Annotated in this window: 30 protein-coding genes; 13 read left to right on the top strand and 17 right to left on the bottom strand. The window is 73.6% G+C overall.

Going from position 1 to position 42,939, the window contains the following annotated elements:
• Positions 1-25 precede the first annotated feature (25 nt).
• A complete protein-coding gene (locus ABZ815_RS43075; RefSeq protein WP_357707308.1) occupies positions 26-706 on the top strand; it encodes a TetR/AcrR family transcriptional regulator in 681 nt (226 codons plus the stop codon).
• Positions 707-723: 17 nt separating this feature from the next.
• On the opposite strand, the gene ABZ815_RS43080 is transcribed toward ABZ815_RS43075, so the two are convergent.
• Entirely contained in the window at positions 724-1,041 is a 318-nt protein-coding gene (locus ABZ815_RS43080) for a hypothetical protein (protein ID WP_357707309.1), read from the bottom strand.
• 123 nt (positions 1,042-1,164) lie between these two features.
• On the opposite strand from ABZ815_RS43080, the gene ABZ815_RS43085 reads away from it, so the two are divergent.
• Together ABZ815_RS43085 and ABZ815_RS43090 are read left to right on the top strand one after the other, a co-directional pair.
• On the top strand, positions 1,165-2,034 hold the full coding sequence (locus ABZ815_RS43085) for a hypothetical protein (protein ID WP_357707310.1): 870 nt from the start codon (positions 1,165-1,167) through the stop codon (positions 2,032-2,034).
• A 43-nt stretch (positions 2,035-2,077) separates the two neighbouring features.
• On the top strand, positions 2,078-2,905 hold the full coding sequence (locus tag ABZ815_RS43090) for a methyltransferase domain-containing protein (protein ID WP_357707311.1): 828 nt from the start codon (positions 2,078-2,080) through the stop codon (positions 2,903-2,905).
• Positions 2,906-2,924: 19 nt separating this feature from the next.
• Here ABZ815_RS43090 and ABZ815_RS43095 read toward each other — a convergent pair whose 3' ends face one another.
• From ABZ815_RS43095 to ABZ815_RS43150, 12 genes are all read right to left on the bottom strand, one after another.
• Positions 2,925-3,302 (bottom strand): GntR family transcriptional regulator, encoded by a 378-nt coding sequence (locus ABZ815_RS43095; RefSeq protein ID WP_357707312.1) that lies wholly within the window; start codon positions 3,300-3,302, stop codon positions 2,925-2,927.
• Positions 3,299-4,120 carry a hypothetical protein gene (locus ABZ815_RS43100; protein WP_357707313.1) on the bottom strand — a complete coding sequence of 274 codons (822 nt, stop codon included), beginning with the start codon at positions 4,118-4,120 and terminating at the stop codon, positions 3,299-3,301. Before ABZ815_RS43100 ends, ABZ815_RS43095 begins: the two co-directional genes overlap by 4 nt.
• A gap of 285 nt (positions 4,121-4,405) precedes the next feature.
• Positions 4,406-5,815: an amidophosphoribosyltransferase gene (purF, locus tag ABZ815_RS43105; protein ID WP_357707314.1), complete on the bottom strand. Its 1,410-nt coding sequence runs from the start codon at positions 5,813-5,815 to the stop codon at positions 4,406-4,408.
• Between the two features lie 16 nt (positions 5,816-5,831).
• Positions 5,832-6,899 (bottom strand): branched-chain amino acid aminotransferase, encoded by a 1,068-nt coding sequence (locus tag ABZ815_RS43110; protein ID WP_357707316.1) that lies wholly within the window; start codon positions 6,897-6,899, stop codon positions 5,832-5,834.
• 25 nt (positions 6,900-6,924) lie between these two features.
• Positions 6,925-7,278, bottom strand: a complete 354-nt coding sequence (locus tag ABZ815_RS43115; RefSeq protein ID WP_357707318.1) for a nuclear transport factor 2 family protein — start codon at positions 7,276-7,278, stop codon at positions 6,925-6,927.
• Between the two features lie 33 nt (positions 7,279-7,311).
• On the bottom strand, positions 7,312-14,406 hold the full coding sequence (locus tag ABZ815_RS43120) for an amino acid adenylation domain-containing protein (protein ID WP_357707319.1): 7,095 nt from the start codon (positions 14,404-14,406) through the stop codon (positions 7,312-7,314).
• 24 nt (positions 14,407-14,430) lie between these two features.
• On the bottom strand, positions 14,431-17,631 hold the full coding sequence (locus ABZ815_RS43125) for an amino acid adenylation domain-containing protein (protein ID WP_357707320.1): 3,201 nt from the start codon (positions 17,629-17,631) through the stop codon (positions 14,431-14,433).
• Positions 17,628-17,855 (bottom strand): MbtH family protein, encoded by a 228-nt coding sequence (locus ABZ815_RS43130; protein ID WP_357707321.1) that lies wholly within the window; start codon positions 17,853-17,855, stop codon positions 17,628-17,630. The genes ABZ815_RS43125 and ABZ815_RS43130 overlap by 4 nt, the downstream gene beginning before the upstream one ends.
• A complete protein-coding gene (locus ABZ815_RS43135) occupies positions 17,852-19,171 on the bottom strand; it encodes a glutamate synthase-related protein (RefSeq protein ID WP_357707322.1) in 1,320 nt (439 codons plus the stop codon). The genes ABZ815_RS43130 and ABZ815_RS43135 overlap by 4 nt, the downstream gene beginning before the upstream one ends.
• Positions 19,168-20,154, bottom strand: coding sequence for an asparagine synthetase A (locus tag ABZ815_RS43140; RefSeq protein ID WP_357707324.1), 987 nt, complete (start codon positions 20,152-20,154; stop codon positions 19,168-19,170). Before ABZ815_RS43140 ends, ABZ815_RS43135 begins: the two co-directional genes overlap by 4 nt.
• Positions 20,123-21,412, bottom strand: a complete 1,290-nt coding sequence (locus tag ABZ815_RS43145) for a methylaspartate mutase (protein ID WP_357707325.1) — start codon at positions 21,410-21,412, stop codon at positions 20,123-20,125. The genes ABZ815_RS43140 and ABZ815_RS43145 overlap by 32 nt, the downstream gene beginning before the upstream one ends.
• Positions 21,409-21,870 (bottom strand): cobalamin-dependent protein, encoded by a 462-nt coding sequence (locus ABZ815_RS43150; protein WP_357707326.1) that lies wholly within the window; start codon positions 21,868-21,870, stop codon positions 21,409-21,411. Before ABZ815_RS43150 ends, ABZ815_RS43145 begins: the two co-directional genes overlap by 4 nt.
• Positions 21,871-22,052: 182 nt before the next feature.
• Here ABZ815_RS43150 and ABZ815_RS43155 point away from each other — a divergent pair, with 182 nt between their 5' ends.
• The 5 genes from ABZ815_RS43155 (at position 22,053) to ABZ815_RS43175 (ending at position 29,026) form a co-directional block, all read left to right on the top strand.
• A complete protein-coding gene (locus ABZ815_RS43155) occupies positions 22,053-22,703 on the top strand; it encodes a TIGR00730 family Rossman fold protein (protein WP_357707327.1) in 651 nt (216 codons plus the stop codon).
• A 1-nt stretch (position 22,704) separates the two neighbouring features.
• Entirely contained in the window at positions 22,705-23,988 is a 1,284-nt protein-coding gene (locus ABZ815_RS43160) for a Zn-dependent hydrolase (RefSeq protein ID WP_357707328.1), read from the top strand.
• 72 nt (positions 23,989-24,060) lie between these two features.
• Positions 24,061-24,645: a winged helix-turn-helix domain-containing protein gene (locus ABZ815_RS43165; RefSeq protein WP_357707330.1), complete on the top strand. Its 585-nt coding sequence runs from the start codon at positions 24,061-24,063 to the stop codon at positions 24,643-24,645.
• A 1-nt stretch (position 24,646) separates the two neighbouring features.
• Positions 24,647-25,885 carry an MFS transporter gene (locus tag ABZ815_RS43170; RefSeq protein ID WP_357707331.1) on the top strand — a complete coding sequence of 413 codons (1,239 nt, stop codon included), beginning with the start codon at positions 24,647-24,649 and terminating at the stop codon, positions 25,883-25,885.
• Positions 25,886-26,053: 168 nt separating this feature from the next.
• Entirely contained in the window at positions 26,054-29,026 is a 2,973-nt protein-coding gene (locus ABZ815_RS43175; protein WP_357707333.1) for a BTAD domain-containing putative transcriptional regulator, read from the top strand.
• A 97-nt stretch (positions 29,027-29,123) separates the two neighbouring features.
• Here ABZ815_RS43175 and ABZ815_RS43180 read toward each other — a convergent pair whose 3' ends face one another.
• The gene (locus ABZ815_RS43180) at positions 29,124-29,606 is read right to left on the bottom strand and encodes a DUF5946 family protein (protein ID WP_357707335.1); all 483 of its coding nucleotides are present in this window, start codon (positions 29,604-29,606) and stop codon (positions 29,124-29,126) included.
• Between the two features lie 42 nt (positions 29,607-29,648).
• On the bottom strand, positions 29,649-32,780 hold the full coding sequence (locus ABZ815_RS43185; RefSeq protein ID WP_357707336.1) for a BTAD domain-containing putative transcriptional regulator: 3,132 nt from the start codon (positions 32,778-32,780) through the stop codon (positions 29,649-29,651).
• Between the two features lie 125 nt (positions 32,781-32,905).
• Here ABZ815_RS43185 and ABZ815_RS43190 point away from each other — a divergent pair, with 125 nt between their 5' ends.
• From ABZ815_RS43190 to ABZ815_RS43210, 5 genes are all read left to right on the top strand, one after another.
• Entirely contained in the window at positions 32,906-34,051 is a 1,146-nt protein-coding gene (locus ABZ815_RS43190) for a serine hydrolase domain-containing protein (RefSeq protein ID WP_357707337.1), read from the top strand.
• 246 nt (positions 34,052-34,297) lie between these two features.
• Complete coding sequence (locus ABZ815_RS43195) at positions 34,298-34,609, top strand: acyl carrier protein (protein WP_357707339.1); 312 nt, start codon at positions 34,298-34,300, stop codon at positions 34,607-34,609.
• The gene (locus tag ABZ815_RS43200; protein ID WP_357707340.1) at positions 34,606-38,610 is read left to right on the top strand and encodes an amino acid adenylation domain-containing protein; all 4,005 of its coding nucleotides are present in this window, start codon (positions 34,606-34,608) and stop codon (positions 38,608-38,610) included. The genes ABZ815_RS43195 and ABZ815_RS43200 overlap by 4 nt, the downstream gene beginning before the upstream one ends.
• Positions 38,607-39,341 carry an alpha/beta fold hydrolase gene (locus ABZ815_RS43205; protein ID WP_357707341.1) on the top strand — a complete coding sequence of 245 codons (735 nt, stop codon included), beginning with the start codon at positions 38,607-38,609 and terminating at the stop codon, positions 39,339-39,341. Before ABZ815_RS43200 ends, ABZ815_RS43205 begins: the two co-directional genes overlap by 4 nt.
• On the top strand, positions 39,320-40,339 hold the full coding sequence (locus ABZ815_RS43210; RefSeq protein WP_357707342.1) for an LLM class F420-dependent oxidoreductase: 1,020 nt from the start codon (positions 39,320-39,322) through the stop codon (positions 40,337-40,339). Before ABZ815_RS43205 ends, ABZ815_RS43210 begins: the two co-directional genes overlap by 22 nt.
• On the opposite strand, the gene ABZ815_RS43215 is transcribed toward ABZ815_RS43210, so the two are convergent.
• Both ABZ815_RS43215 and ABZ815_RS43220 read right to left on the bottom strand, forming a co-directional pair.
• Entirely contained in the window at positions 40,308-41,576 is a 1,269-nt protein-coding gene (locus ABZ815_RS43215; RefSeq protein ID WP_357707344.1) for an MFS transporter, read from the bottom strand. The genes ABZ815_RS43210 and ABZ815_RS43215 overlap by 32 nt on opposite strands.
• Positions 41,557-42,939: alpha/beta fold hydrolase (locus ABZ815_RS43220; RefSeq protein ID WP_357707345.1), on the bottom strand; the 1,383-nt coding region annotated here is incomplete at its 5' end. The genes ABZ815_RS43220 and ABZ815_RS43215, both read right to left, overlap by 20 nt.

A 42,939-nucleotide genomic window follows, 5' to 3' on the forward strand; every position in this document is an offset into this window, starting at 1 on the left:
GTAGGGTGTCGGCATGGAAGCGACCATGAGCAGACGCGAACGGCTGCGCGCCCAGACCAGCGCCGAGATCAAGGCGATCGCGCTCAAGCTCATGGCCGAAGGCGGCCCCGACGCGATCTCGCTGCGTGCCATCGCGCGCGAGATGGGCATGACGGCGGGCGCCATCTACAGCTACTTCGCCACGCGCGACGACCTGGTCACGACGCTGATCGGCGACGTCTACACCTCGCTCGTCGAGGCCGCCGAGGCGGCGCGCGACGCGGTGCCCGAGTCCGACGTCGGCGGGCGGATCATGGCCTGGGCGCAGGCCGTACGGGACTGGTCCCTGGCCAACCCCGAGGGCTTCCGGCTCATCTACGGCGACCCGGTGCCCGGCTACCGGGCGCCGGACGACAGCCCCGGCATCGTGGCCGAGGTGCGCGCCTGCACCGGCATCACCGGTCTCGTGGCCGCCGCGTGGCCGGTCGCCGGGCGCGCGAGCCAGGGCTATGACTGGGCCGACTTCGACCCCGGGCTGGTCGCGCACACCCGGGAGACGTTCCCCGACCTGCCGCCCGCGGGGCTGGCCCTGACCATGCGCGTGTGGGGGCGCATGCACGGCCTGATGGCGCTGGAGATCTACGGGCACCTGCGCGGGCTCGTCCACGACCCGGCGACCGTCTTCCGCGACGAGATGCGCGACCTCATCGCCTCACTCGGGCTGTAACGCCCCGAAGGGAAGGTTCACCCCCGCCGCCCGGCCCTCACGCGTGGCTCGGGGCGCGGCCCGGCGATGACGAAGACCGCGGCCGCGACGAGGCACAGGAACCCGGCCGCGCTCGGACCGGCCACGTTGAAGCCGTGGATCGCGGCCCCGGCTCCGCCGTAGCGGCTTCCGGCCGCGTCGCGGAGCCGGTCGCGGCCAGACATGCCGTTGGCGTTGGCGGCGGTGTCCGGGATGGGCTGCATGACGTCCCAACGCTCGTTGATCTTCGCGCGGTCCATCGCCGCGGTGCAGCGCTGCATGGACGAGGGGCACGCGCCCGTGGGCGACGCCGTCACGGTCGCGCTCGATCTCCGGTGCCGTGGGGCCCGTCGCATGCCGATGCCGATGGGCGACGAGTCTGGAAGGATCACGTCCACCCTTGCCGACGGCTTGCGACGCGACATGAAGGAGTGCTCATCGTGACACCCGAGACGGAACCGGCGACCGACCTCAACGGGTGGGAGGCCGCGCTCGCCGGCGCCTTCGCGACACTGCTCGGCGGAGAGCCGGCCGCCGACCCTGCCGCCAGGTACGGCGTGTACTACGCCTCGGACTCCCTCGACGAGTTCCTGTTCCCGAGTCCCTGGGCCACCCCTGACGCGCTGTCGGCCGGGGAGCCGAGACATCTTCCGGATTCGGACGGCGAATACCCCTTCTCCCCCTGGACGTGGCGGTTCGACCTGAGCGAGTCGCTGTTCGGCTTCGACGCCGAACTCCTGGCAGGCACGGGACCGTGGGGCGACGACGGCCACAAGGGCCCCCGGCCGTTCGACGACGCCTTCGTCGCCGACCTGCGGACCGTCTCCTCGATCGGCGAAGCCGGTGAGGCGCTGGCCCACGGCGCGGAGCTGGGGCCGCTCCTGGGCCTCCATGGCGTCGACCTGACCGGCCCGGAGTCCGGGAAACTGAACGGCTGGCTGACCGTGCTGCTGCGCGTCGCCACCGACGGCACTCTCACCGATGCGATGCGGGCCGCCACGTTCACCGAGCGCGGGCCAGGACACCTGGTGTCGGTCCACGACATGGCCCGCGTCCGCTCCGCCGAGGAGCCCTGGGAGGAAAGGCTGAGCGCGGTCACGCATCCCGCGCTCCGCGACCATCTCCGCATGCTCTGCCTCTCCGAGGGCGACGCGCGCAGCGAGGGCGGCTTCTACTACGGCACCGACCACTGGCCGTGGGCCGACGTCCTGGAGGCGGTCGGCTGCTCCCTCGTCGCAGGCTGGGGCTTCGGCGAGTCCCAGGCCGGCACCGCCGTCGTACGACTGCCGGACAAACCGGAGCCACGCTGACCACTCGCCGGCACAGTGCGTGGAAGATCGTGAGGATGTAGGCATGAGTTCATCGCAGCCCCTCGCCGCCCCCGGGTCCGAGCCGGACCACCGTTACCTGCTCGACAACGCCCGGACGGAGGCGGGCGAGCGGTTCACCTGGCTGGCCGAGCTGTTCGACGGTGTCACACGGGGGCACTTCGACCGGCTCGGCGTGCAGGAGGGCTGGCGCTGCTGGGAGGTCGGTGCCGGAGGCCCCGGCATTCCCGAGGCACTCGCCACGGCCGTCGGGCCGACCGGTTACGTGCTGGCCACGGACATCGATCCGTCCTGGCTGGACCCGCACGGCGGGTACGAGGTGCGCCGGCACGACGTCGTCGGGGACCCGCCGCCGCAGCCGGGCACGTTCGACCTGGTGCACGCCCGGCTCGTGCTCGTCCACGTGCCCGACCGTGCCCGGGCGCTGGCGACGATGGTGGCGGCCCTGCGCCCCGGCGGCCGGCTGCTGATCGAGGACGCCGACACCGAGCTGCAGCCGCTGGCCTGCCTCGACGAGGTCGGCCCGGCACAGCGGCGCGCCAACCGGCTGCGGCGCGCCGTCCGGGAGTTGATGACCCGCCGCGGGGCCGACCTGCGCTACGGCCGTACGCTGCCGCGGGCGTTGCGGACGGCCGGCCTGGTCGAGGTCTCGGCGGCCGGCTGCTTCCCGGTCGGCGGGGTGGCCTGCGACCGGCTGGAGGCCGCGACGGTGCGCATGGTCCGCGCCGAGCTGCTCGCCGCCGGGTTGGCCGACGACGCCGAGATCGACGCGCACCTGGCCGCCGTCGACGCCGGCGAGCTCGACCTCACCCTCGCGCCGCTGATCTCGGCATGGGGACGCCGCCCGGGATGAGCCGGCGGCCGGGTGGCGGTCATGGCGAGGCCGGTGCTGCCGCGCCGGACGTCAGGGCCGCCTGGACGATGCGGATCGCCTCGGTCGCGTCGATGCCGACGCTGGCGATCACGGCGGCGTAGTCCGCGGCGGCCCGGCGGGCCCGTTCCCGGCCTTCCTCGCCGGCGGCCGCCACGAACGAGCCCGCCCGGCCGCGCGTTTCGATCAGCCCCGCCTCCTCCAGCTCCCGGTAGGCCCGGCCGACCGTGTTGACGGCCAGGCCGAGGTCGGCCGCGAGGTGGCGGATGGTCGGCAGCCGGGCGCCCACGGCGAGCGTGCGGTCCTGGATCTGCCGGGCGAGCTGGGCCCGCAGCTGCTCGAACGGCGGCACCGGCGAGCCCGCATCGATGACGATCATCGCAGGCCCACCGCGCGCCGCGCCGTGGCCGCGTACGACGGCGCCCTGACGTGGACGGCGACCAAGGCGAGCACCCCCGCCACCAGGAAGCCCGCCGAGGCGGCGCTCCACCACCCGGGCGCGAACCCGGACAGCAGCACCACCGGCAGCGCCCACAGCACAGCCGGCGCGGAGCTCTCGCGCGCGTCCTCGATCCGCATGACGACGTCGGCCGTCAGCGAGACCTCGTCCTCGGCCACGACGGGCCGGGCCAGCATCTCGCGCAGTTGCAGGACGGCGCCGAGGGCGACTCCGATCACGGCGACGAGCAGCACGACGGCGGCGTGCCGTGCGGTGCCCTCGGTGACGAGCAGCGCGCTCACCCCCAGCGCGAGCGCGCAGGCGAAGGTGGCGCCCGCCATGACGGCATGGGGCCGTCCGAGCAGGGCGGCCCAGCCGAGCTGCACCGGATGGGTCACCCGCCGCGGCAGTGCCGCCCCGGCGCGCCGGTCGACGCGCCGCACCCAGGCGTCCAGCAGCACCTGGGTCAGCAACAGCGCGACGATCGACGCGCTCAGCGCCATCACCGGCACGACGCGGCTCGACCCGGACCCGCCGGAGGCGCCCGGCAGGGCGGCGACCTGTGCCAGGGAGGCCGCGACGAACAGCACGGCCAGCAGGACGCTGCCCAGCAGCCGCACCCGCCGCCGCACCGCCAGGCGCGTGGCCAGCAAGGGCGTCGGCGGGCCGTCGCTCAGACCGTGCCGCCGCAGCCAGGTCTCGGCGCACCGGATGTCCGCCGGCGGAGGTCCGGCGTCGGACATGGGAGTGTTCGTCATGCCCTCTCCTTTTGTCGCAAGCTTTGTAGCAACATGATGCGTCATTGCTTGAGACAAAGTCAACGTTCCGCGGGCTGACGGCGACCCCGTCCGGCCGATGGCGGAGATGCGGGGTGACGGGCCGAAGGCGTTCGCCGGGGACACATGTGCGGTGGTCTGCTGCGGAGGTGAAGCCGAGCTGCCCCCCTCCGCAGAGGCGCCGCGGTCCGGTGGGCCGCGTCGCCCCTGCGGGTCGGCCGACCACGCCCAGAAGCTCCTCCGGGTCCCGGGTCCCGGGTCCCGGGTTCAGCGGCCTGCGGTCGCGGTGGTGGTCAGGGGGAGGGGGAGCGGTAGGGGGTAGGTGCCGGTGAAGCAGCCGTCGCAGGTGCGGCCGCCGCCGATCGCCCGCTTCATCGCCTCCAGTGACAGGTAGCCGATCGAATCGGCCCCGATCAACTCGCCCACCTCCGGTACGGACCGGGCGCGCGCGGCCAGGTCGTGCTTCGTGCTGATGTCGACGCCGAAGAAGCAGGGCCAGCGCAGCGGGCTGGACGCGACCCGCAGGTGGACCTCCGCCGCACCCGCGCGGCGCAGTTTCGTCACGACGGCGCGGGCGGTGTTGGCGCGCACCACCGAGTCGTCGATCAGCACGACGCGGCGGCCTTCGACGGTTTCCGGGATGGCGTTCAGCTTCAGGTCGACCGCGTGCCGGCGTTCGCCGTCTGCCGGCATGATGAACGAGCGTCCCACGTAGGTGTTGCGGATCAGCGCCTCGGCGTACGGGATGCCGCTGGCCGCGGCATAACCGAGGGCCGCGGGCCGGGCGGTGTCGGGCGTGGGGACGACGACGTCCGCGGCGGCCGGGGCGTCGTGTGCCAGGGCCGCGCCCATCGCCTGCCGCACCTGCTGCACGCGCCGGCCGTTGAGCATCGAGTCGGGGCGGGCGAAGTAGACGTACTCGAAGATGCAGGTGGACGGCGCCGGCGAGGCGAAGCGATGGCTGAGGACGCCGTGCGGGCCGATGGAGAGCAGCTCACCGGGCTCGACCTCGCGCAGGAAGGCGGCGCCCACCGCGTCCAGGGCGGTGGTCTCGGAGGCGGTGATCCAGCCGCCACCGGGCAGGCGGCCCAGGCACAGGGGCCGGAAACCGTTCGGGTCGCGTGCCGCCAGCAGGCCGTCGGGCGTGGCCACCGCCAGGCTGAACGCCCCGGACACCCGGGGCAGCACGGCCAGCATCGCCGCGAGCGTGTCGCCGTCCTGGTCCGACAGCGCCCGCACGAGCACCGGGGTGTCCGCGTCCGCCTCGCCGGTGCGGTCGACGTGCCGGCGTCCGGCCAGGTCGTCAGCGTCGTCGACGGCGAGCAGGTTGCCGTTGTGCGCCAGCGCGAAGCGGTGGCCGGCGCGGGTCGATCCGAGCAGCGGCTGGATGTTGCTCTCGCCGGTGCCGCCGGCCGTCGCGTAACGCACGTGGCCCACGGCGGCGGTCGCGTGCGCGGCGTTGAGCGCCGACTCGTCGAAGACGTCCTGGACGAGGCCGGTGCCCCGGTGCCGGAACAGGCGGCCGTCGAGGGCCACCACGATGCCGGCGGAGTCCTGGCCGCGGTGCTGAAGTGCGAGTAACCCGTAGTAGGCGAGGCGGTCGAGACGATCGCCGGACGATTCCGGCTGGTAGAGGGCTACGACGCCGCAGCGCTCGCGAACTTCGTCAAAACCCACAGGAGGCCCTTCTCTGTCAGTGGATGTGGTGCATCCATCCATCGGGATCCGGTGCGATGCCGTGGTGCAGGTCGACGAGCGCGGTACGCAGCGCGCGGGTCACCGGTCCCGGCGTGCCGTCGCCGATCGTCCAGTCGCCGTCGCGGTCGCGGACCCGCCCGACCGGGGTGACGACCGCCGCGGTGCCGCAGGCGAACACCTCGGTGATGTCGCCGTCGAGGCACTGCCGGCGCCATTGCCGCAGGCCGATGCGCTCCTCGCGGGGGGTCAGGCCGAGCCGGGCGGCGAGGGTGAGCAGCGTGTCGCGGGTGACGCCGGGCAGCAGCGTGCCGGACAGCCGCGGGGTCACCACCTCGGCGCGGGAGCCGTGGCCGCGTACGAAGAACAGGTTCATGCCGCCCATCTCCTCGACCCACTCGCGTTCCGTGGCGTCGAGCCAGATGACCTGCTGGCAGCCGGCCGCCTGCGCCTGCTGCTGGGCGTTGAACGTGGGCGCGTAGTTGCCGGCGATCTTCACGTCGCCGGTGCCGCCGGGGAAGGCCCGCGGATGCTCGTGCGCGACCCAGACCGACACCGAGTCCACGTCGTCGCCGAAGAAGCCGCCGGTGACGAACGCCATCAGCAGGAACCGGTAGGTCCGCGAGGGGCGCAGCATCAGGGTCCGCTCGTCGCCGTACATGAGCGGGCGCAGGTAGAGGCTGTGCGAGGGGTCGTCGGACAGCCAGCCCTCGTCGTGGCGCACGAGGTCGTCGATGGCGGTGACGAACAGCTCGTCGGGCAGCTCCGGCATGGCCAGCCGGGCCACCGAACGGCGGAACCGGCGGGCGTTGTCCCAGGGACGGAAGACGGCCATCGACCCGTCCGGCTGCCGGTGGGCCTTGAGCCCTTCGAAGGCGACCTGCCCGTAGTGCAGTCCGACCGTGCCGGGGTGCATGGCGAGGTCGGCCAGCGGGAGCAGGACGGGCCGGGTCCACTGCTGTTCGGGCGTCCACTCGATGCCGACCATGTGATCGGTGAACGCGTCGCCGTGCCCGGGATCGATCACCGGCTTGGTGCGGGTGGCGGTGTGCAGGATGCCTGCCATGGCGGTTCCTTCCCGTGGATCGGGGTCAGACCAGGGGGACGAAGAAGAACGTGTCGCGCCGGGTGATCAGGCCGGCGTCGTCGTAGCTGAAGAAGTCCGCGAAGCGGTGACCGGCCGGCCGGTCGTCACGCAGGGTGCCGGTGAAGGAACCGTGGACGGCGGCGGTGGCGCCGTCGACGACGATGCCGGTCAGGGTGTGCCGCCCCGAGCGGATCGGCCGGTCGTGCTCGTAGAAGTGGCGCAGCTGGTCGCGGCCGATCAGCGGGGGGAACCCCGGCCGGTGGTAGCACAGGTCCGCGGCGAACAGGCCGACCAGTTCGGTGACCTGGTCGTGGTCGATGAGCTGGTAGAAGTGGCGGATGTCGGTGGTCGTGGACACGGGACCTCCTCGGCGTGGGGTGGCGGACGACGGTCAGACGCGCGACCGCGCCGGGGCCTGCAGGATCGGCCCGACGATCGCGGCCATGGCCGGGCTGACCAGGTCGCTGTGGCCGCAGTCGAGCCGGTGGACGTCGACGCGTCCGGTGGCGTAGGGCGTCCACGCGTGCCCGCCCGGCCAGTCGGCGGGCCGCCCGGCGGTGGCCTCGACGAACGTGATGTCGCCGTCGAAGGCGGCGCTTCGGTGCACCCGGGCGGCGTTGAGGTTGCTGGCGAACACGTCGAGCAGCGCGGCGATCTCCGCCTCCTCGATGCGGGCCAGCGGGCTGTCGGAGCCGCGCACGATGCGGACGAACGCCGCCCGGTCCAGCGACGCGGGCGAGCGGTCGGCGGTGAGCAGGCCCAGCTCGGCCAGCAGTTCGGCGAGCACGGCCGGATCCTCGGCGTGGACCGGCCCGCGCGCCGCGGCGACCTCGGCCGGGTAGCCGTCCAGCAGGGCCAGCAGCTCGACCCGCTCGCCGTGGCGTTGCAGGTCCACCGCCACGGCGTGGGCCACGACCGCACCGAACGACCAGCCCATCAGCCGGTACGGGCCGTGCTCCTGGACCGACCGGATCAGCGCGGTGTACTCGTCCACCATGGCCGGGACCGACCTGGTGGCACCCGGCTGCCCGAGGCCCCTGGCCTGCAGGCCGTAGAACGGCCGGCCGGGGTCGAGGTGGGGGACCAGCGCCGAGTAGCCCCAGCTGGTCCCGGTCGCCGGGTGGACGCCGAACAGCGGGACGCGGTCACCGGCGGTGCGCAGCGGCAGCAACATCGGGAACGTCTGCCTGCCGGCCCCTTCGGTGGGGTGGTCGATGTGGTGGGCGATGCCGGTGACGGTGGGGTCGGCGAAGATCTGGCGCAGGGGGAGTTCGGTGTCGAAGAGCGTCCGGATGCGGCTGACGAGCCGCATGATCAGGAGGGAGTGTCCGCCGAGGTCGAGGAAGTTGTCGGTGGGGCCGACGTCGGTGACGCCGAGGATGTCGGTGAAGAGCCCGGCGACGATCTTCTGGGTGGGGGTGGTGGTGGGTGTCCCGGTGCCGGTGATGGTGGGGCGGGGGAGTTGATCGCGGTCCACTTTGCCGGCGGTGGTGAGGGGGAGCTGAGGGATGGCGATGACGACGCTGGGGATCAGGTGTTCGGGAAGGGTCTGGGAGAGGTTGTTGCGGACGGTCGCGGTGTCCAGCTGTCGACGGGGGACGACGTAGCCGACGAGACGCCGGGTACCGGTGCTGTCGTCGGCGATGACGACGGCCTGGCTGACGGCCGGGTCCTTGACGAGGGCGGCTTCGATCTCGCCGGGCTCGACCCGGAACCCGCGGATCTTGACCTGGTCGTCACCCCGGCCGAGGAACTCCAGCTCGCCGTCGCGGCGGAACCGGGCGATGTCGCCGGTCCGGTACATCCTGGTGCCCGGCTCACCGAACAGCTCACCGAACGGGTCGGCGACGAAACGCTCGGCGGTCAGCCCCGGCCGGTTCAGGTACCCCCGGGCGACCCCGGCGCCGGCGATGTAGAGCTCCCCGGCCACGCCGGGCGCCACCGGTTCGAGCCGGGCGTCGAGGACGTACATGCGGATGTTGGCGATCGGCCGGCCGATCGGCACCGGTGAGGCCGCCGCCGGCGGGCCGTCGATGACGTGGACCGAGCAGCCGACCACGGTCTCCGTCGGGCCGTACTCGTTGATCAGCCGGGCGCCGGGACAGATCCGCTGCCAGGAGATCACCGTCTGGGGGCGCACTTCGTCGGCGCCGATCACGTACGTGCGCACCGAGTCGAGGACGGTGCCGGGGGCGAGCTGGGCGGCGAGCAGGTCGACGTGGCCGGGGGTCAGCTTGAGCAGGCTGAAGTCGCGTGGTTCGCGCAGGAGCGCGGCCAGGGCCTGACCGCCGGTGTCCGGGCCGATCAGCGTGACGTCGCGGCCGTCGATCAGCGGGAGCCAGAAGTTGGGCACCGACAGGTCGACGGCGACCGAGCCGACCAGCGGCGCCCCGGACTCGCCGTCCAGGCCGTATCCGTCCACGGCCCACCACAGGTAGTTCAGCAGCCCACGGTGGGAGATCAGCACGCCCTTGGGGCGTCCGGTCGAACCGGAGGTGTACATGGCGTACACCAGGTTGTCGCCGCTGATCGGCAGGTCCAGGTCCCGGCCGGAACGGGCCTGGATCCGGTCCCGGTCACGGCCCAGCCGGACCACGGTCGCGCCGGTCAGGCCCTCGACGGTGCCGGCGTGCTCGTCCTGCGCGACGACGACGCCGGCGCCGGTGTCGTCCAGGACGAACGCGAGCCGCTCCGCCGGGTGCGCGGGATCCAGCGGGACGTAGGCCGCGCCCGCCTTCATCACCGCCAGCAGGGCGACCAGCAGGTCGGGGCTCTCACCGGCGCAGACCCCGACGAACGACTCGGTGCCCACGCCCAGGCCGCCCAGATGCCGGGCCAGGCGGTTCGCCGCGGCGTTGAGCTCGCCGTAGGTCAGCAGCACGCCGCCGGCGTCGCGTACCGCGGGGGCCTGCGGGTCGGCGGCCGCCTGCGCCTCGATCAGCTGCGGCAGCACCGAATCCGGCAAGGCCGCGTGGGTGTCGTTCCACTCCCGCAGGATCTGGTGCCGCTGCCCGGACGAGAGCACCGGGACCTGGTCGATCCGCACGCCCGGATCGGCGGCGACCGCGGTGAGCACCCGGATCAGCCGGTCCACCAGGGCCTCGGCGCTCACCCGGTCGAAGACGTCGGTGGCGTAGCGCAGCTCGCCGTCCAGGCCGTCGTCGCCGGCCCGCTTGGTGAACGTGAGGATCAGCTCCAGCTTCGCGGGGGCGTAGTCGACCGGCTGGTCGGCGGCGGTGAGCCCGGGCAGGCCGGACATCGGCGTGGTCGCCTCGTGCAGTTCCAGCATGACCTGGACCAGCGGGTTCCAGCCCATCGAACGCGGCGGGTTGAGGGCCTCGACGACCCGCTCGAACGGCACGTCCTGGTGCTGGAACGCGGCGAGGTCGGTCTGCCGCACGCGGGCCAGCAGGTCGGTGAAGGTGGGGTCGCCCCCGGTGTCGGTGCGCAGCACGAGCGTGTTCATGAAGACGCCCACCAGGTCGGTGAGCTCCTCGTGGCCGCGTCCGGCGGTCAGCGCCCCGATCGGGATGTCGTTGCCGCATCCCAGCCGGGTCAGCAGGACGGCGAGGGCGGCCTGCAGCGTCATGAACAGGGTGACCTGCGACTCGCGGGCCAGCGTCCCGAGCTGTCCGTGCAGGCCGGCCGGGATCTCGAACCGCACGCTGTCCCCGCGGAAGGTGGCCACGGCCGGGCGCGGCCGGTCCACCGGCAGCGGCAGGTGCCCCGGCAGATCGGCCAGGGTGGTACGCCACCAGTCCAGCCGCGAGTCGTCGTGCGGCTGCCGCTGCCACAGCGCGTAGTCGGCGTACTGCACGGGCAGCCGGGGCCATTCGGGTTCGCCGCCGGTGAGCCGGGCCCGGTAGGCCGCCGCCAGATCGCGCCAGAACGGGGGCATGGACAGCGCGTCGCCGGCGATGTGGTGCAGCACCACTAGCAGCACGTGCTCGGTGTCCGACAGCGCGAACAGCGTCACGCGCAGCGGCGGGTCGCGGGTCAGGTCGAACGGCCGGGCGGCGGCGTCGGCCAGCATCCCGGCCAGCTGCCCGGCCTCGACGTCGCGCTCGACGAGACCGGCCGCCGCCTGCCCGGCGGGGATCACCTGCTGCCAGGGGCCTTCGGAGCTGTCCGGGAAGACCGTCCGCAGCGTTTCGTGGCGGGCCACCAGATCGGCGAGCGCGCCGCGCAGCGCGTCCCGGTCCAGCCGGCCGGTCAGGCGTACGGCGGCCGGGATGTTGTACGACCCGCCGTGGTCGATGCGGTTGATGAACCAGAGCCGTTGCTGCGCCGAGGACAGCGGCAGCCGGTCGGGCCGGGCCGCCGGGCGCGGCGCGGGACGGCTGCCGCCCTCCTGCCCGGTGGGGTGGTCGATGTGGTGGGCGATGCCGGTGACGGTGGCGTCGGCGAAGACCTGGCGCAGGGGGAGTTCGGTGCCGAAGAGCGTCCGGATGCGGCTGACGAGCCGCATGACGAGCAGGGAGTGCCCGCCGAGGTCGAGGAAGTTGTCGGTGGGACCGACGTCGGTGACGCCGAGGATGTCGGTGAAGAGCCCGGCGACGATCTCCTGGGTGGGGGTGGTGGTGGGCGTCCCGGTGCCGGTGATGGTGGGGCGGGGGAGCCGGCGGCGGTCCACTTTGCCGGTGGTGGTGAGGGGGAGGTGCGGGATGGCGACGACGACGCTGGGGACGAGGTGTTCCGGGAGGGTCCGGGAGAGATCGTTGCGGATGGTCGCGGTGTCGAGCTGTTGGTGGGGGATGTCGGCCGGGGGGACGACGTAGCCGACGAGGCGGCGGGTGCCGGTGCTGTCGTCGGCGATGACGACGGCCTGGCTGACGGCCGGGTCCCTGACGAGGGCGGCTTCGATCTCGCCGGGCTCGACCCGGAACCCGCGGATCTTGACCTGGTCGTCACCCCGGCCGAGGAACTCCAGCACACCGTCGGCCCGCCAGCGCACCAGATCGCCGGTGCGGTACATCCGCGCCCCCGCGACGAACGGATTGGCGACGAACCGGGCGGCGGTCAGGCCGGGCTGCCCCAGATAGCCGCGGGCCAGCCCCAGACCCGCCATGTACAGCTCGCCGGTGACGCCCACCGGCACCGGACGCAGGCAACGATCCAGCACGTACGTCTGCTTGTTGCGCAGCGGACGTCCGACGGGGACCGGGCCGCCGGCCGTGTCGCGCACGTCGATGCGGTGGGTCGTGGTGAAGATGGTGCTCTCCACCGGCGAATAGCCGTTGACCAGCAGCAGGTCCGGACGTGCCCGCAGCAGCCGCTCGACGTGCGCCGGCGAGGCCGGCTCGCCGCCGGTGAGCACCTGCGCGACCGTGGCGAACACCTCCGGATGCTGATCGATCATCAGGTTCAGCAGGCTGGCCGACAGATGCAGCGTGGTGACCGCGTGCCTGGCCACCGCGTCGCGGATCGCCGCCGGGTCGGGCCGCCCGCCGTTCTGCAGCACGCAGGCGCCGCCGAACAGCAGAGCGCCGAACAGCTCCAGGGCGAACGCGTCCCAGGACACCGGTGAACACTGCAGCCACACCTCACCTGGGCCCATCCGGGCGAAGTCCTGGCCCTGCAGGGTGCTCACGATCGCCAGGTGGGGCGTCGCCACGCCCTTGGGCACGCCGGTGGACCCGGAGGTGAACATCACGCACGCCAGGTCCTGCGGCCCGGCGACCGGCGGCAGGCCCGACGACGGCCGGACCGCGATCGCCGGCGCGTCGCGGCGCAGGTCGACCGTCCTCACGGGGCCGGCCTCGGCGCGGTCGCGGCCGACGACCAGCCGCACCCCGGCGTCGCGGATCACCGCGTCGCGCCGGGCCTCGGGCAGCGCCGGATCCAGCACGGTGTACGCGGCGCCGGCCTTGAGCACCGCCAGCACCGCCGTCACCAGGTCGGCGTCGCGCTCCAGCAGGACGCCCACCACGTCGCCGCGCTCGACGCCCTGCTCGTCCAGGTGCCGGGCCAGCCGGTTGGCCCGCTCGTCGAGCTCGCCGTAGGACACGGCGCCGCCGTCCACGTCGATCACCGCGACGGCTCCGGGGTTCGCGCGCGCCTGGGCCTCGAACAGCTGCGGCACGGTGTGGGCGGGCGGCACGCCGGCGGTGTCGTTCCACTCGGCCAGCACCCGGTGCCGTTCGTCGGCAGTGAGCAGATCGAGCTGCCCGATCGGGATCCCGGCGTCGGCGGCGACCGCCTCCAGAACGGTGACCAGCCGCGCCATCAGGGCGCTGACGTCCCCGGCGGCGAGCATGTCGGTGCGGAAGTGCAGGCGCAGCTCCACCTGGTCGCCGGGCTCGACCACCAGCGACAGCGGGTAGTGCGTGGTGTCGCGGAACCCGACCTTCGCCCGGACCGCGCCGCCGCCGGGCAGGTTCACCGTGAGGTCCCCGTCCGGGAAGTTGTCGAAGACGATCGTGGTGTCGAACAGCGGGCCGGACCGGCCGTCGCGCCGCTGGATCTCGGCCAGGCCCAGATGATCGTGCTCGTACAGGGCGAGGCGCTGCTCCTGGACGGCGGCCAGCAGGGTGCTCAGCGAGTCGGTGTGCCGCCAGGTCACCCGCACCGGCACGGTGTTGATCAGCATGCCCACCATGGCGTCGGACCCGGGCAGGTCGGCCGGCCGCCCCCCGACGGTGGCGCCGAACACCACGTCGTCGCGGCCGGTCAGCTGGCCCAGCACGACGCCCCAGGCGGCCTGGAGCACCGTGTTGAGCGTGACGCCGTGTTCCCTGGCCTGTCGCCGCAGGCCGTCCGACAGGTCGAGCGGCAGACCCCGGACGACGTCGTCGCGCTCACCGCCACCGGACGGACGGCCCCCGGAGCCGGTGAGCACCCCCTGGACCAGGGTCGCCTCGTCCAGCCCGGACAGCGCGCGCGCCCAGGCGTCGCGGGCCGCGCCGTGATCCTGACGCTCCAGCCAGCGCAGATAGTCGCGGTACGGCGCCACCGGCGGCAGGCCGTCGTCGCGCCCGCCGGCGGCCAGCACGTCCAGCAGCTCGCGCAGCAGCAGCGCCGTGGACCAGCCGTCGAGCAGCAGGTGGTGCACGGTCATCACCAGGCGGTGCCGCCGTTGGCCGAGCCGGATCAGGGTGAACCGCATCAGCGGCGGGCGGTCCAGCGCGAACCCCCGGGCCCAGTCCTGTTCGGCCTGTACGGCGGCCTCCTTCCGCGCCGCGCCCGGATCGCGGTCGGACAGGTCGATCTCGCGCCACCGCAGGGGCGCCTCGCGGTGGACCACCTGGACCGGGCTGCCGGAGCGGCGGGTGTGGAAGCCCGCCCGCAGGTTGCCGTGCCGGCGCGTCACCGACTCCGCGGCCTGTCGCAGATGGCCGGCGTCCACGTCGCCGTCGAGGTCGACGGTGAACTGCGCGACGTACAGGCTCGACGCCTCGCTCTCCAGCCGGGCGTGGAACAGCAGACCTTCCTGAAGCGGGGAGAGCGGCAGGATGTCCTCGATCGGTGACGGCGTGCTGGTCGTCATGTCAGCTCCTTCTGCTGGCCGCGGTCACGACCGGATCGCGTTGAGTTCCGCTTCGAGTTCCGCCAGCTCCGCCGCGCTGACCGAGCGCAACGTCAGGTCGCGCGGCGCAGCGGCGTCGGCGGCGGTGTCGTCGGCGAGCCGGGTCAGCAGGCGGAACCAGGTCTCGGCGAGCCGGGTCACCTCGGGCCGGGTCAGCGCGCCGGCGGCCCAGGACCAGGTCGCGCGCAGCACCGGCCCGCCGGCGCCGTCGACCACCGCCGCGTTGACCTCGACGGCGTGCGCCGTCGGCATGCCGGCACCGAAGCAGTCCAGGCCCACGCCGAAGTCCGCGACGATCGTCCAGTCGCCGGTGCCGCCGCCGTCGAAGCGGCCCAGGTAGTTGAACCCGATCTCCGGCTCGGTCCCCGTGACGCGCTCGCCGGGCGCGCGCAGGTACCGGTGCAGGCCGTACTCCAGGCCCTTGTCCGGGAGCTCCCGCAACTGCTCGCGTACCAGCCGCAGAGCGGCCCGCGGGTCGTCCCCGTCGTTGTCACCGGCCTCCAGCAGCCGGACCGGGAACAGGGTGGTGAACCAGCCGACGGTCCGGGACAGATCGGTGCCGTCGCGGTCCTCCCGTCCGTGGCCCTCGACGTCCACCACGACCGGCCGGTCCGGCGTGCCGTCGCGGCGGGCCTGCTCGCGCACGGCCAGGGCGAGGCCGGTGAGCAGCAGCTCGTTGACCGTGGGGGAGTCCGGGCCCACCAGCCGCTCGGTGGTGGCGGGGTCCAGGTCGAGCGTGAGCAGGCGGTCCGCTGACTCGTGGTCGGTCCGGGCGTCCGACGGCCGTCCGAGGCGGGCGCGGCCGGCGTCGAGCACCGACGACCAGTACGCCGCCGCGCCCGGCCGGGCGCCGGAGCGTGCCTCGTCGTTCAGCAGCCGCGCCCAGGTGCGGAAGGACGTCGCCGCGGGCGCGGGCCGCCATCCGGCGCCGCCGTGCCAGGCTTCGCGCAGGTCGTGGAGCAGGACGCGCCACGAGACGCCGTCCACGCACAGATGGTTGACGACCAGGCCGAGCATGGCCTGCCGCCCGGGCTCGGCGCTGAACCAGACCGCCTGGACCAGCCGTCCCCCGTCGAGGCTCAGGCGCTGTTGCGCGGCGGCGAGCTCCGCGCGGATCAGCTCGTCGGCGGCCTCGCCGGTGCGGCCGTTCAGCGGCACCTCGGTCAGGCACTGCCGGGCGTCCACGTCGTCCGGTGCGGGCACGAGCAGTTCCCACTGCCCGTCGGCGGTGATCCGGCGGCGGGCCCGCAGCATGTCGTGGACCTCCAGCAGGCGCCGCAGCACGCCGGTCAGCCACTCGCCGGTGACCTGCGCGGGGATCCGCAGCACCAGCCGCTGGCAGAACGCGTCGGCCGGCCCGCCCCGCTCGCGCAGCCAGTGCACGATCGGAGTCAGCGGCACGGCGCCCCGACCGGCCTCGGGCGCCTCGGCGGCGACGGCGGGCGCGGGGCGCGACAGCGCGCGCTCGGCGAGCTCGGCGACCGACCGGGCGCCCATGACGTCGCGCACGGTCACCGGCAGCCCGGCGCGGGTGATCTGCCCGGCGGCGTCGATGGCCTGGATGCTGTCGCCGCCCAGCCGCAGGAAGCCGTCGTCGGGATGGACCGCCGGCAGGGCCAGGACCTCGGCCAGAATGCCGCAGACCAGCCGTTCCGGGTCGGTGCGGGCGGCCCGGCCGCCGCCGGTCCGCGGCGGTTCGATCGCGGCCAGGGCGGCCCGGTCGAGCTTGCCGTTGGCGGTGACCGGCAGCTCGTCCAGCGTGACGTAGCGGGCGGGCACCATGTGCGCCGGCAGGCGCTCGGCCAGGTACGCCTCCAGGGCGTCGCCCGTCACCGGCTCGGCGGTGACCAGGTAGCCCACCAGGTGCTGGTGGCCCCCGGCGTTTCCACGGACCAGCACCGCGGCCTGCTCGACCGCCGGGTGGCCGGTCAGCGCCGACTCGATCTCGCCGAGCTCGATGCGCTGTCCGCGTAGTTTGACCTGGTTGTCGACCCGGCCGGCGTACTCGAACGCGCCGTCGGGCCGGCGCCGGCCGAGATCGCCGGTCCGGTACATGCGCTCGCCCGCGGCGCCGAACGGGTCGGCCACGAAGCGGGTGGCGGTGAGCCCGGGCCGGCCCAGGTAGCCGCGGGCCAGCTGGACGCCGGTCAGGTACAACTCGCCGACCTCGCCGTCGGCGACCGGACGTAGCGCGCCGTCGAGCACGTGCACCCCGGTGTTCCACACCGGCCGCCCGATCGGCACCGGGACGTCCGGCATGCCCGGTGGGCAGGGCCACGCGGTCACGTCCACGGCGGCCTCGGTGGGGCCGTAGAGGTTGTGCAGCTCGGCGTCGTGTGCCTGGTGGAAGCGGTGGACCGTCTCGGCGGGCAGGGCCTCACCGCTGCACAGCACCCGCCGCACGCTGGGCAACGGTGTCCCGGGCCGGGCCCGGAGGAAGGCGGCGAGCATCGACGGCACGAAGTGCAGGGTGGTGATCCGCTCGCGGTCGATGACCTCGGCCAGGTAGGCGGGGTCGCGGTGGCCGTCCGGGCGGGCCATGACCAGCGTCGCGCCCTGCAGCAGCGGCCAGAAGAACTCCCACACGGACACGTCGAAGCCGGCCGGGGTCTTCTGCAGCACCCGGTCGTCGGGCCGCAGGCCGTACTGCGCCTGCATCCAGGCCAGGCGGTTGACGATGGCCCGATGGCTGATCCCGACGCCTTTGGGACGTCCGGTCGAGCCGGAGGTGTAGATGACGTACGCCAGGTTGCCGGGCCGGACCTCGGGCAGCGTGACCGACGGCGCACCGGCGTCGGCGACGTCGACGGTGACGACGCCCTCGAAGGCGTCACCGGCTCCGGACGTGACGGCGGCGACGGCTCCGGCGTCGGCCAGCAGGAAACGCAGCCGCCGCGGCGGGTCGCCGGGCTCCAGCGGCAGGTACGCGGCGCCGGACTTGATCACCGCGACGATCGCCACGACCAGGCCGGCGCCGCGGGGCACGGCGACGGCGACGACCCGCTCCGGGCCGGCCCCGGCGTGCCGCAGCCGCCGGGCCAGCCGGTCGGTGCGGGCGTCGAGCTCGGCGTAGGTGAGGCAGGCGTCCTCGGCGACCACCGCGGGGGCCCGCGGGGTCCGGGCCGCCTGCTCCCGCAGCAGGCCGACCAGGGTTCCGGCCGGGACGACCGGGGAGTCCTGGGTCATGGCGTCACCGTTCCCGTCCCGTCCATCTCGGCGGCGAGGCCGGCCGGCCGCAGGTCCGTCCAGTTCTGCTCGACGTAGCGCAGGCAGGCGTCGCGGGTGTCGCCGCCGTGCGCCACCGACCAGCCGGCCGGTACGGCGGCCGTGACCGGCCACAACGAGTGCTGGCGCTCCGCGTTGACCAGCACGAAGTATCGGTCGTTGTCGGACTCGAACGGATTGGTCACGGCGCTACTCCTTGCAGCTCGGGCGTGTGGTCGGCGGGGGAGCCGGCCGGGTTCCAGACGTCGTGCGGGCTCAGCGCGGCGGGCGCGTACTGGCCGAGGGCGCTGATCAGCATCCGCATCTCCAGCTCCAGGCATCGGACCAGCCGGACCAGGCCGGACGCGGGGTCCTCGTCGGCGGCCAGCATGGCCGCGCGGCCCAGCCCGACGGCGGTGGCGCCCAGCGCCATGCACTTCACCGCGCGGGTGCCCTCCCACATGCGGCCGGACACCAGCAGGCCGGGCCGGTCCGGGCCCAGCCGGCGCAGGCACTCGTGCAGCGGCAGGCCCACGTGTCCGAGGAAGGCCGACGGCGCCCAGCCGGTGCCGCCCTCCGCGCCGTCGACCGTGACGGCGTCGGCCCCGGCGGCCCGCGCGACGGTGGCGGCCTCGGCGACGTCGCGACCCGGGTGCAGTTTCACCCAGATCCGCACCCGCGGGAAGTTGTTGCGCATGAAGCGGATCTGCTGGGCCAGGATCTCGGCGGTGAAGGTGCCCGGCGTGCCGCACCGCAGCAGCGCCGCGGAGCCGGAACCGGAGCCGGCGTCGGCGTCGGAGCCGGCGTCGAGCAGTTCCTCCAGGGCGTAGCGGTCCGCCAGCCGCCGCGCGGCCGCCTGGTCCACCAGGGTCATGCCGCCGAGACCGGGTTTGGCGCCCTGGCCGAGCTTGAGCTCGAACGCCAGCCGGCCGGAGTCGAGCAGCCGCTGCGTGGACGGGTCGCCGTAGACCAGCTGCCAGACCTCGGCGTCGGCGTCCTCGGTGCTCTGCTGCACGACGACCCCGCCGGTCGCGTCGTCGGCCTCGGCGGCGTAGGCGCGCAGCCGCGACAGCAGGGACCGGCCCGCCGGTTCGCTGTCGCGGCCGAAGCCGTTGACGGGCACGACGTTCTCGCCGATCACCATCGGCAGGCCCAGGCTCGCCGCCTGCCGGCTGACCGCCAGGCCCAGCTCGTGGCCGGCGGCCCGGGTCGAGCCGAACGCGGAGACGTACACCGGCAGCGGCGAGCGCAGGGCGCCGATCACGGTCGACAGGTCGACGTCGCGGTAGGTGGGTTCGCGGCCGAGCTCGATCAGCTTCTCCAGCCGGTTCGGCATGAACACCGGCGGCACCAGCCGGGCGGACTCCAGCGGGTCGTCGCCGGCGGTGTCCTGGGCGCCGAACAGGGAGCCGAACAGGGCGCTGCCGTAGCCGCCGGCGTCCGGGAACAGGGCCGCGACGCCGTGGCGCGCCCGTCGGCGTATCGGCTGCTCGGGGAACCCGTGCGCGACGAGCCCGGTCACGGCGTCGCCGTCCCGGGCAGCTTCGGGTAGGCGCTGGCCTGCCAGACCGCGTCGAGCCCGGCGACGTAGCGGGTCAGCCGTTCGAGGCCGAGGCCGAAGCCCGCGCTGGCCGGGACGCCGGTGCGCAGCAGGTCGAGGTACCACTGGTACTTGGCGGGATTCTCGCCGGACTCGCGGATGCGGGCGACGACCCGCCGGTAACCGGACTCGCGTTCGCTGCCGCTGGCCAGCTCGCCGTACCCCTCGGGGGCGATCAGGTCGAAGTTGCGCAGCACGCCGGGCTCGGTCTCGCTCTCGCGGTCGTAGAACCCCCGGCTGCCCTTCGGGTAGTCGACGATGAAGAACGGCCGGGCGGCCTTGGCGGACAACTTCGCCTCGCCCGGCCAGTCGATCTCGGAGTCCGCCTGCTGCGAGTCGTGCCCGATGGCGTGCAACGTGCGTACCGCGTCGGCGTGCGTCATCCGGTCGAAGTCGCCCTCGCCGTAGCCGGCGAACGCGCCGGGGTCGCGGCCGAGGGTCTCCAGGGCGTCGGGCCGCAGGCTCGCGGTGCGGGTCACGATGTGCCGGAGCAGGTTCTGCGCCAGCTCGACGGCCTCGTCGCGGGAGGCGCCGGCCATCTCGACGTCGATCTGGTGGAACTCGACCAGGTGCCGATCGGTGGCGGCGGTCTCCAGCGGCTCCAGCCGCACGCACGGCGAGATGAAGAAGATCTTGTCGAACATCAGCAGCGACGCCTGTTTGTACAGGATGGCGCTGGTCATGAGCTTGTACCGGGAACCGTAGAGGTCGACGTCGGCCGGCTTCGCGCCGCGCCCGCCGGGGTCGGTCACCGGTCCGATGATCGGCGCCTGCAGCTCCATGAACCCGGCCGCGGTCAGGAACTCCCGGGCGCAGGCCAGCACCTGGCCCTGGACGGTCAGGGCCGCCCGGGTGACGGGTGAGGTCAGGTGGTCACGTAGCTCCGGCATCGGTCCCCGCGTCATGGGATTCACCTCGTTGTTCGTCGAAGGTTCGCTGTACGTACGACAGGGCGGCCAGCAGGTCGCCGGCGCGCATGCGGTGGCGCGTCGGTTCCACCAGGTCGCCGAGGGGCAGTGAGCCGATCCGCGACCAGCGCAGGACGCCGTCGCCGTCCAGGAAGCTGCGGGTGCGGCCCTGGTTGTCCGGGTGCAGGCAGTACGGGACGTCCAGGTAGCCGTGCCGGAACGCGCGGATCAGGGCGGTCCCGACGTCCGGGTCGAGATCCAGCACCGCCTCGATCAACGCGCGGGCCTGGGCCAGCACGCCGGTGTCGGCGACCGCGGGGAGGGGCGCGGTCCGCGCCCGCGCCGCCGCGCGCTCGGCGGTGCGCAGGGCCTGCACGTTCTCGGCGACCGTCGGGATCCGGTACGCCTCGGCGGTGGTCTTCACGATCAGCCGGGCGGCGCCGCTGTGGACGGTCAGCCGAGCCGCCTGCCTCAGCAACCGCGAAGCGCCGTGCGCGGTCCGCGGATACAACCCCATGTAGGCGTAGACGACGATGTGCCAGTCCAGGCCGCCGAGCCGTTCGGCGGCCAGGGTGCGCAGCGCGCCGACCGCCTCGCGGTCCTGTGCCTCGTTGGTCTGCTGGGCGTAGCTGAGCGAGACGCTGCGCAGCCCGTGCTGGGCGAAGAACAGCGCCTCCAGCAGGCTGAGCGCCACCAGCATGGCGGGCGGGGTCAGCTGGCCGAGCATGCAGCCGCCGAACGTCTCCAGATGCGGTTCGCGGTCCGGGCCGATACCGGCGGCGAGCATGCCGGCGCAGCGGGCCCAGTTCGACACCGACTCGGTCAGCGGCGTGCGGGAGTAGGGCAGGCAGTAGGAGATCGGCCCGCCCTCGGTGGCGTCCAGGCCGGCGGCCAGCGCCGTGGCGACGATCGGCCGTGGGTCGGCGGAGCCGTGCCGGACCTGGACCGGGAACGTCCTGTCGCGCACGCCGTCGAGCATCCGCCGGATCGCGTCGGCGCCGTGCGCGACGATCGGGAAGCCGTTGAGGTCCTCGCCCGCGGTCAGCGCCCGGCGCGCCGACGCGTGGTCGCCGACCCTGGTGTAACTGTCCACGGTGATGGTTCCCGCGGTGGTGCGGGCGGCGTCGCGGGTGGCCTCCAGCCCGGCGCGGGTACGGCTCAGCGAGCTGAAGCCCATCCGGGGCTGGACCACGACCCGGCGGTCGGCGGCCGCCGCGGCGACGAACGCGCCGAACGCGTACTCGGCGGTGGTCATCGCGCCGGGACCGTCGCGGCGTAGGCCAGCAGCTCGCTCACCTGCTCCCCGAAGACCCGGTCGAAGCCCGCCGCGAGCAGTTCGGGCGCGAGGCGGGAGTTGGGCCGGCCGGCGATGCCGAGCTTGCCGCCGATCACCGCGGGCACGCCGGCGGTCTGCGGGCACTGTCTCAGGCGTCGTGCCGCCCGGGCGGCGTCGTGCCGGCCGTGCCCGTTGACGCTGCTCATCACCAGCAGGTCGGGACGCAGGTCGCGGCAGCGGTCGATCAGCAGGTCGTCCGGTACGCAGGCGCCCAGGTTGGCCACCGCGTGACCGGCCTCCTCCAGCAGCAGCTGCAGGTAGACCAGGTTCCAGGTGTGCGCGTCGGAGGACGTGCCGGACAGCAGGACGGTGAGATGCCCGCGGCCGGACCGGACGGGTACCTCCGGTGCGGCGGCGGCGACTGCGGTGGCAAGCACGCGGCCATCCCTTCTGGTGGCGGGCGGGGCTCGTTCACGTCTGGGCCATCGTGGAGGGCGGGCCTACCGGGGAGCTGTCGCCGTCCTATCGGCGATCTCTCACCGCGCCACCCGACGCCACCCGACGCCGCCGGACGCCGCCGATATGCCGGTGATAGGCGGCGCGTGTTCCATGCATCGGCATGACCCTGCGAAACCTGTCGGCGATGCCGGCCGACGAGATGTCCAGCGGCACGGCGCCGCGCCCCCTGACGATCTGCGTCTTCTGCGGCGCCCGGCCGGGCCTGCACGCCGGCGACGCGGAGACCGCCCGGCGGCTGGGACGGCTGATCGGCAGCCGCGGGCACCGGCTGCTCTACGGTGGCGGCGGATCGGGACTGATGGGCGAGCTCGCGTGGTCCGCGCAGCGGCACGGCGCGCCGATCACCGGTGTCATCCCCACGTTCCTGTACGAACGCGAGCGCGGCATCGCCGCCCCGCCGCAGGACACCGTGCTGACCACGACGATGGGCGAGCGCAAGTCGGCCTTCCTGACCAGGGCGGACGCCTTCGTCGCGCTGCCGGGCGGGTTCGGGACGCTCGACGAGGTGCTGGAGGTGATCAGCCTCAACCAGCTGGAGGTGCTGGCGAAGCCGATCGTGCTGGTCGACTCGGAAGGCTTCTGGGGGCGCTTCGTCGCGCTGGTGCGGGACCTGGCGCACCGGGGTTTCACCGAGCCCGGCTTCGGCCCGCACTGTTCGGTGACCGACAGCGCCGAGGACGCGCTGCGGTGCCTGGAGACGTACCTGGCCGAGGCGGCCGTCCCGGTCGCCGCCGACGTGGAGGGGCGTTGAGATGAGCTCTTCGGTGACCGAGTCGCGCGCAACGGTCGTGGCGGACGTCCCGCGGGTCGACGGTCCCCGCCTGCTGCGCGACCTCGCGGAGCTGGCCCGCTTCGGCGCCGACGACCGGGGCGGGGTGTCCCGTCCCGGCTTCAGCCGCGCCGACGCCGACGCGCGCCGCCACCTCATCGGCAGGGCCGAGGCGGCGGGCCTCGCGGCGGCCGTCGATCCGGCGGGGAACCTGGTGGTACGCCGCCGCCGGCGCACCGCGGGCCCGGTGTTGCTGATGGGCTCGCATCTCGACAGCGTGGTGCACGGCGGGCGGCTGGACGGCGCGTACGGGGTGGTCGCGGCGCTGGAGGCGCTGCGCGTCCTGGCCGGCCGGGACGAGCCGCTGAGCTGGGAACCGGTCGTGGTGGCCTTCACCAACGAGGAGGGCGCCCGCTTCCCGCAGGCGTTCTGGGGCTCGATGGCCCTGACCGGCGACCTGTGCGACCCGCGGCGGGCGGTGGACCGCGACGGCGTCTCGATCGCCGGGCCGTTGCGCGAGGCCGGCGGTGACCTGGATCGGGTCGCCGACGCCGCGTGGCCCGACGGCTCGATCGGCGCGTTCCTGGAGCTGCACATCGAGCAGGGCCCGGTCCTGGAGCGCGCCGGGGTCCCGATCGGGGTGGTGACCAGCATCGTCGGGCGCACCCTGTTCGAGGCGCGGGTGCGCGGCCGGCAGGGCCACGCCGGGACGACGCCCATGGACCTGCGCCGCGACGCCATGGCCGCCGCCGCGCGGGTCGTGCTCGCCGTCGAGGAGCTCGCCCGCTCCAGCGCGTGCCAGGTCGCGACGGTGGGCGCGCTGAACCCCACGCCGAACGTGCCCAACGTGATCGCCGGCGAGGTCCGGATGACGGCCGAGCTCCGCGACACCGACAAGGACCGCCTGGCCGCCGCCGAGGTGGCGCTGCGTGCCGTGGCGGAGCGGATCGCCACCCTGACCGGCACGACGATCGAACTGGACCCGGTGATGCGCGCGACGCCGGTCGCCACCGACGCGGGCCTGCGGCGGGTGATCGCGCGGGCCAGCTCCGCGCTGGACCTGCCGAACCGGACGGTGGCCAGTGGCGCCGGTCACGACGCGCAGATCATGGCCGCGGCCGCGCCGATCGGCATGATCTTCGTGCCCAGCGTCGGCGGGGTCAGCCACGCACCCGACGAGCACACCGGCGACCGGGAGCTGGTGGCGGGCGGCGACGTGCTGTTGCGGGCCGCGTGGGAGCTGTGTCGGCGAGGCGCGATCCACTGATTCACAAGAAGCCTTGCGAAAACTGGCTCTGAGAGGGTATCAACGAAAGGAGTCTTTCGTACGGGAGTGTCCATGGAACCGACCAGACCGGAACGACGCGTACGCGTACAGGACCCCACCAAGCTGCGCGCGCTCGCCCATCCCCTACGGCTGCGCCTGCTGCGCTACCTGCTGGCGGCCGGCCCGCGAACGGCGGCGCAGTGCGCCGAGGCGCTCGGCGACACCGGCTCCAACTGCAGCTACCACCTGCACCAGCTCGCCCGCCACGGGCTGATCGAGCGCGCGCCCGCGCAGGGCGCCAACCGGCGCGACCGGCCGTGGCGCGCCGCCGCCACCGGCCTGGAGTTCCTGCCCGAGCCGGGGGACGAGCAGGGCCGGCAGGTCAACGACGCGCTGACCTCGCTGGAGCTGGACGAGGTGTTCCGGTCGCTGCAGCACTACCAGCGACAGCAGCACAAGCTGCCCGACCAGTGGCGGGAGAGCGCGACCTTCCACAACTACACGCTCTCGCTGACCCCCGAGGAACTGCGGCACCTCACCCTGACGCTGGACGCCGTCATCAGGCCGTACCTGCGCCCGGTGCGCGACGGGGCGCCGGGTGACGCCCTGCCGGTCAGCCTGAGCCTGCAGGCCTATCCCACACCGGAATTCATCTGACATGTTGATGCTGCTGCGTCACCGCGGATTCGTCCTCATCTGGATCGCCGGGCTCGCGTCGAGCGTGGCGAGCTGGCTGCTGATCACCGGGTTGCCCATCTACGTCTTCGGCGTCACCGGCTCGGCGCTGGTCACCTCCGCCGTGTTCCTCGTCGAGCTGTTGTGCGGCATCACCCTGGGATCGTTCGCCGGGGCGCTCGCCGACCGCTTCGACCGGTTCCGGCTGATGAGCGGCGTCGCGGTGGTGCAGGCGGTGGTGGTGCTGCCGCTGGTGGGCGAGCCGGGTCACCGCCTGTGGATCATCTGCGTGGTCGCCGGCGCCCAGGCGGTGCTGACCCAGACGTTCGACTCGGCCCGCAACGCCGCCCTGCCCCGGCTGGTCGAGGCCGCGCACCTGGTGCGCGCCAACAGCATGGTCGCGCTCAACACCAGCGCGGGACGCCTGATCGGCAGCTCGCTGGGCGGCTTCGCGATCACCCGGGAGGGAACCCGGTACCTGGCGATCGGCGCCGCCGTGGCGTTCGTGACGGCCGCCGCCCTGATCGCGGTCGCCCGCCGGACGGCCCGGTACGACGCCGCCGAACCGGCCACGGACGGCGGCGCCGCGTCGTTCTTCGCGAACTGGCGGTCCGGCCTGGTGGCGATGATGCGCAACCGCGGCGTCCGGGCGACGTTCCAGAGCGTGGCGCTGGGCGGCGTCGCACAGGGCCTGTTCGTGGTGCTCTTCGTCGTGTTCGTCAGCCGCGCGCTGCACGCCGACGGCACGCTCACCGGCGTGCTGCGCGGTGTCCAGGCGATCGGCGGCGTGGCGGGCGGGCTCATCGTCGGCCTGCTCGGCGCGCGCCTGAGCCCCTGGTTGCTGATGAGCCTGGGCGCCGTCTCGTTCGGCCTGCTGAGTCTGACCATCTGGAACGGCCCGGCGCTCTCGCGTCAGGTCGAGATTTATGTCGTGCTTTTCATCCTGATCGGCGTGCCCGGAATCGCGTACAACAGCGGCGCGTTCGCGCAGATCCAGCAAAGCGTGTCCGACAGCGATCTGGGCCGCGCCTTCGGCGCGTTCTACGTGGTCTACAACGCCTCACAAGGGCTGGGCATGGCGGCGGCCGGCGTGCTCGGCGACGTGCTCGACGTGGTGCTCGTCCTCAACGTGCAGGCCGTGCTGTACCTGGCCTCCGGCGCGGTGGCCTACTTCGCGTTGCGCCCGGCCCGCAGGCCGCAGACCGAAATCCTGCGGCAGTGATGTTTTTCGACCGGCATTAATCAGTAACCGAATTTGCCGCTAGTGCACTGTTTAGCCTGCCTTTCCTCTGTTAGGCGCGATTTTCACCTCCATGTGATATCTCATCGATAGGAATCGAGATATGTGGACGGATGGGGCGGCGGCGTGCACTTCAGGATTCTCGGGCCAGTGCAGATCACCACCGACGGAGCACCCGTCGAGATCACCGCCCCCCGGCACCGCGCCGTGCTCGCGATGCTGCTGCTCGACGTCAACCACGTGGTGTCGGTCGACCGCCTCATCGAAGCGGTCTGGTCGGACGCGCCTCCCTCGACCGTCCGCAGCCAGATCTACACCTGCATCTCCGGCCTGCGGCGGCTGCTGAGACGGGCGGCGTTGCCCGCGCGGATCGTGACCAAGGCGCCCGGCTACCAGCTGCTCGCCGCCGCCGACAGCGTCGACCTGCACATCTTCGACCGGCTCGTGCAGGAGGCCGCCGCGGCCAGGGCACGCTCCGACACCGAAGCCGCCGCCGAGGCGTTGCGCCGGGCCCTGGCCCTGTGGCAGGGGGAGCCCCTGGCAGGTGTCGAGGGCGAACTGGTCGAGGCCGCCGCGGCCCGGCTGGCCGAACGCCGCCTGGACGTCCTGGAGCAGCGCTTCGAGCTCGAACTGGAACTGGGCCACCACCATCAGGTGCTGCACGAGCTGACCGCCAGGGCGGAGAGCCACCCGCTGCGCGAGCGGCTCTGGAGCCTGCTCATGATCGCGCTCTACCGCTCCGGCCGGCAGGCCGAGGCGCTGTCGCAGTTCCAGGTGGTCCGCAGCCGGCTGATCGACGAGCTCGGACTGGAACCCGGGCAGGAACTGCGGACCGCCGAACGGATCATCCTCACCGACGGCGCCGCGGCGAGCGCCCCGCCGCCGGCGCCCGCGACGCCGGTCTCCCCGCACGCCCCGCCGGCCGCCTTCAGCACCGTGTCGGCGCCGTACGTCGCGCCCCGGACGTTGCCGACCGACAGCCCGCACTACGTCGGACGGCAGACGTACGTCAGCCGCCTGCATGCCAAGCTCGCCGCCGTCGTGTCGCACGGCGAACGGCCGCACACCCCGCCCGTGGCCGTGCTCACCGGGCCGCCCGGCGTCGGCAAGACGGCCCTGGGCGTGCACATCGCCCACCAGCTCTACGACGCCTACCCCGACGGCCAGCTCTACCTGTCGCTCAGCGAGAAGGGCATGCCGATCACCGCCCACCGCGCGCTGGAGCGCATGCTCGCCATGCTCGGCGTGCCCGGCTACCTGCTCCCGGAGTCGGTGGAGGAACGCGCGGCCCTGTTCCGCAGCCGCATCGCCGACCGCCGCATCCTCATCATGCTCGACGACGCGGCCGACGACGCCCAGGTGGCCACGCTGCTGCCCGGCTCCAGCTCCTGCGGCCTGATCATCACCAGCCGGTGGCGGCTCGCCGGCATCCGCGGCGCCGACGTCGTCGAAGTGGACCCGCTGAGCCTCCAGGACGCCATCGACCTGCTGACGAACGTGGTGGGCCAGGCGCGCATCCTCGCCGAGCCGACCGCCGCGCTGGAGCTGGTCACCCTGTGCGGACGGCTGCCGCTGGCCCTGTGCATCGTGGCCGCCAGGCTGGCCGGGCGGCCGCACTGGTCGGTGGCCCAGCTGGTCGACCTGCTCTCGGCCGGGGAACACCGGCTCGACGAGCTCAGCTACGGCACGCTCAGCGTGCGGGACAGCCTGGCCTCGACGTACGAACGGCTGCCCGCGCCCGCCCGCCGGCTGTTCCGGCTGCTGGGCGTGCTCACCGTCCAGGACTTCCCGGTCTGGATCGCCGCGCCGCTGCTCGGCGAGGGGCACCACAGCGCCGCCCTGGAGATCCTGGTCGACGCCCACCTGATCGACGTGGTGCGCGGGCACGGCGTCTTCTCCCGCTACGCCATGCCGGATCGGGTGCTGCTCTACGCACGCGAGCTGCTGGCCGCCGAACCGGAGGACGAGCAGCACGCCGCTTTGGGCCGCGCCCTCGCCGCGTGGCTGACGCTGGCCGAGCAGGCGCACCGGCGCGAGCACGGCGGCGACTACGCGCGCATCCACGGCCGGACCCCGCGCTGGGCCCTGCCCGAGGACCTGGTGGACCAGCTGCTGGCCGAACCGGCCGAGTGGTTCGGCCAGGAACACGCCGCGATCACGACCGCGGCCCGGCAGGCGGCCACCCACGGATATCCGGAGACCAGCTGGGACCTGTCCCTGACCGTCGTGCCGTTCCTCCAGGCACGGTGCGCCTGGGACGACTGGCGCTCCACGCACGAGGCGGCGCTGGAGGCCTGCCGCGCGCAGAACAACCGTCGCGGCGAGGCGGCGATGTTGTATTCGCTGGGCGTGCTGGCCCTCGAACAACAACGCTTCGACGAGGCGCGCGCCCACCTCGGCCTCGCGATGCGGGTGTTCACCGAGGTCGGCGAGGCCCACGGCCGTGCCCTGGGCCTGCGCCATCTCGGCGCCCTGGACCACTTGCGCGGACACTCCGACCTAGCGGTCAGCCGGTACGAGGAGTCGGTCGCCCTGCTCCGCGACCTCGACGACCCGGTCACCGAGGCCGACGTCCTGTGCCGGCTGGCCGGGATCATGATCGACCGCGGCGACCGCGACCGGGCCGGCAAGCTGCTGGAGAACGCGCTGCGGCTGGTCTGGGAGGTCGGCTGCCGGCTCGTCGAGGTACGGATCCGGCAGCAGCAGGGGAACCTGTACCTGGGCGACGACGATCTGGAACGCGCGGAGATGCACTTCTCGCTGGCGCTGGAGGAGGCCAGGCTGGGCCGCGACCGGCTCGCCGAGGCCGCCGCCCTCCTCGGCATCGGCATGGTCCAGCACCGGGAGGGCCGGTACGACCAGGCGGTCGGCACGGTCGAACAGTCCTTCGCCCTCGCCCAGCGATGCGGGGAGCGGACCCTGTCCGGGCGGTGCCGCGTCGTCCTGGCGGAACTGTGCTGCGACGCCGGGCGCGTCGACGAGGCGCACAGCTCGGTGCAGCAGGCGCTGTCGCTGCTGTCCCAGACCGGCGACGCGGTGTGGGAGCAGCGGGCCCTCGCCGTGCTGGCCCGCGTCCGCACCCACCTGTCGCCCCCGCCCGCCCGTCCCGGCGAAGGGACGTGACCGCCGGGCGGTCGTCACTTGATCCCGAAGACCGCCGAGGACGCCTGCCCCTCGCCGAACTCCCCTCCGGCCACCACTTCCCGACGCGCACCCCCGGTCAGCCCTGGACGGATCTCCAGGACTCCACGGTCGCCTCGGCGATGGTCTCGATGCGGTGGCCGTATGCCGGATGCCCATCGGACACGAAACTGCCGTCCCCGGCCGGGAGGCCGCAGAAGGTGGCACGGAAGGACGCGGGCGGTCCGCCCGGGGGGAGCGGCGCGTACGCTGCCAACAGCTCCACGTCCTGGTGCCCTCCGTGCTTGTTCCGCGCCACCTGGCGGGCCCCCACGCGAAGCAGCGCGTCAAGACCCTGATCGACGTAGAGCTGCAGTTGGCGGAACTGGCCGTCGAGATGCCTCGGGTGAGCCCGGGAAGGATGCTGCAGGAGAAACGCACAGACCACCAGCGGGTGCCATCTGTACATCCGAGCATCGGCCTGTTCTTCGGCGAGGACGGCGTGGTAGTAGTCCACGCAGGTGCCCAACGGGCCTGCGGCCGCGCCGCACTCACACCGACCCACGTCAGGACTGTCCGCCATGATCCGCACGATAGGCGGCCAGGAAGGACATTGTCGACGAGATTACCTCAGCCGGTCGGCGGCCTCGTCAGGAGGCAAGGCGGCGCCCTGCTGGTAGGCGGTGTCGTAGGCGGGACGGCCGAGACGGGACGCGAGCGTGTCCGCCAAAGCGCGCAGTTCGATGTCGCCGTGGTCGAAGGTGCCGCGGATGGCCTGGCTCAGGCCGAGCGCGGTGGCCGCGCCGACCGGGTCGTCCTCCAGGAACAGCAGCCGGGCCAGGAGATGAGCGGCCGAGGGGACGTCCATGGTCGCCCGCGCGGCCCGGACGGCCCCGGGCAGCAACGCCCGCGCGGCCGCGGCCTCCCCGGCGGTGAGGAGGTTCGACATCCTGGCGGGCGTCAGGAGGTTCGCGATCGTCTCCGGGGCGATGCGGGCCTGGCGGGCGAGCGTCTCGATGCGGTCGAGCTCCCGGCCGGCCCGTTCGATGTCGCCGCGGCGGCGGCACAGCTCGGCCCGCCTGCCCAGGACGTCGATCTCCAGGACGGGCTGACCCCGCTCCCAGGCCGCCCGTTCGGCGGCTTCGATGTCGTGCCCGGCGCCGGTGAGGTCGCCGGTGCGCATGCGTTCGGCGGCGAGCCCGAGCCGGGCCGAGACCTCGTCCTGCGAGCCGAGCTCGGCGGCGATCGCGATGGTGCGCTCGTAGGCGGCGATCGCCTGGTCGTGTTCGCCGCCGACGGCGTGGATCTGCGCCAGCCCGTACAGGGCCTTGGCCGTCCACCATCGGTCGCCCGTCTCCTCGAACGCGCGCAGCGCCGCCGCCATCGCGGTCGCGGAGTTCGCCCGGTCGCCCCGCTGCCGGTGACGCATGGCTTCGATCATGAGGGTGCAGGCGGTCGCCCAGCGGTCCGAGCCGTCGCGCACGCGGGCGATCTCCCGGTCGACCAGCTCCTGCGGCCCGATCACCGCCGCCATGGGCAGCACGACGGTCAGCAGCATCGGATGGCGCCGCAGCGCGCCCGTGCGCGCGCAGTCGTCGACGAGCGCGCGCAGGCGCTCGGGGTCCTGGATCGGCCCGCCCTCGCCGGCCACCAGGTGGATCGCGGTGAACGCGGCCCGGGCGTCGGCGGGCAGCGCGTCGCCGAACGCGGCCACCTTGGCGACGTAGGAGCCGGCCCGGGCGTCGTAGCGGAGCACGACCCAGTACCAGTACAGCGGGCCGAGGAGCCGGGCGGCCGCGTGGGCGTCGCCGGCGTCGATGGCCGTGTGCAGGGCGAACACCAGGTTGTCGTGTTCGGCCTGGAACAGCCGCAGCGCCTCCGCCTGCCCTTCCGAGCGCAACGACCGCTCGTGCCCCGCGGCCAGATCGGCGAAGTGCCGGACGAACCCACGCAGGACGGCCTCGGCCTCGCCCGCCTGGCGAAGCTTGCCGGCCGAATGGGCGCGGATGGTCTCCAGCATCCGGTACGCGTCGCCGGACCGCTCCACGATCGACTTGCCGACCAGGGAGTCCAGCAGATCGGCGACCTCGACGGCAGGGAGCAGCGTCCCGTCGGAGCAGACCGCCTCGATCGCGGCCGTCCCGGTGGGCCCCGGGAAGATCGAGATCCGGCGGGCGAGCACGCGTTCCTGGTCGGTGAGGAGGTCCCAGCTCCATTCGATGACCGCGTGGAGGGTCTGCTGGCGGGGCTGCGCGGCCCGGTTGCCGGTGCTGAGCAGCCGGAAGCGGTCGTCCAGCCGCGTGGCGACCTGCTCGGCGCTCATGGTCCGCAGCCGCGCGGCGGCCAGTTCGAGGGCCAGGGGCAGCCCGTCCAGCCGGCGCACGATGTCCACGACCGCGGCCGTGCCGGCGGCGTCCAGGGCGAAGCCGGGCTGGACGGCCGTCGCGCGATCGCGGAACAGGCGCACCGCGTCCGACCCGGCGGCCTGGGCGGCGTCCGCGTGTGCCGGCGGCAGGCCGAGCGGGCCCAGCCGGCACAGCGCCTCGCCCATCACCTCCAGCGGTTCCCGGCTCGTGGCCAGGACGGTCAGGTACGGCAGGCGCTCCAGCAGGTGCCCGGCGAACTCCGCGACGGGGCCGGCGATCTGCTCGCAGTTGTCGAGCACCAGCACGCCCTCGCCGCCGGCCAGCAGGCCGACCACCCGCTCCAGAGGCGTGCCGGAGGGCTGCACGCCGGCGGGGCCGAGCGTGCCCAGCACCGCCTCGGGCAGCCCGCCGGCCGTGGTCACCCCGGCCAGCAGGACGAGCCAGACGCGGCCCCGCTGACGGGCTCGATGGCGGCTCGCCGCCTCGATCGCCAGCCGGGTCTTGCCCACCCCTCCCGGCCCCACGACGGTGACCAGCCGGGAGGTCTCCAGCGAACCGGTCAGCAGTCCCAGTTCGTCCGCCCGGCCGACGAAGCTGGTCAGCGGGGCCGGCAGCCGTCCCCGCGCCGCCTGCGGCCGGGTCTGGTCCGGCTCGCGGCGCTCCGGCTCGCCGCGCAGGACGGCCAGGTGCGTGTCGCGCAGCCTCTCGGACGGGTCGACCCCCAGTTCCTCGGCGAGCGTGCCGCGGACCTGCTCGTACACGGCCAGCGCGTCGGACCGGCGGCCCGCCGCGTGCAGGGCGCGCATGCGCAGCCCGGCCAGCCGTTCACGCAACGGGTGGGCGGCGGCCATGGCCGCCATGTCGGCCAGGACGTCGTCGTGGCGTCCCAGGCGCAGCTGCGCCTCGAACCGGTCCTCGACGGCCGCGACGCGCAACTCCTCAAGGCGTGGCGCGGCCGTACCGGCGAAGGGGGCGTCGCGCACGTCGGCCAGCGCGTCTCCCCGCCACAGCGCCAGCGCCTCCTCCAGCAGCGAGCCTGCTCGCCGCGCGGAGCCCGAGGCCAGCTCGCGACCGCCGCGCCTGGCCCTGTCCTCGAAACGGCAGGCGTCGACGTCCTCGGCGCGCACGTGCAGGAGGTATCCGCCGCCCGTCCACTCCAGGACCCCGGCCTCGCCCAGCGCCTTGCGCAGCCGGTGCACCAGGCCGTGCAGCGCGTTGACGGTGCCCCCGCGCGCGCCCCACAGGTCGTCGACGAGGGTGCCGGCCGGTACGGTCCCGCCTCCGGCCAGCGCCAGCCGGGCCAGCAGCGCGCGCACCATCACGCCGCCGGCGTCGACGGGCGCGCCGTCACGGGTGAAGGCCCGAACCGGTCCCAGCACCTCGATCCGCACAAGGGCCAAGGGTACGACGTCGTCGAAAGCAGTGCGATGTCGGCTGAAAGAGCGATCTAAGAGGCATGGAAGCGCTGGTCGGCACTGTGGACGGCGTACAGGACAGACCACAGAAGGGCAGTGCGATGGCAACGCGCGAAAGAGTTCAGCGGGTGCTCGACCGGGCGGTGGCCGAGGCCGGCATCCCCGGCATCGTCGCCGAGGTCAAGGACGGCGACCGGACCTGGTTCGCCACCGCCGGCGTGGCCGATCTGAGAACCGGCGCCGCACGCCGGCCGGGCGAGCACGTGCACACGGGCAGCAGCGGCAAGGCGTTCACCGCCGCCGTACTGCTGAGCCTGGAGGCCGAGGGCAGGCTGGGTCTCGACGACCCGGTGAACACGTGGCTGCCGGGCGTATTGGACGCCAACGGCTACGACGGCGACAAGATCACCATCCGGCACCTGCTCAGCAACACCAGCGGCCTGTTCCCCACGGGCCTGGCGCCCGAGGTCAGCCACCGTTACGCCACCCGCTCCGGGATCCTCCAGCACCGCTTCGACGCCTTCACCACCGGCGAGCTGCTGAGGGTGGCGACCTCCCAGCCTCCGGTCGGCGAACCCGGCGAACGGTTCGCCTACTCCAACGGCGGCTTCCACCTCGCCGGGGCCGTCATCGAGAAGGTCACCGGCAGCACCTACGAGCAGGAGGTCGACCGCCGGGTCATCCGGCCGCTCGGCCTGACCCACACCCGCGTGCGCCCCCTCGACGACACCGGCTACCCCGCCCCGCACCCGCGCGCCTACTCCACCATGTTCTTCAAGGACGGCGTCGACCCGTCGACGATCACCCCTGAGAACTGGGAGTCGATGATGGAGGAGCCCGGCCTGCCGCCCCTGGACGTCACCGAGTTCAACACCTCCCTGGGCTGGTCGGCCGGCAACGTCGTCTCCACGACCGGCGACATGATCCGCTTCCTCGACGCGATGTCCACCGGGAGCCTGCTGCCGCCCGCACAACACCGGCAGATGTGGACCACCGTCCCGACCGAGGGCAGCCACTGGATGCCGTACGCGCGTTACGGCCTCGGCCTGTTCGAGCTCGACCCGCAGGCGACCGGCGGACGGACGCTGCGCGGCGTCGGCGGCAGCCTCTGGGGGTCCTGGCTCCTCGTGATCGGCACCTCCGACGGCCGGCACACCGTCGCCGTCCACACCAACACCGAGTGGAAGACGTGGGACGTCATGTTCCAGCTCGTCGAGGCGGAGTTCGGCGTCTCCGTCGGCGCCTGAGCCGCGACGGACCGAAGGGGGGCGCCGGAAATCAGGCGCCGCCCTTCGGGGGCGTGCACGGCGGGCGAGCGTCCGTACCCGGCGCGTGCTCGTACGCCGGTCGGAACCGGTGGAGCGGCGTCGCACACTTTTTGCGTGTCCGAAATCCCGATAAATACGGGCTTGTGGTCCATTGTGGCGCTCGGGAAGGATGCTGGCAGGCGGACGGTGATCCCGTCCGATCGCAGGCGAGACGAAGGACGCCGGATGACCCAGGCCGACGCGGTTGCATCTCTTGTGGAGCGCAGGTTAGGCCGCGCTCTCGATCCCGATCTCAATTTCTTTGAAGCCGGGTTCGACTCGCTCGCCCTGGTCGAGCTGCACGAGGAGATCACCGGCGAGCTCGGTCTGAGCCTGCCGGTCACCGCCATGTTCACCCACCCGAACCTGCGGGCCCTCTCGCACCTGATCGCGCAGGGCCAGGCGCCCGCCCCCGCCAGGCAGGACGGCGCCCGTCGCCGTCCGCTGGGCGGCAGCCGCCGCGACGTGCGCGCCAGGATTCGCGAGGAAGGTCGGTGACCTCACACGAACAGCCCGTCGCGGTGATCGCGGTGGGGCGCTTCCCGCTGGAGGCCGGGGCGGCCGAGGAGGCCGGGCACGATCCGGGGGCGCAGGTCGTCCGGACGTACGGCGGGGCGGGCAAGGCGTGCGCGGCGCTGCTGGCCGGGGAGTGCGAGCTGGCCGTGACCGACGCCGGCGAGCTGCCGCCGGGCACGCTGCGCGGCACCCTGGTCCTGCGGCTGCTCGACCGGGCGTTGCTCGACGGCGACCTGGTGCACCGGGTGATCTGGCCCGACGACCTGGCGGTCGAGGACGGCTTTCCGCAGGTGCACGCTCCGGGCGACGGCCGTCCGCGGGTCGTGGTGTGGTCCGGCCGTACCCGCGAGGAGGCCGAGTCGGTGCGGCGGAGCCTGGCCGGCTTCCTCGCCGGGCTGCCGGAGGACCGCTTCGCCGACGTCGTGGGAACCCTGCAGCAGGGACGCGTCCACCACCCCGTCAGAGGCGCGGTGGTCTGCCGGAGCGCCGCGGAGGCAGCCTCCGCGCTGGGCCGGGAGCACGCCTACGAGCAGGGGCCGGTCCGCCTGGCCCTCTCCGCCGAGGCGTCCGGCCTGTACGGCGTGGAGCGGGTGTTCACCGAGGCCGTGGACGTGTGCGAAGAGGTCTTCGCGGCGCGCGGCGCCGAGCTGTCACGCGAGTTCGCCGCCGCCTACGGGCTGGCCGCCACCCTGGCCGCCTGGGGCGTGCTCACGGAGGTCCCGGCCCCGGAGCTCCTCGCCGGGCACCCCGCGCCGGAGGAGGCGCTCGCCGCCCTCGCGGGAACGACCGGCGGAGCCGAGGTCCGGGCAGATGACGACCTCGCGGGAACGACCGCCGTAGCCGAGGTCCGGGCAGGCGACGATCTCGCGGGGCTGCTGGCCGCCGTGGCCCGGTTCTGGACGGGCGGCGGCGGGGTGGACTGGGCCGCGCTCGACCCCGATCACCCGCTGCAACGCGTCCCCATCCCGAGGCCGCAGCCGGAGCTGCCCGCCTCCGTGGAGGAGCCGCGCCCGCTGTCGGCGGTGCCGTACTCGTTCTGGGTCCTGGAGCAGCTCGCGCCGGACAGCGGCGTCTCCAACCTGGCGGTGGCGCTCAGGTTCGACACGCCGCTGCGCAGGCTGCCGCTGCAGATCGCGGCGAACCGGCTGGTCAAGCGGCATCCGGCGTTGCGCCTGCGGTTCCCCGTGGTGGACGGGGCCCCCGTCCGGCACCTGGTGGCCCCCCAGGACGCCCAGCTGAAGGTCGAGACGCGGGCCACGACCGAGGAGACGCTGGTCGCCGACCTCCAGTCGTTCCTGGACGAGCCCTTCGACCTGGGCCGCGACCTGCTCATCAGGGTGGGCCACTTCACCCTGCCCGACGGCGCGGGAACCGTGGTGTGCCTGGCCGGCCACCACATCGTCATCGACGGCACCTCCATGCAGCTCCTGGTGGAGGAGCTGGGCCGCTTCTACGACAGCCAGACCGGGCACGGCTCGCTGCCCCCCGAGCTGGCGGGGCCCGCGCCGATGCTGGAGCCGGGGGAGCCGCCGGAGGAGTCGATCGGCTACTGGCTGGACCGGCTCGACGGCGTCGACCCGGCGGCCATGGTGCTGCCGGGGAGCAGGCACTCGCCGGGCCGTCCGACGTTCGCCGGGCACACCTGCTCATGGCTGGTCGACGCCGAGACGGTGGCGGCCCTGGACGAGCTGCGCACCACGCTGCGCACCACCGGCAACATCGTGCTGGCCACCGCCTTCCTGCTGACGCTGCGCGGGCACGGGGCGGGCCCGGACCTGGTGATCGGCATGCCGGTCAGCACCAAGACGGGCGAGGAGCACAGACGCGTCGGCTACGCGGTGAGCACACTGCCGCTGCGCGTCCACGTCGAGCTGGACGACGACTTCGAGCAGGTCGCCAGGCGCGTGGAGGAGGCGTTCGCGGAGGGCGTCGAGCACGCCGGAGCCTCGGTGGAGGCGGTGCTGACCCGCCGCGGGCACGGCACGGACGACTGGCGGGTCCCGCTGTTTCGGCACATGTTCAACTACCGGCCCTGGAGCGACGAGAAGGTGCACGTCCAGGGCGAGGTGCCCGGGTACGTCGACAACCTGATCGACCGCAGCCGCCTGGACATGCAGTGCAACGTCATCCAGGAGCCGGACCGGCTCACCGTCCGCATGGTGCACAGCACCGAGGTGCACGACGAGGACGAGATCGAGGCGTTCACGGCCAGGATGTGCGCGGTGGTGCGGCAGGCGGCCCGCGGCCGGGTGCCGGACGTGCTCTCCCCGGCGGACCGGGCGCTGCTCGACCGGGTCAACGACACCCACCGCGCCTGGCCCGGCACCCTGGCCGAGCGCATCCTGCCGGGCCCGGCCGTCGCGGTGCGCGAGGACGGGCGCGAGGTCGCCTACGACGAGCTGCTGGGGCGCGCGGCCGCGGTCCGCGACCTGCTGCGCGAACGCGGGATCCGGCACGGCGACGTCGTCGCCCTGGGTTTGGGGCGCTCGGCGGACCTGGTGGCGGCGGTGCTCGGCGTGTGGCAGGCGGGAGCGGCGTTCCTGCCGCTGGACGTGCGGCAACCGGAGTCGCGCCTCGCCTTCCAGGTGGCCGACTCGGGCGCGCGGCTGGTCGTCACGGCGGGCCGGCCGGACTGGGCGGGGGAGACGCCGGTCGTGCCGATGCCCGGCACGCTCGGACAACCCGGACCCGCCGAGTACGGAGACATCGCCTACGTCATCTACACCTCCGGCTCCACCGGACGGCCCAAGGGCGTGCGCGTCACGCACGGGAACCTGACGAACCTCGTGCTCGACTTCGCCGACCGGCTGGGCGCGCCCACGAGCGTCCTGTGGTCCACCACCACCTCCTTCGACATCTCCTGGCTGGAACTGCTGTTGCCGCTGGCCTCCGGCGGCACCGTGGTGGTGGCCTCGGACGAGGACCAGCTCCAGCCGGGCAGGTTCCTGGAGCTGATCGCCGCGACCGGCGTCCAGGTCGTGCAGGCCACGCCGACCGCGTGGCGGCTGATCGCGCCGGAGGCCGGGCGGGAGCTGGCCGGACGCACGGTGCTGTGCGGGGGCGAGCCGATGCCCGCCGCCCTGGCCAGGGACCTGCTGGAGCTGGGCTGCCGGGTCTTCAACGTCTACGGGCCGACGGAGACCACCATCTGGTCCACCGCTGCCGAGCTGCGCGAGCCGCCGCTCGACCCGGTCCCGGCGGGCGAGCCGCTGGCCAACACCCAGATCTTCGTCACCGACGCCGCGGGCCGCGAGCTGCCGCCGGGCGTGCCGGGCGAGCTGTGCGTCGCCGGTGCGGGGGTGAGCGCGGGCTACCTCGACCGGCCCGAGCTGACGGCCGAGCGTTTCGGCCACCACGACCGGTACGGCCGGTTCTACCGGACCGGCGACCGCGCGCGCATCCGCCACGACGGCACGCTGGAGCTCCTGGGCCGCGACGACCGGCAGATCAAGCTGCGCGGCCACCGCATCGAGCTCGGCGAGGTCGAGGCGGCACTGCACGAGCACGACGCGGTGCGCACGGCCGCGGTGATCCTCGACGGCGACCCCCAGACCGACGGACGGCTCGCCGCCTTCGTCGAGGTCACCGGCCAGGCCGCCGAGGAAGAGCTGTGGCGCTTCGCCAGGACGCGGCTGCCCGACTACGCCGTCCCCACCCGGTACATCGTCACCGACAGGCTGCCCACCACCGCCAACGGGAAGATCGCCTACCGCGAGCTGGTGGTGCCCGCCGAGGACGGCGCCCCGGCGCGGGAGGCCGGCGACGGGCTGGTCCAGCAGGTGGTGGCGCTGTGGCGGGACGCGCTCAAGCGGCCCGGCCTCGGCCCGCACGACAACTTCTTCCTCAACGGGGGCCACTCCGTGCTGGCCGTCCGGCTGATCGGCCCGCTGGAGGAGCTGGCGGGGCGGGCCGTCTCGGTACGGGCCGTGTTCGACCATCCGACGCCGGCCGAACTGGCCCTACATCTGGGGGACGCCCTATGACGCCGTGGTTCGTCCAGGTCAAGGAGGGGGAGCGGGCGCTGGTCGCCTTTCCGCACGCGGGCGGCGGCCCGGCCTCGCTCGGCGAGCTCGCCGGGCACTTCCCGTCCGGGGTGGGGCTGTGGTCGGTCAACCTGCCGGGACGTCAGGCCAGGCTCGCCGAAGAGCCGCGGACCGACCTCGACGGGCTGGTCGACGACCTGGCGCGCGAGCTCGCCGGGTGGCAGGAGCCGTACACGCTGTTCGGCTACTGCAGCGGGGCGCTGCTGGCCTTTCTCGTCTGCCGTCGCGTGGTCGAGCTGGGCGGGCGGCCGGAACGGCTGGTCGTGAGCTCGTTCGCCGCGCCGGACGTGACCCTGCTGCTGCGCCGCCTGCCGTCGCTGCCGTCGTGGCTGTTCTGGGAGCAGCTGATCGAGCTCGGCGGCGTCCCGCCGGAACTGGCCGACCGGGAGGCGCTCTGGCCGGTGCTGGAACCGGCGCTGCGCGCCGACTTCGGGCTGCTGGCCGGCTATCACCACCGGCCCGGGCCGCCGCTGCCGGTGCCGATCTCCGTCCTGTACGGCGCCCGCGACGCCTCGCTGACCAGGGGCGGCCTGCTGGGCTGGCGGCGGCAGAGCGCGCAGCCGCCCGCGTTGAAGGAGCTCGACTCCACCCACTGGCTGGCCGAGGAGACTCCGGACGCCCTGGCCGCCGCGATCGTTGAGGAGATGGGATGCGCCTCGGTTACAGCATGAGCTACTGGGGCGGCGCGGGCCTCGGCCCGGCCGACCACCTGGCGCTGGTACGGGAGGCGGAGGCCCTGGGCTATTCGTCCGTGTGGGCGGCCGAGACCTACGGGACCGATCCGGCCAGCCTGCTGGCCTGGATCGCCGGCCAGACCGAGCGCATCGCCCTGGGCACCGGCGTGCTCCAGATGACGGGACGCAAGCCCGTGGTCGCCGCGATGACGGCGGCCACCCTCGACCAGCTCTCCGGCGGCCGCGCCCGGCTGGGCGTGGGCCTGTCCGGCCCCCAGGTCGTCGAGGGCTGGCACGGCGAACGCTTCGAACGGCCGCTGGCCCGCGCCCGCGACTACCTCCAGGTGGTGCGCAAGGCGCTGCAGGGCGAGCCGGTGCGGCACGACGGGGACACGATGACGCTGCCCCTGCCCGGCAGCGAGGGCAAGGAGCTGACGCTTGCCGTCTCGCCGGTGCAGGAACGGCTGCCGGTCTACCTGGCCGCGATGGGCCCCAAGAACGTCGCGCTGGCCGGCGAGCTCGCCGACGGCTGGCTGGCCATCCACTTCCCGCCCGACCACCTGGCCCGGATGGCCAAGCACCTGAACGGCGCCGACCTCGACATCGCGCCCATGGTGCTCACGCTCGTCGAGGAGGACCAGGAGCTGGCCTACGACATGATGCGGCCCATGCTCGCCCTCTACCTCGGCGGCATGGGCTCGCGCCGTACCAACTTCTACAACCGCCTGGCCGCCACGCTCGGCTTCGAGCAGGAGGCCGCCCGCATGCAGGAAGCCTTCCTGGACGGGCGGCAGGGCGAGGCCATGGCGCTGCTGCCGGACGCGCTCGTCGACGCGATGACCATGTGCGGTCCGGCGGGCAAGGTGCGCGAGCGGATGGCGGCCTACCAGGAGGCGGGCGCGACCACGCTGATCGTCGGCCTGGTCACGCCCACCCGGCGGCTGCGCAGCCGTCAGCTGCGGCTCATTGCTGGTCTGGCGCCGGCATCCCGATGAGCTTGGCCAGCGGAGACCAGGCCATCGCCGCGATCGGCACCAGCGCGCCGATCGCGATGACCACCCACAGCGTCGTCCGCGTCCCCAGGGCGCCGGCCAGCAGGCCGGCGCCCAGCGCCCCCAGCGGGGCGGGGATCAGGCCCAGCGAGTAGATCGACGCCACCACGCGGCCCTGCAGGTGCGGCGGGGTGATCGTCTGCACCAGCGTGGTGTTGGTGACGAAGAAGATCTGCGAGCTGACGCCGCTGACGAGCTGCGCGACGACCAGCATGGCCACCGAGGCCCAGACCGGCCCGATGGCCAGCGGGATGAGGAAGAGCGCCAGGTTGCCGTACACCATCGACCACACCAGCACCTTGCCGATCGCGTAGCGCCGCATCACCTTGACGGCGATCAGCGCACCGATGATCGCGCCCACGCCGCCGCCGGCCAGGATGCTGCCGAACCAGGCCGCGGGCACGCCCAGGTCGCGGATCACGTACAGGGCGTAGATCGAGTTCATCGAGCCCAGGATGAACAGCGAGTACACGGCCGAGGAGATGGCCAGCGGCCGGATCAGCTCGTGCCGCATCACCCAGCCCATGCCCTGCCAGATCGCCTTGTGCACCTGCCCGGGGGTGGTGTCGTCCGGCTCGGGACGGGCTTCGGGCCGCTTGATCAGCGCCACCGCGATCGCCGAGGCCAGGTACGACACCGCGTCGATGATCAGCAGCGCGGGCGCGGCGAGCACCTTCAGCAGCGCCGCGGCCAGGCCCGGCCCGAACGTCTGGGCGGTCGACTCGGTCAGCTGCAGCTTGGAGTTGCCCTCCAGGAAGTTCTCCCGCGGCACCAGGAACGGGAAGTAGCTGCGGTAGGCCGTCTGGAAGAGCGTGCTGAGCAGCCCGAGGGCGAAGATGACGCCGTAGATCCAGCCCAGCGTGAGCATGTCGGCGAACCACGCGACGGGGATCAGCATCAGCAGCACGAAGCGCGCCACGTCCGTCCAGATGAGGATGGGACGCTTGCGCACCCGGTCGGCCAGCACGCCGAACAGGAGGAAGAACACCATCGGGAGCCGCAGCAGGAAGCCGACGACGCCCATCTCGGCCTCGGAGGCGTTCAGGACGGTGACCGCGATCACCGGGAACGCGAAGAGGCTGATGGCCGAGCCGAACTGGGACAGGCTCTGGCCCGCCCACAGCCGCAGGAAGTCGGGGTGCTTCCAGAGGCTCGTTCGCTCACTGGTCGGGGATGCCATGATCCATCCACCTTCTGATCTCGGTGGCCGCTCCGGCGACCAGGGGTTCGTACAGGATGGGGACGCGTTCCTCGGGGATCGCGTAGTGCGCGAGCCGTCCCTTGGCGACGGAGGACCAGCTGCCGTCCTCGCGTGTGGGCGCGAAGAGCGCGACGTCGCCGTCGTAGGGCTCGTGCCGGTAACCGCCGACGGCGTGCGCGTTGGCCCGGAAGACGGCCAGGTAGCGGCGCGCCTGCTCGACCTCGGCGGTGTCGGGCGCCAGCCGGTCGGCGGCCGAGGCGGCGCCCATGACCGTGAGCAGCCGCTCCTCCGGTGACTGGGCGGCGAGTTCGGCCGGGTCGAGCCCGAGGGTCTCCTCGGGACCGCCGGCCAGCGCGTGGAACAGCAGGACCGTGTCGTCCTCCAGCGACGCCTCGGCCACGGGCTCCTCGGCGTTGGCGTAGAGCAGCACGACCAGCGGCACCTGCTCGCCGCGTTCGCGCAGCCGCCTGGCCACCTCCAGCGCGATGTTGCCGCCGATGCAGAACCCGCCCAGCACGTACGGCCCCTTCGGCCGCACCTCCAGCAGGTCGGCCACGTAGGCGTCGGCCATCTCGGCGAGCGTGGCGTGCGGCTCCTCGCCGGGCACGAGCCCGCGCGCGGCGATGGCGTACACCGGCTGGTCGGGGCCGAGGCGGCGGGCCATCGGGTGGTAGCGGAAGACCTGGCCGCCGAGCGCGTGGATGAAGAAGATCGGCGTGCGGTCGCCGTCCGGGTTGAGCGGCACGACGTGGCTCGGCGGCGCCAGGTCCTCGGGCTGGCGCAGCACCCTGGCCAGCGCGCTGATCGTCGGCGCGGTCAGGACGGTGCCCACCGGCAGGTTCCGTCCCAGCTCCTGGCGGATGCGGGCGGCCAGCCGCAGGGCGCTCAGCGAGTGGCCGCCGAGCTCGAAGAAGTCGTCCAGGATGCCGGCCGCGGGCACCTTCAGCACCTCTTCGTAGAGCGTGGCGAGGCGCGCCTCCACCTCGTCGCGCGGCGGCACGTACGGCCGGCCGCTCGCCGCCTCCGGCCGGGGCAGCGCGGCCCGGTCCAGCTTGCCGCTGCGGGTGAGCGGAAGGCTGTCCAGGCGCACCCACCGGCGCGGGATCAGGTGCTCGGGCAGGACGTCCTGGAGGTCGGGCACCTCGCCGACGACATAGCCGACCAGGCTGTGCTCGTACGCCGTGACGGCCGCGTCCCGGACCCCCGGTTGTGCGCGCAGGACGGCCTCGATCTCGCCGGGTTCGACGCGCATGCCGCGGATCTTGACCTGGTGGTCGGTGCGGCCGAGGTATTCGAGTTCGCCGGTGGGGAGCCAGCGGGCGAGGTCGCCGGTTTTGTAGAG

It is taken from the genome of Nonomuraea sp. NPDC047529 (assembly GCF_040642995.1).
Lineage (GTDB): Bacteria > Actinomycetota > Actinomycetes > Streptosporangiales > Streptosporangiaceae > Nonomuraea.

Bases quoted from the DNA above. Each gene is read 5' to 3' on its own strand.
- ABZ815_RS43090 (WP_357707311.1), top strand. From the start codon at position 2,078: ATGAGTTCATCGCAGCCCCTCGCCGCCCCCGGGTCCGAGCCGGACCAC.
- ABZ815_RS43120 (WP_357707319.1), bottom strand. From the start codon at position 14,406: ATGACGACCAGCACGCCGTCACCGATCGAGGACATCCTGCCGCTCTCC.
- ABZ815_RS43100 (WP_357707313.1), bottom strand. From the start codon at position 4,120: ATGACGAACACTCCCATGTCCGACGCCGGACCTCCGCCGGCGGACATC.
- ABZ815_RS43075 (WP_357707308.1), top strand. From the start codon at position 26: ATGAGCAGACGCGAACGGCTGCGCGCCCAGACCAGCGCCGAGATCAAG.
- ABZ815_RS43165 (WP_357707330.1), top strand. From the start codon at position 24,061: ATGGAACCGACCAGACCGGAACGACGCGTACGCGTACAGGACCCCACC.
- ABZ815_RS43160 (WP_357707328.1), top strand. From the start codon at position 22,705: ATGAGCTCTTCGGTGACCGAGTCGCGCGCAACGGTCGTGGCGGACGTC.
- ABZ815_RS43215 (WP_357707344.1), bottom strand. From the start codon at position 41,576: ATGGCATCCCCGACCAGTGAGCGAACGAGCCTCTGGAAGCACCCCGAC.
- ABZ815_RS43110 (WP_357707316.1), bottom strand. From the start codon at position 6,899: ATGGCAGGCATCCTGCACACCGCCACCCGCACCAAGCCGGTGATCGAT.
- ABZ815_RS43125 (WP_357707320.1), bottom strand. From the start codon at position 17,631: ATGACCCAGGACTCCCCGGTCGTCCCGGCCGGAACCCTGGTCGGCCTG.
- ABZ815_RS43180 (WP_357707335.1), bottom strand. From the start codon at position 29,606: ATGGCGGACAGTCCTGACGTGGGTCGGTGTGAGTGCGGCGCGGCCGCA.
- ABZ815_RS43155 (WP_357707327.1), top strand. From the start codon at position 22,053: ATGACCCTGCGAAACCTGTCGGCGATGCCGGCCGACGAGATGTCCAGC.
- ABZ815_RS43095 (WP_357707312.1), bottom strand. From the start codon at position 3,302: ATGATCGTCATCGATGCGGGCTCGCCGGTGCCGCCGTTCGAGCAGCTG.
- ABZ815_RS43170 (WP_357707331.1), top strand. From the start codon at position 24,647: ATGTTGATGCTGCTGCGTCACCGCGGATTCGTCCTCATCTGGATCGCC.
- ABZ815_RS43140 (WP_357707324.1), bottom strand. From the start codon at position 20,154: ATGACGCGGGGACCGATGCCGGAGCTACGTGACCACCTGACCTCACCC.
- ABZ815_RS43205 (WP_357707341.1), top strand. From the start codon at position 38,607: ATGACGCCGTGGTTCGTCCAGGTCAAGGAGGGGGAGCGGGCGCTGGTC.
- ABZ815_RS43145 (WP_357707325.1), bottom strand. From the start codon at position 21,412: ATGACCACCGCCGAGTACGCGTTCGGCGCGTTCGTCGCCGCGGCGGCC.
- ABZ815_RS43195 (WP_357707339.1), top strand. From the start codon at position 34,298: ATGACCCAGGCCGACGCGGTTGCATCTCTTGTGGAGCGCAGGTTAGGC.
- ABZ815_RS43190 (WP_357707337.1), top strand. From the start codon at position 32,906: ATGGCAACGCGCGAAAGAGTTCAGCGGGTGCTCGACCGGGCGGTGGCC.
- ABZ815_RS43210 (WP_357707342.1), top strand. From the start codon at position 39,320: ATGCGCCTCGGTTACAGCATGAGCTACTGGGGCGGCGCGGGCCTCGGC.